The organism is Serratia sp. CY38905 (genome assembly GCF_052168875.1).
GTDB classification, from domain to species: Bacteria; Pseudomonadota; Gammaproteobacteria; order Enterobacterales; family Enterobacteriaceae; genus Serratia; species Serratia sarumanii.
In genome coordinates, this window is the sequence record NZ_JBJNLV010000003.1 from 229,825 (window position 1) to 284,282 (window position 54,458).

56 protein-coding genes and 1 tRNA gene (2 of these 57 only partly in view) are annotated in these 54,458 nt (G+C 61.2%); 18 read left to right on the forward strand and 39 right to left on the reverse strand.

The window, feature by feature from the left end:
• The 3 genes in view from ACJ8MK_RS10580 to ACJ8MK_RS10590 are tightly spaced (at most 15 nt apart) and all read left to right on the forward strand, a layout consistent with a single transcriptional unit that may run on beyond the window.
• Window positions 1–132, forward strand: the end of a protein-coding gene (locus ACJ8MK_RS10580) for a Bug family tripartite tricarboxylate transporter substrate binding protein (protein WP_033635359.1). The gene continues 849 nt to the left of window position 1, outside the view; 132 of the gene's 981 nt are visible here — the last part of the coding sequence; its start codon lies off the left edge, out of view; its stop codon occupies window positions 130–132.
• 15 nt (window positions 133–147) lie between these two features.
• A complete protein-coding gene (locus ACJ8MK_RS10585; RefSeq protein WP_033635360.1) occupies window positions 148–579 on the forward strand; it encodes a tripartite tricarboxylate transporter TctB family protein in 432 nt (143 codons plus the stop codon).
• Between the two features lie 11 nt (window positions 580–590).
• Window positions 591–2,108, forward strand: a complete 1,518-nt coding sequence (locus tag ACJ8MK_RS10590) for a tripartite tricarboxylate transporter permease (protein WP_033648067.1) — start codon at window positions 591–593, stop codon at window positions 2,106–2,108.
• A gap of 34 nt (window positions 2,109–2,142) precedes the next feature.
• On the opposite strand, the gene ACJ8MK_RS10595 is transcribed toward ACJ8MK_RS10590, so the two are convergent.
• Both ACJ8MK_RS10595 and ACJ8MK_RS10600 read right to left on the reverse strand, forming a co-directional pair.
• On the reverse strand, window positions 2,143–2,772 hold the full coding sequence (locus ACJ8MK_RS10595; protein ID WP_033653746.1) for a CatB-related O-acetyltransferase: 630 nt from the start codon (window positions 2,770–2,772) through the stop codon (window positions 2,143–2,145).
• 156 nt (window positions 2,773–2,928) lie between these two features.
• A complete protein-coding gene (locus ACJ8MK_RS10600; protein ID WP_060430706.1) occupies window positions 2,929–3,924 on the reverse strand; it encodes a DMT family transporter in 996 nt (331 codons plus the stop codon).
• A gap of 172 nt (window positions 3,925–4,096) precedes the next feature.
• On the opposite strand from ACJ8MK_RS10600, the gene pdxR (ACJ8MK_RS10605) reads away from it, so the two are divergent.
• Complete coding sequence (pdxR, locus tag ACJ8MK_RS10605) at window positions 4,097–5,563, forward strand: MocR-like pyridoxine biosynthesis transcription factor PdxR (RefSeq protein WP_048321840.1); 1,467 nt, start codon at window positions 4,097–4,099, stop codon at window positions 5,561–5,563.
• Here the strand turns inward: pdxR (ACJ8MK_RS10605) and ACJ8MK_RS10610 are convergent.
• From ACJ8MK_RS10610 to ACJ8MK_RS10625, 4 genes are read right to left on the reverse strand one after another with little or no spacing between them, the layout of a single operon-like run.
• Window positions 5,560–6,060 carry a protein disulfide oxidoreductase gene (locus tag ACJ8MK_RS10610; protein WP_033648071.1) on the reverse strand — a complete coding sequence of 167 codons (501 nt, stop codon included), beginning with the start codon at window positions 6,058–6,060 and terminating at the stop codon, window positions 5,560–5,562. The two genes, pdxR (ACJ8MK_RS10605) and ACJ8MK_RS10610, sit on opposite strands and share 4 nt — an antisense overlap.
• Window positions 6,053–6,769, reverse strand: a complete 717-nt coding sequence (locus tag ACJ8MK_RS10615; protein ID WP_033648072.1) for a DsbA family protein — start codon at window positions 6,767–6,769, stop codon at window positions 6,053–6,055. The genes ACJ8MK_RS10610 and ACJ8MK_RS10615 overlap by 8 nt, the downstream gene beginning before the upstream one ends.
• Window positions 6,766–8,802 carry a protein-disulfide reductase DsbD family protein gene (locus ACJ8MK_RS10620; RefSeq protein ID WP_442517730.1) on the reverse strand — a complete coding sequence of 679 codons (2,037 nt, stop codon included), beginning with the start codon at window positions 8,800–8,802 and terminating at the stop codon, window positions 6,766–6,768. The genes ACJ8MK_RS10615 and ACJ8MK_RS10620 overlap by 4 nt, the downstream gene beginning before the upstream one ends.
• A 49-nt stretch (window positions 8,803–8,851) precedes the next feature.
• Window positions 8,852–9,214: a hypothetical protein gene (locus tag ACJ8MK_RS10625; protein ID WP_033635372.1), complete on the reverse strand. Its 363-nt coding sequence runs from the start codon at window positions 9,212–9,214 to the stop codon at window positions 8,852–8,854.
• Between the two features lie 205 nt (window positions 9,215–9,419).
• Between ACJ8MK_RS10625 and flk the strand changes: the two genes are divergently transcribed.
• Window positions 9,420–10,448, forward strand: a complete 1,029-nt coding sequence (gene flk, locus ACJ8MK_RS10630; RefSeq protein WP_103772916.1) for a flagella biosynthesis regulator Flk — start codon at window positions 9,420–9,422, stop codon at window positions 10,446–10,448.
• Between the two features lie 4 nt (window positions 10,449–10,452).
• Here flk and ACJ8MK_RS10635 read toward each other — a convergent pair whose 3' ends face one another.
• The gene (locus ACJ8MK_RS10635; protein WP_033635375.1) at window positions 10,453–10,908 is read right to left on the reverse strand and encodes a rhodanese-like domain-containing protein; all 456 of its coding nucleotides are present in this window, start codon (window positions 10,906–10,908) and stop codon (window positions 10,453–10,455) included.
• Between the two features lie 93 nt (window positions 10,909–11,001).
• Between ACJ8MK_RS10635 and pdxR (ACJ8MK_RS10640) the strand changes: the two genes are divergently transcribed.
• Window positions 11,002–12,435 (forward strand): MocR-like pyridoxine biosynthesis transcription factor PdxR, encoded by a 1,434-nt coding sequence (gene pdxR / locus ACJ8MK_RS10640; protein ID WP_442517731.1) that lies wholly within the window; start codon window positions 11,002–11,004, stop codon window positions 12,433–12,435.
• A 27-nt stretch (window positions 12,436–12,462) separates the two neighbouring features.
• Here pdxR (ACJ8MK_RS10640) and ACJ8MK_RS10645 read toward each other — a convergent pair whose 3' ends face one another.
• Window positions 12,463–13,359: an endonuclease/exonuclease/phosphatase family protein gene (locus ACJ8MK_RS10645; protein WP_033648077.1), complete on the reverse strand. Its 897-nt coding sequence runs from the start codon at window positions 13,357–13,359 to the stop codon at window positions 12,463–12,465.
• A gap of 217 nt (window positions 13,360–13,576) precedes the next feature.
• Between ACJ8MK_RS10645 and pepT the strand changes: the two genes are divergently transcribed.
• Entirely contained in the window at window positions 13,577–14,824 is a 1,248-nt protein-coding gene (pepT, locus tag ACJ8MK_RS10650) for a peptidase T (protein WP_103772918.1), read from the forward strand.
• Here pepT and ACJ8MK_RS10655 read toward each other — a convergent pair.
• On the reverse strand, window positions 14,821–15,933 hold the full coding sequence (locus tag ACJ8MK_RS10655; RefSeq protein ID WP_074026925.1) for an SLC13 family permease: 1,113 nt from the start codon (window positions 15,931–15,933) through the stop codon (window positions 14,821–14,823). The genes pepT and ACJ8MK_RS10655 overlap by 4 nt on opposite strands.
• 154 nt (window positions 15,934–16,087) lie before the next feature.
• On the opposite strand from ACJ8MK_RS10655, the gene apbE reads away from it, so the two are divergent.
• Entirely contained in the window at window positions 16,088–17,119 is a 1,032-nt protein-coding gene (gene apbE / locus ACJ8MK_RS10660; protein ID WP_060438445.1) for an FAD:protein FMN transferase ApbE, read from the forward strand.
• A gap of 62 nt (window positions 17,120–17,181) precedes the next feature.
• On the opposite strand, the gene ACJ8MK_RS10665 is transcribed toward apbE, so the two are convergent.
• Both ACJ8MK_RS10665 and fabB read right to left on the reverse strand, forming a co-directional pair.
• The gene (locus ACJ8MK_RS10665; protein WP_004936201.1) at window positions 17,182–17,403 is read right to left on the reverse strand and encodes a hypothetical protein; all 222 of its coding nucleotides are present in this window, start codon (window positions 17,401–17,403) and stop codon (window positions 17,182–17,184) included.
• Between the two features lie 212 nt (window positions 17,404–17,615).
• A complete protein-coding gene (fabB, locus tag ACJ8MK_RS10670) occupies window positions 17,616–18,836 on the reverse strand; it encodes a beta-ketoacyl-ACP synthase I (protein ID WP_060438444.1) in 1,221 nt (406 codons plus the stop codon).
• 170 nt (window positions 18,837–19,006) lie between these two features.
• Here fabB and mnmC point away from each other — a divergent pair, with 170 nt between their 5' ends.
• The gene (gene mnmC, locus ACJ8MK_RS10675) at window positions 19,007–21,028 is read left to right on the forward strand and encodes a bifunctional tRNA (5-methylaminomethyl-2-thiouridine)(34)-methyltransferase MnmD/FAD-dependent 5-carboxymethylaminomethyl-2-thiouridine(34) oxidoreductase MnmC (protein ID WP_442517732.1); all 2,022 of its coding nucleotides are present in this window, start codon (window positions 19,007–19,009) and stop codon (window positions 21,026–21,028) included.
• 41 nt (window positions 21,029–21,069) lie between these two features.
• On the opposite strand, the gene ACJ8MK_RS10680 is transcribed toward mnmC, so the two are convergent.
• The 6 genes from ACJ8MK_RS10680 to prmB form a co-directional block, all read right to left on the reverse strand.
• Window positions 21,070–21,351: a YfcL family protein gene (locus tag ACJ8MK_RS10680; protein ID WP_016926855.1), complete on the reverse strand. Its 282-nt coding sequence runs from the start codon at window positions 21,349–21,351 to the stop codon at window positions 21,070–21,072.
• 32 nt (window positions 21,352–21,383) lie between these two features.
• Window positions 21,384–21,941 carry an elongation factor P hydroxylase gene (locus ACJ8MK_RS10685; protein WP_033648082.1) on the reverse strand — a complete coding sequence of 186 codons (558 nt, stop codon included), beginning with the start codon at window positions 21,939–21,941 and terminating at the stop codon, window positions 21,384–21,386.
• A gap of 80 nt (window positions 21,942–22,021) precedes the next feature.
• Complete coding sequence (locus ACJ8MK_RS10690; RefSeq protein ID WP_033635385.1) at window positions 22,022–22,828, reverse strand: sulfite exporter TauE/SafE family protein; 807 nt, start codon at window positions 22,826–22,828, stop codon at window positions 22,022–22,024.
• Between the two features lie 3 nt (window positions 22,829–22,831).
• Entirely contained in the window at window positions 22,832–23,659 is an 828-nt protein-coding gene (mepA, locus tag ACJ8MK_RS10695; RefSeq protein WP_039564926.1) for a penicillin-insensitive murein endopeptidase, read from the reverse strand.
• A gap of 5 nt (window positions 23,660–23,664) precedes the next feature.
• The gene (aroC, locus tag ACJ8MK_RS10700) at window positions 23,665–24,750 is read right to left on the reverse strand and encodes a chorismate synthase (protein WP_033635387.1); all 1,086 of its coding nucleotides are present in this window, start codon (window positions 24,748–24,750) and stop codon (window positions 23,665–23,667) included.
• 65 nt (window positions 24,751–24,815) lie between these two features.
• The gene (gene prmB / locus ACJ8MK_RS10705; protein WP_028127753.1) at window positions 24,816–25,748 is read right to left on the reverse strand and encodes a 50S ribosomal protein L3 N(5)-glutamine methyltransferase; all 933 of its coding nucleotides are present in this window, start codon (window positions 25,746–25,748) and stop codon (window positions 24,816–24,818) included.
• Window positions 25,749–25,918: 170 nt separating this feature from the next.
• On the opposite strand from prmB, the gene smrB reads away from it, so the two are divergent.
• Complete coding sequence (smrB, locus tag ACJ8MK_RS10710; RefSeq protein WP_004936226.1) at window positions 25,919–26,449, forward strand: endonuclease SmrB; 531 nt, start codon at window positions 25,919–25,921, stop codon at window positions 26,447–26,449.
• A gap of 67 nt (window positions 26,450–26,516) precedes the next feature.
• On the opposite strand, the gene sixA is transcribed toward smrB, so the two are convergent.
• From sixA to ACJ8MK_RS10730, 4 genes are all read right to left on the reverse strand, one after another.
• Entirely contained in the window at window positions 26,517–26,999 is a 483-nt protein-coding gene (gene sixA / locus ACJ8MK_RS10715; RefSeq protein ID WP_004936230.1) for a phosphohistidine phosphatase SixA, read from the reverse strand.
• A gap of 388 nt (window positions 27,000–27,387) precedes the next feature.
• On the reverse strand, window positions 27,388–29,553 hold the full coding sequence (fadJ, locus tag ACJ8MK_RS10720) for a fatty acid oxidation complex subunit alpha FadJ (protein ID WP_164134542.1): 2,166 nt from the start codon (window positions 29,551–29,553) through the stop codon (window positions 27,388–27,390).
• Window positions 29,553–30,863 (reverse strand): acetyl-CoA C-acyltransferase FadI, encoded by a 1,311-nt coding sequence (gene fadI / locus ACJ8MK_RS10725; RefSeq protein WP_033635391.1) that lies wholly within the window; start codon window positions 30,861–30,863, stop codon window positions 29,553–29,555. The genes fadJ and fadI overlap by 1 nt, the downstream gene beginning before the upstream one ends.
• 196 nt (window positions 30,864–31,059) lie before the next feature.
• Window positions 31,060–31,356 carry a YfcZ/YiiS family protein gene (locus ACJ8MK_RS10730; protein ID WP_072145088.1) on the reverse strand — a complete coding sequence of 99 codons (297 nt, stop codon included), beginning with the start codon at window positions 31,354–31,356 and terminating at the stop codon, window positions 31,060–31,062.
• Between the two features lie 405 nt (window positions 31,357–31,761).
• Between ACJ8MK_RS10730 and fadL the strand changes: the two genes are divergently transcribed.
• Window positions 31,762–33,084, forward strand: coding sequence for a long-chain fatty acid transporter FadL (gene fadL / locus ACJ8MK_RS10735; protein ID WP_033648086.1), 1,323 nt, complete (start codon window positions 31,762–31,764; stop codon window positions 33,082–33,084).
• Between the two features lie 117 nt (window positions 33,085–33,201).
• Here the strand turns inward: fadL and mlaA are convergent, their stop codons facing one another.
• From mlaA to ccmA, 10 genes are all read right to left on the reverse strand, one after another.
• The gene (gene mlaA, locus ACJ8MK_RS10740; RefSeq protein ID WP_033635394.1) at window positions 33,202–33,960 is read right to left on the reverse strand and encodes a phospholipid-binding lipoprotein MlaA; all 759 of its coding nucleotides are present in this window, start codon (window positions 33,958–33,960) and stop codon (window positions 33,202–33,204) included.
• Window positions 33,961–33,988: 28 nt separating this feature from the next.
• Complete coding sequence (gene ccmI / locus ACJ8MK_RS10745) at window positions 33,989–35,203, reverse strand: c-type cytochrome biogenesis protein CcmI (RefSeq protein WP_442517733.1); 1,215 nt, start codon at window positions 35,201–35,203, stop codon at window positions 33,989–33,991.
• Window positions 35,203–35,670: a cytochrome c-type biogenesis protein gene (locus ACJ8MK_RS10750; RefSeq protein ID WP_033635396.1), complete on the reverse strand. Its 468-nt coding sequence runs from the start codon at window positions 35,668–35,670 to the stop codon at window positions 35,203–35,205. Before ACJ8MK_RS10750 ends, ccmI begins: the two co-directional genes overlap by 1 nt.
• Complete coding sequence (locus ACJ8MK_RS10755) at window positions 35,667–36,218, reverse strand: DsbE family thiol:disulfide interchange protein (protein ID WP_015378623.1); 552 nt, start codon at window positions 36,216–36,218, stop codon at window positions 35,667–35,669. Before ACJ8MK_RS10755 ends, ACJ8MK_RS10750 begins: the two co-directional genes overlap by 4 nt.
• Complete coding sequence (locus ACJ8MK_RS10760; protein ID WP_442517734.1) at window positions 36,215–38,185, reverse strand: heme lyase CcmF/NrfE family subunit; 1,971 nt, start codon at window positions 38,183–38,185, stop codon at window positions 36,215–36,217. Before ACJ8MK_RS10760 ends, ACJ8MK_RS10755 begins: the two co-directional genes overlap by 4 nt.
• Window positions 38,182–38,676, reverse strand: coding sequence for a cytochrome c maturation protein CcmE (gene ccmE / locus ACJ8MK_RS10765; protein WP_442517735.1), 495 nt, complete (start codon window positions 38,674–38,676; stop codon window positions 38,182–38,184). The genes ACJ8MK_RS10760 and ccmE overlap by 4 nt, the downstream gene beginning before the upstream one ends.
• On the reverse strand, window positions 38,673–38,909 hold the full coding sequence (gene ccmD, locus ACJ8MK_RS10770; RefSeq protein WP_004936267.1) for a heme exporter protein CcmD: 237 nt from the start codon (window positions 38,907–38,909) through the stop codon (window positions 38,673–38,675). Before ccmD ends, ccmE begins: the two co-directional genes overlap by 4 nt.
• On the reverse strand, window positions 38,906–39,643 hold the full coding sequence (locus tag ACJ8MK_RS10775) for a heme ABC transporter permease (protein WP_004936270.1): 738 nt from the start codon (window positions 39,641–39,643) through the stop codon (window positions 38,906–38,908). Before ACJ8MK_RS10775 ends, ccmD begins: the two co-directional genes overlap by 4 nt.
• 119 nt (window positions 39,644–39,762) lie before the next feature.
• Entirely contained in the window at window positions 39,763–40,422 is a 660-nt protein-coding gene (gene ccmB / locus ACJ8MK_RS10780; protein ID WP_025303731.1) for a heme exporter protein CcmB, read from the reverse strand.
• Window positions 40,422–41,054, reverse strand: coding sequence for a cytochrome c biogenesis heme-transporting ATPase CcmA (gene ccmA, locus ACJ8MK_RS10785; RefSeq protein WP_033653721.1), 633 nt, complete (start codon window positions 41,052–41,054; stop codon window positions 40,422–40,424). Before ccmA ends, ccmB begins: the two co-directional genes overlap by 1 nt.
• A 220-nt stretch (window positions 41,055–41,274) precedes the next feature.
• On the opposite strand from ccmA, the gene ACJ8MK_RS10790 reads away from it, so the two are divergent.
• Window positions 41,275–42,201 carry a formate/nitrite transporter family protein gene (locus ACJ8MK_RS10790; RefSeq protein ID WP_060424380.1) on the forward strand — a complete coding sequence of 309 codons (927 nt, stop codon included), beginning with the start codon at window positions 41,275–41,277 and terminating at the stop codon, window positions 42,199–42,201.
• Window positions 42,202–42,330: 129 nt separating this feature from the next.
• Window positions 42,331–42,405 (forward strand) — tRNA-Arg (locus tag ACJ8MK_RS10795).
• A gap of 94 nt (window positions 42,406–42,499) precedes the next feature.
• Here the strand turns inward: ACJ8MK_RS10795 and ACJ8MK_RS10800 are convergent.
• The 4 genes from ACJ8MK_RS10800 to ACJ8MK_RS10815 all read right to left on the reverse strand — a co-directional run bounded on the left by ACJ8MK_RS10800 (window position 42,500) and on the right by ACJ8MK_RS10815 (window position 46,493).
• Window positions 42,500–43,774, reverse strand: a complete 1,275-nt coding sequence (locus ACJ8MK_RS10800; RefSeq protein WP_442517736.1) for a lactonase family protein — start codon at window positions 43,772–43,774, stop codon at window positions 42,500–42,502.
• Window positions 43,775–43,794: 20 nt separating this feature from the next.
• Window positions 43,795–44,595: a helix-turn-helix domain-containing protein gene (locus ACJ8MK_RS10805; RefSeq protein WP_033635401.1), complete on the reverse strand. Its 801-nt coding sequence runs from the start codon at window positions 44,593–44,595 to the stop codon at window positions 43,795–43,797.
• Between the two features lie 703 nt (window positions 44,596–45,298).
• Window positions 45,299–45,520 carry a hypothetical protein gene (locus ACJ8MK_RS10810; RefSeq protein ID WP_004936288.1) on the reverse strand — a complete coding sequence of 74 codons (222 nt, stop codon included), beginning with the start codon at window positions 45,518–45,520 and terminating at the stop codon, window positions 45,299–45,301.
• 1 nt (window position 45,521) lies between these two features.
• Window positions 45,522–46,493, reverse strand: a complete 972-nt coding sequence (locus tag ACJ8MK_RS10815) for a hypothetical protein (RefSeq protein ID WP_041036124.1) — start codon at window positions 46,491–46,493, stop codon at window positions 45,522–45,524.
• A 227-nt stretch (window positions 46,494–46,720) separates the two neighbouring features.
• Between ACJ8MK_RS10815 and ACJ8MK_RS10820 the strand changes: the two genes are divergently transcribed.
• The 3 genes from ACJ8MK_RS10820 (at window position 46,721) to dsdC (ending at window position 50,002) form a co-directional block, all read left to right on the forward strand.
• Window positions 46,721–48,217 (forward strand): helix-turn-helix transcriptional regulator, encoded by a 1,497-nt coding sequence (locus ACJ8MK_RS10820; RefSeq protein ID WP_033653717.1) that lies wholly within the window; start codon window positions 46,721–46,723, stop codon window positions 48,215–48,217.
• A 134-nt stretch (window positions 48,218–48,351) separates the two neighbouring features.
• Entirely contained in the window at window positions 48,352–48,603 is a 252-nt protein-coding gene (locus ACJ8MK_RS10825; protein ID WP_033648096.1) for a CsbD family protein, read from the forward strand.
• A gap of 469 nt (window positions 48,604–49,072) precedes the next feature.
• The gene (gene dsdC, locus ACJ8MK_RS10830; RefSeq protein ID WP_039564894.1) at window positions 49,073–50,002 is read left to right on the forward strand and encodes a DNA-binding transcriptional regulator DsdC; all 930 of its coding nucleotides are present in this window, start codon (window positions 49,073–49,075) and stop codon (window positions 50,000–50,002) included.
• Window positions 50,003–50,013: 11 nt separating this feature from the next.
• On the opposite strand, the gene ACJ8MK_RS10835 is transcribed toward dsdC, so the two are convergent.
• Together ACJ8MK_RS10835 and ACJ8MK_RS10840 are read right to left on the reverse strand one after the other, a co-directional pair.
• Window positions 50,014–50,316, reverse strand: a complete 303-nt coding sequence (locus ACJ8MK_RS10835; RefSeq protein ID WP_041036126.1) for a hypothetical protein — start codon at window positions 50,314–50,316, stop codon at window positions 50,014–50,016.
• 213 nt (window positions 50,317–50,529) lie between these two features.
• Entirely contained in the window at window positions 50,530–50,820 is a 291-nt protein-coding gene (locus ACJ8MK_RS10840; RefSeq protein ID WP_015378635.1) for a hypothetical protein, read from the reverse strand.
• 397 nt (window positions 50,821–51,217) lie between these two features.
• Between ACJ8MK_RS10840 and ACJ8MK_RS10845 the strand changes: the two genes are divergently transcribed.
• Complete coding sequence (locus ACJ8MK_RS10845) at window positions 51,218–52,369, forward strand: porin (RefSeq protein ID WP_033648100.1); 1,152 nt, start codon at window positions 51,218–51,220, stop codon at window positions 52,367–52,369.
• 56 nt (window positions 52,370–52,425) lie between these two features.
• Here the strand turns inward: ACJ8MK_RS10845 and mltB are convergent, their stop codons facing one another.
• Window positions 52,426–53,514: a lytic murein transglycosylase B gene (mltB, locus tag ACJ8MK_RS10850; protein WP_041036128.1), complete on the reverse strand. Its 1,089-nt coding sequence runs from the start codon at window positions 53,512–53,514 to the stop codon at window positions 52,426–52,428.
• Between the two features lie 279 nt (window positions 53,515–53,793).
• On the opposite strand from mltB, the gene ACJ8MK_RS10855 reads away from it, so the two are divergent.
• Window positions 53,794–54,249 (forward strand): DUF805 domain-containing protein, encoded by a 456-nt coding sequence (locus tag ACJ8MK_RS10855; protein ID WP_049233972.1) that lies wholly within the window; start codon window positions 53,794–53,796, stop codon window positions 54,247–54,249.
• On the opposite strand, the gene pgaD is transcribed toward ACJ8MK_RS10855, so the two are convergent.
• A protein-coding gene (gene pgaD, locus ACJ8MK_RS10860) for a poly-beta-1,6-N-acetyl-D-glucosamine biosynthesis protein PgaD (RefSeq protein WP_015378639.1) crosses the window boundary here: on the reverse strand, window positions 54,246–54,458 show its 3' end. It continues 228 nt past the right edge of the window; the window shows 213 of its 441 coding nt (coding positions 229–441); the start codon falls outside the window, past its right edge; the stop codon is at window positions 54,246–54,248. The two genes, ACJ8MK_RS10855 and pgaD, sit on opposite strands and share 4 nt — an antisense overlap.

The window sequence follows — 54,458 nt, forward strand, 5'->3', positions numbered from 1 at the left end:
GAATTCAAGCAGCAGCGCGATCTGCGCGGCCTGTTCGAATTCAACATGACCGGCAAAGAGCTGGACGCCTACGTGAAGAATCAGGTTGCCCAATACCGTGAGCAGGCGAAAGTGTTCGGCCTGGCCAAATAACCGCAGGGGAAAACCATGAGCGATCGTATTTTTGCCGGCTTTTGGCTGCTGCTGTGTATCGGCGGGCTGTTCATCGGCTGGGGCATCCAAAGCGAATACAGCTATGAACCGCTGGGGCCGCGCCCGTTCCCGCTGGCGATCCTCAGCCTGATGGCGCTGTGCTCGGCCCTGCTGTTGCTGCGCCGCCCGCAGGCGGTGGAGTGGCCGCACAACAAGGTGCTGCAGCGGCTGCTGGTGCTGGTGATCACCCTGGTGCTGTATGCCTGGGGCTTTGAATGGCTGGGCTTCCCGCTGGCGACCGCGCTGCTGACGTTCAGCATCGGCCTGCTGTTTCAGGCCAGCCTGCCGGCGGCGGCGATCTCCGGCGTCGTCATGGGCGCAGTGCTGTATTACGCCTTTGACCGCCTTCTTGATGTCACACTGCCGCTCGGCGCCTGGCTGAGCTAACGGGAGCGATGATGGATACCTGGATGTATTTGACCCAAGGGTTCGAAGTGGCGCTGGTGCCGCAGAACCTGATTATCGCCCTGATCGGCTGCTTCGTCGGCACCATCGTCGGCCTGCTGCCGGGCCTCGGGCCGATCAACGGCGTGGCGATCCTGCTGCCGCTGGCGTTTGCCCTCAAGCTGCCGGCCGAATCGGCGCTGATCCTGCTGGCGACGGTGTATATCGGCTGCGAGTACGGCGGGCGCATCTCGTCGATTCTGCTCAACGTGCCGGGCGACGCGGCGGCGATCATGACTGCGCTGGACGGCTACCCGATGGCGCAGCAGGGGCGCGCCGGCGTGGCGCTGTCCATCTCGGCGGTCAGCTCGTTCGTTGGCTCGATGATCGCCATCGGCGGCATCATCCTGTTCGCGCCGCTGCTGGCCCGCTGGTCGCTGGCCTTCGGCCCTGCGGAGTATTTCGCCCTGATGGTGTTCGCCATCGCCTGCCTCGGCAGCATGATGAGCCAGAACCCGCTGAAATCGCTGCTGGCGGCGCTGATCGGGCTGGGGCTGGCGACGGTGGGCGTCGACGCCAATACCGGCGTTTACCGCTTTACCTTCGACAGCGTGCACCTCTCTGACGGCGTGCAGTTTATCGTGGTGGTGATCGGCCTGTTCTCGGTCAGCGAAATCCTGCTGATGCTGGAAAGCACCAGCGCCGGACAAAAGCTGGTGCGTAAAACCGGCCGGTTGCTGTTCAACCGCAAAGAGGCGGCGCAGTGCGCAGGCCCTACCCTGCGCTCGTCGGTGATCGGCTTCTTCGTCGGCATTCTGCCGGGCGCCGGCGCCACTATCGCCAGCGCGCTGACCTACATGACCGAGAAGAAAATCAGCGGCAACAGCGACACCTTCGGCAAGGGCGACATCCGCGGCGTAGCGGCGCCGGAAGCGGCCAACAACGCCTCTGCCTGCGGTTCGTTCATTCCGATGCTGACGCTGGGGGTGCCGGGTTCCGGCACCACGGCGGTGATGATGGGCGCGCTGACGCTGTACAACATCACCCCCGGCCCGGCGATGTTCACCGAACAGCCGGATATCGTCTGGGGGCTGATCGCGGCGCTGCTGATCGCCAACGTCATTTTGCTGATCATGAACCTGCCGCTGGTCGGCCTGTTCACCCGCATGCTGACCATCCCGCTGTGGTTCCTGGTGCCGGCGATCGCCGCGGTTTCGGCGGTGGGGGTTTATGCGGTGCACAGCACCACCTTCGACCTGCTGCTGATGGTCGGGTTGGGCGTGTTCGGCTACATCCTGCGGAAAATGCACTTCCCGATGTCGCCGCTGATTCTGGGCTTCGTGCTGGGTGAGATGCTGGAGCAGAATCTGCGTCGCGCGCTGTCGATCAGCAACGGCGAGTTCGGCATCCTGTGGAGCAGCAGCATCGCGCAAACGCTGCTGGTGCTGGCGGTCGCGGTACTGGCGCTGCCGCCGCTGCTGCGCCTGATGCGCAAACGCCGCCAATCGGCGATCGAGGCCAAGGCCGAGTAACGCGAAACGGGCGGGGAATCCCCGCCCGTTGCGTTTAACGGCGCAAGGCCGCAATTCCCCTTTCCAACGCATCGATATCGCCATCGGCGAGCAGGGGCTGAATCACCGTAAAGTCCGCCTCCGACAAGTCATAGAGGCGCAAGGCAAGCAACCGCGCGATGACCTCCGGCGCGAACCGCCAACGGATAAACCTCGCCGGATTACCGCCGACGATAGCATAAGGCTCAACATCGCCGGCCACCACGCTGCCGGCGGCGACGATCGCCCCCTCACCTATCGAGATTCCCGGCATCAGCATCGCCCGCATGCCGATCCAGCAACCGTCGCCCAGCCGGGTATCGCCTTTGGGGCGGTACGCCTGCTTGATGGTTGCCATAAACGGATACAGGCTCAGCCAGTCGATGCGATGGGTATGGTTGCCGCCCATCAGGATCACCGCTTCGGCCGCGATGCACACGTAATCGCCGATCAGCAGGCGGTCTATGTCGCCCAGCGGCTGCCATTGCCGGCTGACCGCGTCGCCGTGCAGATAGCGCACTACCGAGCGTTCGAAGCCGTTATCCCAACAGTCGCTGTAGTAGCTGTGGGTGCCTTTGACGATAATGTTCGGGTTGGTCACCGTCTGATGCAGCAGCTCGGTGTTGGACCAGTGTTTTTCGGACATGGCGTATTCTCTGGTTACGGGAATAAAAGCCACGGAACGGAATGTCTGTGGCCGTGTTGTCGTTCACTCAACACGGCCATTCAAGCGATAAGCGCTCGTTTCAATCTCGGGTTATTCATCATTACGGCCTCTCTTGCGAGGCGTAATGGTAGCCGATCACGCCTCGGCGGTCTTGCTTTTCAACAGCAGCACCCCGCCCATCACCAGCGCGCTGCCCAGCAGCTGCAGCTGATTCATGCTCTCCCCCAGCAGGAAATAGGCGATCACCGCGGTGAACACCAGCTCCAGCGACAGGATCAGGTTGGCCACCGCCAGCGGCAGCGTTTTCAGGCTGATATTGTACAGCCCGAAGCCCAGCAGCGTCGGCCCGGCGGCCAGCGCCAGCAGCAACAGCCAGCCGCTCCACTGAATGCCCTGCGCGCCGTGCGACAGGAACCACAGAGAGCCGGCCATGCCGTGGAACGCCGCCAGCGGGAACGCCGTCAGCGCCGCGTTGAACACCAATTGGTACAGCGCCGAAAAACCGAACACGTACAGGATGGTGTTCCACACCGGATAGCCGCGTTCGCTGGCCACCCGCCCGCCGAGGGTATACAGGGTATAGCCGATGCCCGACAGCATCCCCACCAGCATCCCCAGCAGATCGAAGTGGCTGTTCCCCATACTGTCGCCGTTGCTGACCAGGAAGCAGCCGCCCAGGCTGATGGCGATCACCAGCAATTGGCGCAGCGTCAGGCGTTCGCTGTACATCACCCAGCCGAGGAACACGGTAAAACCCACCGAACAGTAGGTCAGAATGGTCGCCACCGATGCGCCGTTCAGCGCCACCGACAGCGTCCACAGGCTGTTGAACAGCGCCAGCAGCAGCCCGTAAAGCGCGTAGAATGCCACCTGTTTACGGCGCAGGCGCGCCCACTGCGGTTTCACCAGCAACAGCAGCGGCAACAGCACCAGCGCCACCAGCGCCGCGCGCCAGAACGCCAGCACGAAGGTCGGCAGGTGATAGTACTCGGTCAGCGCGCGGATGATGATGGCGGTAAAGGCCAGCAGCATGGCGCTGATAATGGCGATGACGTAACCCTGGCTGCTGCCCTGAAAGAGGCGCGCGCCGGGCAGCGCCGGCCGGGCGGAAACGCCTGACGGTAATGACATGAGATCCTCGGAAAAATGGCGACATAAATGCTCAGGCGCACAGTGTAACGCGGCCATTTTTTCTCACTATAGCCACTTTGCGGCGTTGTCATGCAGGCCACTTTTCTGCGCTTGAAGCCCTGTTGACATGGGGTATAGTAAAAACCTCTCTCCATAACCGGGCCAATTTCCCATGCACATCCCTTTGGATCGTGAGCAGGACGTTCCGCTCTATTTACAGATCGAAGAAGCGCTGCGGCGCGCCATCCTCACCGGCGTATTCGTCGATGGCGACAAACTGCCCTCGACGCGCACGCTGGCGGCCGAACTGGCGGTCAGCCGTTTGACGGTGGATAACGCCTACGCCGAACTGGCGGCCAAGGGCTTTTTGCATCAGCGGCGCGGCAGCGGCGCCTATGTCGCGCACCCGCAGGCGCAAACGCGCCCGGCCCGGCCGAGCAGCGATGCCCCTTTCCCGCTGGAGAGCTTCACCACCCTCACCTCGCGGCTGGACGGCTACGCCGACGCCCCGCTGCCGGAGGGGCTGATCAACTTCGCCGCCGGCGTCGGCAGCCCTAAGGTGTTTCCGCTGGAGGCGTTTCGCAAAGTGCTGCTGTCGGTGCTCAGCCGCCACGCGGAAGAAGCCTTCAGCTACGGTGAATACTGCGGCTACTACCCGCTGCGCGATACGCTGAGCCGCATTCTCAGCGCACAGGGCATCCCCACGCAGGCGGAACAGGTGCTGATCACCAACGGCTCGCAGCACGCCATCAGCCTGGTGGTGCAAAGCCTGCTGGCGCCGGGCGATACGGCGATCGTCGAAGAGCCGACCTACGCCGAAGCGCTGGGCCTGCTGCGCCAGCACCGCGTCAATATCGTCACCGTACCGGGCGACCGACACGGCATGCGGGTGGATTTGCTGCCGGAATTGTTAGAACGCCACCGTCCCAAACTGATCTACACCATCCCCAATTTCCACAACCCGACCGGCCGCTGCCTGAGCGAGGCGCGGCGGCGACGCCTGCTGGCGATCGCTCAACAGGCCGGCGTGGTGATCCTGGAAGACGACTTCGTCGGCGATCTGCGCTATCAGGGCAAACAGCTGCCGTCGCTGCGCGCGCTGGCGCAGCCGGGCGCGGTGATCTACGTCAGCACCTTCTCCAAAATGCTGCTGCCCAGCATGCGCATCGGCTATCTGGTGGCGGACAGCGAACACTATCAGCGCTTCGCAAGGCTGAAGCACGTCGACAGCTTCACCAGTTCCAGCCTGATCCAGCGGGCGCTGGACGCTTTCGTCACCGTCGGCCGTTACGACAAGCAGCTGCGGCGCGCCGGGCGCGTCTACCGCCGCCATCTGGAGGTGATGATTGACGCCTTGCAACGGCGGCTGCCGCCGGGATGCCGCTTTGAAACGCCGCAGGGAGGCTTGTTTATCTGGCTGACGCTGCCGGCATCGGTGACCACCGCCGAGCTGATGCCGGTCGCCTGGCGATACGGCGTGACCTTCGCGCGCGGCGAATGCTTTTATGCGCAGGAACATTTGGGCGCGCACGGCCTGCGGCTGAATTTCGCCGCCAACTCGCCGCCGCAGATTGAAGAAGGTATCGCCCGGCTATGCCGGGCGATTGAGGAGGTGATAACGGAGAAAAACGCCGGTTAGACGGCGGCCCACCACAGCCGCAGCTTCATCCCCCAGTAGCTGGTCCAGCCGGTGGTGGTCTGCACCACCTTGCCCTGCGAGACCACCACGAAGGTCGGCGTCACGCCAATCTGCCACTGCGCCGAGAGCGTACCGGCCGGATCGTTGACCACCGGCAGCGCCAGCCGTTTGCGCGCCAGCCATTGTTTCACCTGGGCATCGTCGCCCGAGCGCAGCGCGACGGTCAGCACGTTGCCGCCCGCCGCCTGCAAACGGGCGACGTCCGGCGTGGTGAAACGGCAGACGCCGCACCAGCTGGCCCAGAAGTAAACCAGCAGCGGCCGCTCATGGCTGAGCTGCGCCAACGACACACTCTCGCCATCCAGCGTGGTCAGGGTCTGGGCATCGAAGGCCGGCGGCGCCTGCGGCGCGTTCAGCCAATCCATCACCGTCACCACCGCCAGCGCGATCAGCGCCAGCAGCAGCAACTCGCGCCCCCAGCGCTTGAGCTTAGCCATTGTTGGCCTTCGCCAACTGCTGTTTCACCATCGCTTCCAGCTCTTCATAGGATACTGCCCCCGGCAGCATCCGATCGCCGATCAGCGTCGCCGGCGTCCCCTGCACGCCCAGTTGCTCCGCCAATTCCATGTTGGTGCGCAGCGTGGTCATGCTCTGCTCGCTGGGCGCCACCGCCTTGACGCCGGTTTTCTCTTGCGCGGCGGCGATGCTGGCGTTGTCGTGGAAGCCCTTTTTCGCCATCAGCCGCTGGTGCAGGGCCCAGAATTGATCCGGATGTTGCTGCCAGGTGGTGAGCGCCACGCGCGCCGAACTGACCGAGCTTTCGCCCTTGAACGGTAGCAGTTTCACCACCAGCGCCACGTCCGGGTATTGCTTGACGATCTTCTCCAGCATCGGATCGAAACGCTTGCAGTACGGGCAGTTATAGTCGGTAAAGGTCACCAGCGTCAGTTTGGGGTTGGCGGCGCCGAGGCGCGGGCTGGCCGGATCCTGATACAGCGTTTTGGCGTTCTGCTTGATAGCCTGGCTGATTTGCTGGCCGGCGGTTTGCTGCTGCCAGGCGTCCACCGCCTGCGCCAGAATGTCCGGGTTAGACACCAACGTTTCGCGGATCATCTCTTTGATACGCGCCTCTTGTGCCGGAGTGAAAGGCTCGGCGGCCCACACCGGGGCGGCGATGATCATCAGTAAAATCAGTAGCTTTTTCATTGTTCGGTTCCTTTGGCATGGGAAAGGGTTTGCAGCACGGCGTCACGGGTCAACAGCGGGGATAACACCTCGCCCTCCGGGCTGCCGGGGCCATAGATTTGGTTGAAAGGCACGGCGACGCTGCCGCGCTTTTGCAGGAAGGCGCTGATGTCGGCCGACGGGCGGCTCCAGTCGCCGCGCAGCGCAACCACGTCGTCGGCGCTCAGCGCGCGCTGCACGTCATCGCGCAACAGCACATTGAATTTGTTGGCTTTACAGGTCACACACCAGTCGGCGGTCACGTCGACGAACACCCGCTTATGCTGGGCCAGCGCTTCGGTAATCGCCTGTTCGCTCAGCGGTTGCCACTGCACCCGATCCTGCAACGGCTGGCGCCACAGGCCGGCGGTCAGCGATCCGGCCAGCAAGGCCACGCCCACCAGCACCAACGTGCCCGCCGCCAGCTTGGCCGCCAACCGTGCGCCCTGTTGACGCCACACCGCCAGCAGCAACGCCAGCAGCGCCAACGCCCCCAGCCACAGCGTGGCCTGCACGCCGATATGGTTGCTCAACAGGCTCAGCAGCCACAGCGACGACGCCAGCATCAACAGCCCCATCGCCAGCTTGACGGTATTCATCCAGCGGCCGGGGCGCGGCAAGCGCAGCGCCAGCGACGGCCAGGCGGCGATCAGCAGCCACGGCAGGCTCATGCCGATGCCGAGCGCGATGAACATGCCCCACAGCACCGGCAGCGACGCCGCCAGCGCGAAGGCCACCGCCGTGCCGAGAAACGGTGCCGAGCACGGCGTCGCCAACAGCGTGGCGAACGTGCCCTGCCAGAAATGGCCGCTCAGCCCCTGCCCGTTATGGGTGGCCAGCGACGTGTTTAGATCGGACGAGAGGCGCAGGTGGAACAGGCCAAACAGGTTGGCGCTGAACAGCAGCGTCACCAGCACCATAAAACCGATAAACCACGGATTCTGGAACTGAATGCCCCAGCCGAGCGCATGGTTGCCAAGCCGCAGCAGCGTCATCAACAGGGCCAGCGCCATAAACGAGGCGACGATACCCAGCGACGACGCCAGGAACTGCAAGCGCACGCTGCGCCGATCGCGATGCTCCACCTGCAGGATGGAGCCGAGCTTGATGCCCAGCACCGGCAGCACGCACGGCATCAGGTTGAGGATTAACCCGCCCGCCAGCGCCATCAATACCGCCTGCCACAGCGGGAACGCCGCACCGGCGGGCGCGGCCAACGGATCGCCAATCGGCAGCGTTATCTGCTGCGCCATGCCGCCGTCGTCGATCACCAGCGTCAGCGTTTTGCCGCGCAGATCCGGCGCCGCATCGCCCCAACCGTCGCTGACCGGCACCCGCGCCAACAGCTGAGCGCCGTCGGTCTCGACTTGAGGTTTACCGAGATCGGCATCCGCCAGCGTATCGAAGAACAGCGCGGGCTGCTGCCAGCCGGCGGCGCGTTCGGCGGCAATCTGCAGCTCGCCGTTGCGGTAACCGGCCTTGACGCTCTCCGCCACCCCGGCGGCGATCGGCACCTGCCCCATCGCCTGCGCGAAGTCGTGGTTAAACTGCGGATCGTTCGGCGTCGTCAGATCCAGACTGAACGGGTAGTCGGTCAGAATGCAGACGTTGCTGCAGGTGGACAGCGTCAGGGTGCCCGCCAGCGGGCCGGATACCGGGCCTGACATCACGATCGGCAGCGTGACCCGATCGTGATAGCCCTGGGTGGAAATGCCGGCCACTTCGAAACGCTGCGGCGTCGGCCAGTGCCAGGTCGCCGGCGGCGGGTTGCCCTGCCAGACGATAGCCGGCGCGATGCCGCCTTCGCCAGGGGAACGCCAGTAGGTTTTCCAGCCCTTTTGCAGCTCGACCGACAGCAGCAGGCGGGTCTCCCCCGGCTGTGACGTGTCGGCGCGCAGCCGCACCTTGGCATGATCGTTGGCCGGATTTTGCAGCCAGCCGCTGTCCGCCGCCTGCAAGGCAGGTAGCCACAGCATAAACAGGCAAGCGCAGGCCAGCCTGATAATTTTCAACATGTTAATTCTCCATAAATGATTAAATCACCGCGAAAAACGGGCGATTAACTCATTCACGGAAGACGCATAATCGAAGGTGCACCCTGAGGGTGGGGGGTGAAATGGCGCGGGGAGGAGGAATGCGCAGGCGCGCGGCGATGGTCGGCGCCAACAGCGCCAGCAGCAGACCCAGCCCGAACAGCACGGTTTCGAACATCACCGGCGGCGCGGCCAGCAATGACTTGGCGCTCAGCTCACAGGGCGTCGGCTGCGCTTCGGCGGCGGTATCACCGGACTGAACGGCAGTGGCCGCCGGGATCCCCAGCGTTTGCTGCAGCGCATGCAGGCCCGCCATGCGCTGGGTCATGCACGTCAGCACCACCAGGCAAGCCAGGCATAAAAACCATTTTGCAATCCGCTGCCGTTTAACCATGCCATCCTCACGTTCGGGTCTGGGGCTATCTTAGCGGCGCGGGCGCGATTAGCAACGTTTTGTCGGTAAAGAAATGTCTGAGCGACGGTATTGATGGCGGCGATTTACAGGTATCATAGTGGGTAAGCCTGCGCTTTTCGCCGGGTACGATGATGATTCTCTCCTCCAGGCATTCTGCGGGGATACACAGCGAAGGACTGGTGATATGCAACCTTTGAGTGGGCCGGGCACCCCAATCGCCGGCGAACGCCCTCCCTCCCCGGGCAAAACGGCGGCCACTGACGATCAACCCCTCTCTCCGGCGCAGCGCACGACGCTGGAAAAGCTGATCGTGAAAATCATGACGCTCAGCCCGGCAAAGCCGGCGGAGATCTGGGCGACTCTGCGTCACGATCTCGGCGCCGATAACGGCGGTGAACTGCTGGCGCGTCATTTTCAACCGGCGGAACAGCTGCTGCAAACGCGCCTGACGCAGGCGCAGCAAAACCATGCCGGGCGCCAGCTGTTGCAACAGCTGGCCGAATTGCTGCCGCAGGGCAACAACCGCCAGGCGGTCAGCGACTTTATTCGCCAGCAGTTCGGCCACACGGTACTGAGCCAACTGAGCCCACCACAGCTGCAGCAGGTGCTGAATCTGTTGCAAACCGGCGGCCTGGCCATTCCCCAGCCGCAGCAAACCGCCACCAGCGATCGCCCGCTGCTGCCCGCAGAGCATCAAAGCCTGCTGCAGCAGGTCACCAAACTCAGCGCCGCCACCGGCGAAGCGCCGGCTAAAATCTGGCAAACGCTGTTTGATCTGGCGGGCGTGAAAACCAACGATCCGCTGCCGGCGCGCCACTTCCAACTGCTGAACCAGTTTTTGCAGGTGAAGGTGGCCCTCAGCCCGCAGAGCGCGCCGACGCTGAACAATCTGCTGGCGGCGCTCAAGCAGCCGGCGGACGAGCAAGAGCTGCAGCAGATGAACGACTATTGCCAGACGCGCTTCAACTGCGGCGCCAATGCGCCTCTGACGCATCCGCAAATGAGCGACGCCATTCATCAGCTGTTTGCCCGCCGCCTGGAGAAGGCCGGCCAGGCGCAGCCGATCGTCAGCCAGCCCGTCGAGCCGCAGCCGCTGCTCAACCCGCTGATCGCCGCCCTGCCGCTGCCGCTGCAAAAAGCGCTCAGCAAGCCTGCCGCGGCGCTGATCCTGCTGCTGGTGGCGCTGGCGATCGTACTGGCGCTGGTGTTTTAACACCTCAGGCGCAGCCGCAGTCCTCAGCCGCCGCCCGATCGCGCAGCGATCCCGGCTGTTCTCCGATGGCCAACGGATGGCCGTCGCGCAGCCAGAAATCCAGCCCGCCGATCAGCTCCTTCACCCTGAATCCCAGCTTCGCCAGCTTATAGGCGCCTTTGGTGGAACCGTTGCAGCCGATGCCGTCGCAGTAGGTCACATACACCTTTTGGCGATCCAGCTGCGCCGTGCCGGCTTCATCCATCAGGCGATGCGGCAAGCTGATCGCCCCGGGGATATGCCCGGCGGCGTACAGCGCCTCTGCGCGGGTGTCGATCACCACTATCCCGTCCACGCCGTTGCGCAGATCTTCCGCCACGTCCCAGGCATCCGCATAACGGCTCAGCTTGGCCGCCAGGTAAGCCAGGCTCTCTTCCGGCGCCGCCGGTGGAAAAGCCAGCACCAATGATTCTTTCGACATACCACTCACTCCCGTGCATCAAGACAGATGACAATAGTGCCTCATTTTGGTCTTATTATTGATACCCATTTTCCATAAATCATAAGGCCAATTATGCGACACTCGCTGGTCACGCTGTTTCAGCAATCGCCCCACACCGCCGGCACGCTGCGCGATCGCCTGTGCGGCGCACTGCGGCAGGCCATCCATCAAGGGGCATTGAACGTTGGGCAACGCCTGCCTTCCAGCCGGGTGCTGGCCAGCGATCTGGGCCTCTCGCGAGTGACCGTCGAAGCGGCCTACGGTCAGTTGGAGGCGGAGGGATATCTGCAGCGCCGCGTCGGCCAGGGCACCTTTGTGGCGATTACCATCGCCAAATCACCGCCGCCGGCAGCCGGCTCCGGCATGCCGCGCCTTTCGCAGCGCGGCCAACAGATCGTGCAAACCGGCGGCTGCCGCGATCCGCAGCAGCCACAGGCGTTCACCGCCGGTTCACCGGACCTGCGCGCGTTTCCGCTGGCCTTGTGGAAGCAACTGACCGCACAGCGCCTGCGGCTACAGGGAGAAAGCCTGCTGCGCTACGGCGACCCGCAGGGCTATTTACCGCTGCGTGAGGCGATTGCCGCCCACGTCAACCAAACGCGCGGCGTGGTCTGCGATGCACGGCAGATTATCGTGCTGACCAGTTCGCAGCAGGCGCTGCAGCTGATCGCCACGTTGCTGCTGGACAGCGGCGACAGCGTCTGGATGGAAGAGCCGGGTTACACCGGGGCAAGAAACGCCTTTATCAGCGCCGGCGCCGCCCTGACGCCGGTCGCGGTGGACGGCGACGGCCTGCGTGCTGAATCCTCCTTGCCGGACCCACGTTTGATTTATCTGACCCCCTCACACCAATACCCGACCGGCGCCGCGCTCAGCCTGGCGCGCCGATTGGCGTTGCTGGCGCTGGCAGAGCGGCAACAGGCCTGGATCATCGAGGACGATTACGACAGCGAGTTTCATTACGACGGCCTGCCGATACCGGCGATGCAGGGCCTGGATCGCCGTGGCCGAGTGCTGTACCTCGGCACCTTCTCCAAGTCGCTGTTCCCTTCACTGCGGTTGGCGTATCTGATCGCCCCGCCCGCGCTGGTTGAAGCGTTCGTCACCGCGCGTACGGTGTATGACGGCCACAGCGCGCAGCTGATGCAGGCGGTCACCGCCGAATTCATCCACCAGGGGCACTTCGCCGCGCATATCCGCTACATGCGCCAGCTCTACCGCAGCCGGCGCGATGTGTTGCTGGCGGAAGTACGCGAAAAACTCGGCCACTTCGCCACGCCCGCTCCCGCCACCGGCGGCCTGCAGCTCAGCGTCTGGCTGCCGCCCGGCCAGGAGGCGGCGCTCAGCCGACAGGCGCGGCGGCTCGGCATCCTCACGCCCGGGCTGAAGGCGCAATACCAGACGGCGCAGGCGCAGCGCGACGGCTGGCTGCTGGGCTTTTCGGCCCTGACGCCGGGCGAGATCCGCAGCGCCGTCGAGCGGCTGGCGCAGATCGCCGTGGCTTAGCGCGGCTCCAATAGAACGCCCACCCGCTTATTGCTCGGTCAGGCGCATCTCCGCCACCAGCGGCAGGTGGTCGCTCACCGCCGGCCAATGCACGCCGTTCCAGTCGCCGCTGGCGTTCGGCACCGTCAGGCTGTCCAGATGCCAGCGCTGCGCGTTACCGGTGAAGATGTAATCCACCTTGATCTCGGCGTTTTCCGCCGGCCAACTGCGGCCATCCTGGCCGTTAGGCATGATGTCGTTCCAATAGCGGCTCAGCTCCAGCCAGGTCACGCTGCCCGGCACATCGTTCATATCGCCGAACAGCAGCTTGATGCCGCGCACTTCGATGGCACGATCGTTCAGCTCCCGCACCTGATCCAGGCGCATCGTCGGATCTTCCTTGGTATCGAGGTGGGCGTTGAACAGGGTGATCGGCGCCGGGAACTCCGGCACGTCGACCTTGGCGCTGAAGGCGATGCGCTGTTCGCGCTGGCCGGACGGCAGCGGATAGATCACGGCATCGTGCAGCGGATACTTCGAGAGAAACGCCAAGCCATATTCGCCGCCGTCGTGATCGATCGCCCGGCCAAACACCGCCTGCATGCCGGTCAGCTTCGCCAGCTCCGCCGCCTGATCGACCCGGCCGCTGCGGGCGGTGAGTTTATCCACCTCTTGCAGCGCCACCACGTCGACGTTCATCGCGCGAATTGCCTTGGCGATGGCGGTCATGTCGCTGACCTTGCCGGCGGCGATATTGAAGCTGGCGACGCGGATCTTCGGCGCCTGCTCCAGTTCATAGGTTTTATTTTTCAGGCCACCCAACGCGCTGGCCACTTCGCGGCTGTTGGCGTTGCTGTTGGCATGGCCGGCATCGGCAGAGGCCCAGGCGCTGTGAGAGATGCCCAGGGACAGTAAGGTGATAAGCAGAGCGTGACCGGTGTGCATGAATTCTCCTTGAGGGACAGATAAGTGTTATGTAGGCGCTTCCCGACCCACAGCTAACACCGATTTTGCCGCAGAAACCTGCGACTATTTCCTAGTTGCACCGCTATTTTTCGTTTCTGCGCGATGCTTCGCATTCTGGCGGTTTACGCATTGCACCGTTGGACAAACGGCTGATTTCGTTTTAAAACCGGTAGATTGCCAACCGCGAGGAGTTCCGATGACCAGCCCGATTGCCGAACAGCTTACCGAACGTTTCTTCCGCTACCTGGCGGTCACCAGCCAGAGCAACGCCGCTGCAACCACCCTGCCCAGCACGCCGGGGCAGCATGAAATGGCGCAGCTGCTGGCGGAAGAGCTGCGCCGGCTAGGCCTGGCCGACGTGCAGATAGACGACCACGCCACCGTCACCGCCCGCAAGCCCGGCACCCAGCCCGGCGCGCCGCGCATCGGCTTCATCACCCATATCGACACCGTGGACGTCGGCCTGTCGCCCGAGATTCGCCCGCAGCGCCTGCGCTTCACCGGCGAAGATGTATGCCTGAACGCCGAGCAAGACATCTGGCTGCGGGTCGCCGAACACCCGGAGATCCTGCCCTACCGCAACGAAGAGATCCTGTTCAGCGACGGCACCAGCGTGCTGGGTGCCGACAACAAGGCGGCGGTCACCGTGGTGATGACGCTGCTGGCCAACCTGGCCGCCGCCGATCGCCACGGCGATATCGTGGTGGCGTTCGTGCCGGATGAAGAGATCGGCCTGCGCGGCGCCAAGGCGCTGGATCTGCAGCGTTTCCCCGTCGATTTCGCCTACACCATCGACTGCTGCGAACTGGGTGAAGTGGTTTACGAGAATTTCAACGCGGCGGCGGCGGAAATCCGCATCGAGGGGGTGACCGCGCACCCGATGTCGGCGAAAAACGTGTTAATCAACCCGATACGTATCGCCAACGACATCATCAACCGCTTCGACGTGCAGGATACCCCGGAACACACCGACGGGCGCGAGGGCTATTTCTGGTTCACCGATCTGGCCGCCAATGCCAATCAGGCGACGCTGAAGGTGTCGATTCGCGACTTCGATAGCGCGGCGTTCGAGGCGCGCAAAGCCCGCCTTGAGGAGACGGTGCGTCAGGTGGCGGCTGGCTATCCGCGCGCCAACGTCAGCTGCAGCATCAGCGACATCTACAGCAACATCAGCAACGCCATCGGCGAAGATCGGCGCGCCATCGATCTGATCTTCGGCGCCCTTGCCGCCCACGGCATCCCGCCGAAGGTGATCCCGATGCGCGGCGGCACCGACGGCGCGGCGCTCTCGAGCCGCGGCATCCTGACGCCCAATTACTTCACCGGCGCGCATAACTTCCACTCGCGCTTCGAGTTTTTACCCGTCAGCGCCTTCGTGAAATCCTACCAGGTGACCCGCAGCATTTGCCTGCTGGCCGCCCGGCAGAGCGGTAATCAGAGTTAGCTCAATAGCCAGCCGACCAGCGCGGCCCACGCCAGCAGCGGCAGCGAGTAATAGTGGAAGCGCAACCAGATCTTGCGCTCCCCCGCCATGCGCAGCGCAATCAGGTTGGCGAGCGATCCGATCGCCAACCCGAAGCCGCCGGCATTGACCGCATAGGCCAATTGCGTGCTGGAGGGCGCATAGTTGAGCAGCAAAATGGTGGCCGGCACGTTGCTGACGATCTGCGACAGCCCAACGCCCAACGCATACACCCCACCGTCGCTCAGCCCGGCGATGGCGGCAAACGCCGGCTGAAGCGGCGGCAGGCGGGTAAACAGGCCAACATCGATAAACATGGCGGCGAACACAAAAATCAGACTCCAGTCGATCTGCAACAGCACCCGGCGCGCCAGCAACAAAAAGCCGGCGAACACCGCCAGCAGCCCATACAGCGGCAGGCCGATATCCAGGCACAGCAGGAAGATCGCATACAGCCCCACGCAGCTCAGCAACAGCGGCCGTTGATAGGGGTAGCCCTCGGTATTCGGCGTTTTCACGATGTCGCGCGCCGGGAAGCTGAACCAGGTCAACGCCAGCAGGCTCAGCATCATCGCGGCGCCAAACGGCGCCATCTGGCCGATGAAGCCGAGGAAAGAAAGGCCGGAGCGGCTCCACAGCAGGATATTTTGCGGGTTGCCGATCGGCGTCAGCAGCGAACCGGCGTTCACCGCCAGCGCCTGAAAGATGATCAAACGGCCAACCGGCAGCGCCGACAGCTTTTTCAGCGTGATGGTGAGCGGAATGACGATAAACAGCGCCACGTCGTTGGTCAGAAACGACGACAGCAGCGCGGCAGAAAACACCAGGAACAGCGCCAGCCGCCGTTCGCTGTGCAACCGGTTGATAATCTTGCGGCCAACGAAGTCGAAGTAGCCGCTGACCTCGACGCCTTTGGTCAGCAGCATCAGCCCCAGCAGAGTAATGAGGGTGCGGCCATCGATGAAACCGCCCAGCGCCGCCAGCGGCTGCGGATCAAAGGCGAACATCGCTGCGCCGGCCAGCAACAGCACGTGCAGGAAACGGTCTTTGACAAAGGGGTGGATAAGCCGGGAAATGGCGGTTGAACTCATGGTGGCAGCTTGAAACCTCAGCGAAAAGCATGAGCGAGACGTTAGCTCAGGCGCGGCATCTACGCCAGCAAAATGCTATTTTACCTTTATCCGCTTTCCATTTGCCGCGCTTTACTTTATTTGTAGCGGCTTTCTCGTTTTCAAAGGACATGTTATGGCTTCCCTGTTCGCCAAAGGAGCGTTGCTCAGCGCCTTATGCGCCCTGCTCGCCGCCTGCGACGATGCCGCCTCCCGCCCGCAAATCGATATCGACGGCAAGACCATGGGCACCTTCTACAGCGTTAAAGTCAGCGGTGACGTCGCGATCGGCAAGCAAGAACTGCAGCGGCAGATCGACGCGGTGCTCGAACGGGCCAACGACGATATCTCCACCTACCGCGCTGACTCGGTGCTGTCGCAATTTAACCGCAGCACCGGCCTCGAACCGCAGCCGATCCCGCGTGGCATGGCAGACATCGTGCTGATGGCCCAGCGCATCGGCCGCGATACCGGCGGCGCCATGGACATCACCGTCGGCCCACTGGTGAACCTGTGGGGGTTCGGCCCCGACAAGCACCCGGTCAAAGTGCCGGAACAGGCGCAGATCGACGCGGCGAAGCAGCGCACCGGCCTGCAGCACCTGAAGCTGATCAGCGACAATCGCGGGGAGTGGCTGCAAAAAGATCTGCCGGACATGTATGTCGATCTCTCGACGCTGGGCGAAGGCTACGGCGCCGATGAACTGGTGCGCCTGATGAACCGCAACGGCATTACCAACTACCTGGTGTCGGTCGGCGGCGCGGTCTCTTCACGCGGCGTCAACGGCCAGGGCAAACCCTGGCGGGTGGCGATCCAAAAGCCGACCGACCGTGAAAATGCGGTGCAGGCGCTGGTGGATCTGCACGGTTACGGCATCAGCACCGCCGGCAGCTACCGCAACTACTTCGAACAAAACGGCCAGCGCTACTCCCATGTCATCGATCCGACCACCGGCAGGCCGATCAACCACCGCCTGGTTTCCGCCACGGTGATCGCCCCCACCGCGCTCGAGGCCGACGGCTGGGATACCGGCCTGATGGTTCTGGGCACGGAGAAAGCGTTGAAACTTGCCGAAGAGAAAGGGCTGGCGGTCTACCTGATCAGCAAAACCGACGACGGTTTCAGCGCCGTGATGACGCCGCAGTTCAAGGCGTTTTTGGTGCAGTGAAATTAAAAAGCCCGGCGCGCGATGGCCGGGCTGGTTGCATGCGCCCGCAGGCGCTGCGCCAATCACTTGGTCAGCGCGATGATGCCGAGAGTCAGGCCGGCAACCGCCGCCGCGCCGCCGGCGATCGCACCCGCGGTTTCCCAGTTATCCTGAGTGGTGCCCTTCATGCAGGTGTTGGTGTGCACCAGGCGCCCCTGGTCATCGTAGACCGGCACGCAGGGAGAATCGGTGGCACATCCGGCCAACACGGCCGACAGTAACCCAACCGCAATTAACTTTTTCATACTTCGTGCCTCAATGTTCGATCACTTTGGAAAACTACGCCGAACGATAATCACGCTACCCGGCTATTGTATGCCCAACGCGTGTAATGGCGAGGTAATGATGTGTCAGGGGATGTGATTTGGGAAAACTCCGAACGCCCGGCCGGCGGGCTTCGGCCAGTAAAAAGCCCGCGAAAACGCGGGCTTGATAGCGAGGTGAGACTCAGGAGGGATTATTTCGCCAGTTTGCGCATCACCAGGGTGGCGTTGGTGCCGCCGAAGCCGAAGCTGTTGGACATCACGGTGGTCAGCTCGCGCTGAGTCGGCTGAGTCACGATGTTCATGCCGGCCGCCTGCTCATCCAGAGTGTCGATGTTGATGCTCGGCGCGATAAAGCCGTGCTCCAGCATCAGCAGGCTGTAGATCGCTTCCTGCACGCCTGCGGCGCCCAGCGAGTGACCGGTCATCGCCTTGGTGGAGGAGATAGCCGGGGTATTGTCGCCGAACACTTCGCGAATCGCGCCCAGCTCTTTCACGTCGCCCACCGGCGTGGAGGTGCCGTGCACGTTGATGTAGTCGATCGGCGCATCCAGATCCTGCATCGCCATCTTCATGCAGCGCACCGCGCCTTCGCCCGATGGCGCTACCATGTCGGCGCCGTCAGACGTTGCGCCGTAGCCAACGATTTCCGCGTAGATGTGCGCACCGCGCGCCAGCGCGTGTTCCAGTTCTTCAACCACCACCATACCGCCGCCGCCGGCGATGACGAAACCGTCACGATCGGCGTCGTAAGTACGGGAGGCTTTTTCCGGCGTGTCGTTGTACTTGGTGGACAGCGCGCCCATCGCGTCGAACTCGCAGGCCATTTCCCAGCACAGCTCTTCGCCGCCGCCGGCGAACACGATGTCCTGTTTGCCCAGCTGGATTTGCTCAACCGCGTTACCGATGCAGTGTGCGGAGGTCGCGCAAGCGGAGCTGATGGAGTAGTTCACGCCGTGGATTTTGAACGGCGTCGCCAGGCAGGCGGAAACGCCGGAAGCCATAGCTTTGGTGACCACGTATGGGCCAACCGCTTTCAGGCCGCGCGGGCTGCGCATCGCATCGGCGCCGAACACCTGGAAGCGCGGAGAACCACCGCCGGAACCGGCGATCAGGCCCACGCGCGGGTTGTTTTGATACTCTTCTTCCTTCAGGCCGGAAGAAGCGATCGCTTCTTGCATCGCCAGGAAGGCATAGATGGAAGCATCGCTCATGAAACGCACCACCTTGCGGTCGATCAGGCCGGTCGTGTCGAGCTTAACTTGCCCCCATACGTGACTACGCATGCCGGAATCTTTCAGCTCCTGGGAGAAAGTGATCCCAGAACGTCCTTCCTGCAGGCTCGCCAGGACCTCCTGCTGGTTATTACCAATGCTGGAGACAACTCCCAGGCCAGTAATCACTGCACGTTTCATTCAATACCTCTTCCACTATTTACCTACGGGATTTTGCATCGCACTTTAGCGTACAGATGTAAGCCGAACAAGTCCGATCAGCGTTTTTCAGCTTTATTGTTGTCCAGTTTGCGCCAGGGCGCCAGCGCCGTTAGAATTCGCGGCATCCCTTGAATTTCGAGCTATTGACCGTGAACCACGCCCCCATCCAAACCGCAACGCTAACCTGGAACGAACAGGGTACACCTGTTTCGAAACAGTTTGATGACGTCTATTTTTCCAATCAGGATGGGCTGGAAGAAACCCGCTATGTCTTTCTGCACGGCAACCGGCTGCCGCAGCGTTTCGCCACTCACCCGCGCCCGCTGCTGGTGGTGGCGGAAACCGGCTTCGGCACCGGGCTCAATTTCCTTACGCTGTGGCAGGCCTTCGCGGGCTTCCGCCAGGCCGAGCCGGACGCCGCGCTGCAACGCCTGCACTTTATCAGCTTCGAGAAATTCCCCCTGCAGCAGGCCGATCTGGCGGCGGCGCATGCGCGCTGGCCGGAGCTGGCTCCCTATGCCGACGAGCTGCGCGCCCAATGGCCGCTGCCGCTGCCGGGCTGCCATCGCCTGCTGTTGGCCGAAGGCCGCATTACGCTCGATCTGTGGTTCGGCGACGTCAACGAACTGCTGCCGCAGTTCGACGCCAGCATGAATAACCAGGTCGACGCCTGGTTCCTCGACGGCTTCGCACCGGCCAAAAATCCCGACATGTGGACCGAGCAACTGTTCGCCGCCATGGCACGTTTCGCCCGGCCGGAAGGCAGCTTCGCCACCTTTACCGCCGCCGGCTTCGTGCGCCGCGGCTTGCAGCAGGCCGGTTTTCAGGTCAACCGTTGCAAAGGCTTCGGCCAAAAGCGTGAGATGCTCGCCGGCTGTCTGCCGGCCGATGCGCAGCCCACGCCCCACCCGGCGCCCTGGTATCGGCGTCCGGCGGCGGACAACACCGCCGACATCGCTCTGATCGGCGGCGGCGTCGCCAGCGCGCTCACCGCGTTGGCCCTATTGCGGCGCGGCGCCACCGTCACGCTGTACTGCGCCGACGAGCAGCCGGCCGAGGGCGCATCCGGCAATCGTCAGGGGGCGATTTACCCCCTGCTGAACGGCAGCGGCGACGCGCTGGAGAGTTTCTTCAGCGCCGCGTTTCCTTTCGCCCGCCGCCAATACGATGCCCTGTTGCAACAAGGCGTCGCCTTTGATCACCAGTGGTGCGGCGTCAGCCAGCTGGCCTACGACGAAAAGAGCGGCGCCAAGATCGCCAATATGCTGAAAACCGACTGGCCGCAGGCCTTGGCGGCGGCAGCCGACCGCGAAACGCTCAGCGAACTGTGCGGCGTCGATACCGGCTTTGGCGGCATCACCTACCCGCAGGGCGGCTGGCTCTGCCCGGCCGAGCTGACGCGCGGCGCTATCGCGCTGGCGCAGCGTCAGGGCTTGGTCTGCCAATACCGGCACGATGCACAGAGGCTGACGCAGGAAGAAAACGGCTGGCGCATCGATTTCGCCCACGGCGAAAGCCGCCGCCATGCGACGGTGATCCTGGCCAACGGCCACCGGTTGGCCGAGCTGGCGCCGACGCAAGCCCTGCCGCTGTATGCGGTGCGCGGGCAGGTGTCGCACATCCCAACCTCGCCGGCCCTCGGTCAACTGAAGCAGGTGTTGTGCTACGACGGCTACCTGACGCCGGTCAACGCCAACAACGGCCAGCACTGCATCGGCGCCAGCTACCAGCGCGGCGACACCGCCACCGACTACCGCGAGCAGGAGCAACAGGAAAACCGCGAGCGCCTGCTGCGCTGCCTGCCGGAGCAGGCCTGGCCGCAGCAGGTGGACGTCAGCGCTCATCAGGCGCGCTGCGGCGTGCGCAGCGCCACCCGCGATCATCTGCCGATGGTCGGCGCGCTGCCGGACTATCAGGCAACGGTGACGCAGTATCAGGATTTGCAGCGGCGAAACCAGCGCGGCGAAACCGTGGCCGATGCGCCGGTCTATCCCGGCCTGTTCGCTATCGGCGGGTTGGGATCGCGCGGGCTGTGCTCGGCGCCGCTGGCGGCGGAAATTCTGGCGGCGCAGCTGTTCGGCGAACCGTTGCCGGGCGACGCGCGCCTGCTGGCGGCGTTGAATCCAAATCGGATGTGGGTGAGGAAGCTGCTGAAAGGACGTACGGTTTAATTCATGAATGAGGGGCGCGGCGGCGCGCCCCGGCATGGCGGTCAGGCGGCAGGGGTGGCGGCCTGATAAAGGTTTTCCCACATGCCGCGCACCAGGATCTGATCCGGCGGCGAGAGTTCCCCGGCGGCGATCGCTTTGTGCAGGCTCTCTTCCACCCGCGCTTTCAGCGCTTCGGCAGTGTGCTCGCCCTGCTCTTCCGCTTCGGCCACCGCCAGCGTCAGATGACCGCGCAGGTAGCCACCGGCAAACAGTTCATCATCGCTGGCGTGCTCTACCATGTCATCAATCAGCGCCAAAATGCGCGCTTCGAATTCTGCGATCATCAAATTTCCTCATTAAATAACGGGCTGTGGCGTCAGTTGAGATCTTCCGGATACGGAAAATGCTCGGCCGCCAACGGTGGCGTATTGTAGAACGATTGCAACGCCTGAATAAAGCGCGCAGGCCGTGTGGGTATTCCCTGCTCCAGCAGCGCCAATACCCGGTCGCGCACCTTGCGCTGGAACGCGATGCGATCCGGCTCGCAGTCGCCGTTCAGGTTGTCGCAGCTGACGTTAAACGGGAAACCGGCCGCCACGCAGAACATCCACTCCAGCGCCTGCGGTTTGATCTCCACCGCTTCGAATTCACTCTGGGTTTGCGCGTCGCGCCCGTCCGGGCAATACCAGTAACCGAAGTCCACCCGTTGGCGGCGCGCTTCGCCGGCGATGCACCAGTGCGAGATTTCGTGCAGGCCGCTGGCGTAGAAGCCGTGGGCGAATACGATGCGGTGATACGGCAGTTCGTCGTCGGCCGGCAGGTAGATCGGCTCGTCGTCGCCCTTCACCAGGCGGGTGTTGTAGTCATCGCTGAAGCATTGATTGAAGATCTCGATCAGTTGCTCATAGTGATGGCGGGTCTGTGTGTCTGACATAAAAACTCTATAACCACAAAAATAAAGAGGCCATTATACCCGATAAGACAGGGCGCGTAAGCAGCGCCCTCTCTTCATCTTTAACCGTGCACCAGGGCGCTCAACCACTGCTGAATTTCCGCGCCGTGATTGTCGTACAGCAGCTTGAGGCTCATCACCAGCGAGACGATCACGATCATCGGCCGAATCAGCTTCTGCCCGCGGGTCAGCACCATGTGGGCGCCCAAACGCGCCCCCAGCACCTGCCCCACCAACATCACCAGACCGATGCTCCACACCACCTTGCCGCCGATGATGAACAGCGCCAACCCGCCGACGTTGGAGGTGAAGTTAAGCACCTTGGCGTGCGCCGTGGACTTGGCAAGGTTGAAGCCGCACAGCGTCACATAGGCCAGCGCGTAAAACGATCCGGCGCCGGGGCCGAAGAAGCCGTCGTAAAACCCGACGCAGCCGCCGGCCACCAGCCCGAACGGCAAGGCGCCGAGACGGCGTTGACGATCTTCCTCACCCAGCCGCGGCATCAGCAGGAAGTAGAGGCCGATGCCGATCACCAGCAGCGGCAACATCTGCCGCAGCAAATCGGCGCGCATATGCTGCACCAGAATGGCGCCGGCGATCGAACCGATCAGCGTCAGAAAGATCGTCAGCTTCTGGTCGTTGAGGTTCACCGCCCGCCGACGAATAAAGTACAGGCTGGCGGAGAAGGAACCGCCGACCGACTGCAGTTTGTTGGTCGCCAGCGCCTGCGCCGGGGGAACCCCCACCGCCAGCAGGGCCGGCACCGTCAGCAGCCCGCCGCCGCCGGCGATGGAGTCGATAAACCCCGCCAGCAGCGCTACCGCAAACAACACCCCGAGCATCTCGGGGCCGATGACAAACCAGTCCATGTGTTATTCCGCTGAGAAATGGTGATCCAGCAATGCCTGACAGGTCGGCGGTAACGGCGGCGGCACCGGTTTACCCGGTTTGGCGTTCGGTTGATGCGGCACGAACCAGCTCGCCAGTTCGGCGCCGCAGCCGTCGCCCGGCGGCGGCGTATCCTGCTCTTTACATTCAAGGCTGCCCGCCGGGCAACGCAGGCGCACGTGCATGTGCGCGCGGTGACCGAACCACGGCCGCACCTTGTGCAACCAGGCACGGTCGGCGCCGGCGTCCAGACACAGACGCTGTTTGATGGCCGGATTGACGAAGATGCGCGTCACGTCCGCATCCTGCGCCGCCAGCTTGATCAGCGACTCAATCTGCGGCTGCCATTGGCGCGCCACTACCTGCTTGCCGTCACTTGACACCAGATCGATAGGCTGCGGCTTCAGCAATTGCTGCGCGCTCCAGCGTTGGCGCGGCAGCTGCAGCCAGATGTCGACGTCGAGCCCCGACTGGTGGCTGGCGTGGCCGCTGCTGAAGCGCCCGCCGGCCGGCATCGCCATATCGCCGATCAGCACCGTGCCCAGCGCTTTCTGATTCGCCTGGCTGCTGAGGCGCTGAATGAACGCCAACAGATCCGGGTGGCCGAAATAGCGGCGCTGGTCGGTACGCATCACCTGGTAGTTCGGTGAGTTCAGCGGCAACGGCTGGGCGCCGATGACGCAGCCGTTGGCGAAACCGCCCACCGCCTGCGGCGCGCCGGCCACCGGATGATCGATTTTCTGCCACGGCGTCAGCGCCATGGCGGAGGCGGAGGCCGTCAGGGCCACCAGGCCCAACATCCAGTTTTTCATGGCGATTACCAGCGAGGCACGTCGGAAACCACATCACCGTTTTGCGCACGCTGGCGCAGCAGGTGATCCATCAGCACGATCGCCATCATCGCTTCCGCGATCGGCACGGCGCGGATGCCCACGCACGGATCGTGGCGGCCGCGGGTGACCATTTCCACCGCTTCGCCCTGGCGATTGATGGTGCGGCCCGGCACCATGATGCTGGAGGTCGGCTTCAGCGCCAGATGCGCCACCACCGGTTGGCCGCTGCTGATACCGCCGAGAATGCCGCCGGCATGGTTGCTCTGGAAACCTTCCGGGGTGATTTCATCGCGGTTTTCGCTGCCGCGCTTGGTCACCACGGCAAACCCGTCGCCGATCTCCACGCCTTTCACTGCGTTGATGCTCATCAGCGCGTGCGCCAGATCGGCGTCGAGGCGGTCAAACACCGGCTCGCCCAGGCCAACCGGCACATTTTCAGCAATCACGCTGACCTTGGCGCCGATGGAGTCGCCCTCTTTTTTCAGCGCGCGCATCAGTTCGTCCAGCGCTTCCAGCTTGTCCGGATCCGGGCAGAAGAACGGATTCTGCTCGACCTGATCCCAGTCTTTCAGCTCGCAGGTCACGTCGCCGATCTGCGCCAGATAGCCGCGCACCTGCACGCCGAACTTCTGCTGCAGGTATTTCTTGGCGATAGCGCCCGCCGCAACGCGCATGGCGGTTTCACGCGCCGAAGAGCGGCCGCCGCCGCGGTAATCGCGCAGGCCGTATTTCTGTTCGTAGGTGTAGTCGGCATGCCCCGGACGGAACACGTCTTTGATGGCGCTGTAGTCTTGCGAGCGCTGATCGGTGTTTTCAATGATCAGACCGATGCTGGTGCCGGTGGTCACGCCTTCGAATACGCCGGAGAGAATGCGCACCTGATCCGGTTCGCGACGCTGGGTGGTATAACGCGAGGTGCCCGGACGACGGCGGTCCAGATCGTGTTGCAAATCGGCTTCGGTGAGCGGAATGCCGGGCGGCACGCCGTCGACGATACAACCCAGCGCCACCCCGTGAGATTCACCGAAGGTGGTGACGCGGAAAATCTGCCCAATACTGTTTCCTGCCATCACGGCTCCTTACCGTTAGTCTTTTATCGTTATGAGGCCCGCCGTGCGGGCCTTGAAAATGCGGCTTAGCTGCGATAGAGGCTGAAGTGTTCCTTGCAATCCACCAGCTGCTGTTTGGTCAGCATGAACACGCCGTCGCCGCCGTTTTCGAACTCCAGCCAGGTGAACGGAATATCCGGATATTGTTCCATCAGGTGTACCATGCTGTTGCCCACTTCACAAATCAGCACGCCGTCGTCGGTCAGGTAGTCCGGCGCGCAGGCCAGGATGCGGCGCACCAGCTTCAGGCCGTCGCTGCCCGCCGCCAGGCCCAGCTCCGGCTCAAAGCGGAACTCCTGCGGCAGATCGGACATGTCTTCCGCATCGACGTACGGCGGGTTGGTGACGATCAGATCGTACTGGATCGCGGGAACATCGCGGAACAGATCGGAACGGATCGGGATCACCTGGTGTTCGACGCCGTGCGCCTGAATGTTGCGCTCGGTCACCGCCAGCACCTCACTGGAGATGTCCACCGCGTCCACTTCCGCCTCCGGGAAAGCGTAGCCGCAGGCGATGGCGATACAGCCGCTGCCGGTGCACATGTCGAGGATATGGCGTGGCGGGTGTGGGATCAGCGCGCTGAAGCGATCGTTGATCAGCTCGCCGATCGGCGAACGCGGCACCAGCACGCGCTCGTCGACGTAGAATTCCATGCCGCAGAACCAGGCCTTGTTGGTCAGGTAGGCGACCGGGATGCGCTCGTTGACGCGGCGGATCACGCGCTCAACGATGCGATGGCGCTCGCTGGAGGTCAGACGGGCGGTGTGCATGTCCTCCGGAATATCCAACGGCAGGAACAGGCTTGGCAGCACCAATTGCACCGCTTCGTCCCACGGATTATCGGTTCCGTGACCATAATAGATATTGGCGGCGTTGAAGCGGCTTACCGTCCAGCGCAGCATATCTTGAATGGTGTGCAGTTCGTTCACTGCTTCGTCGACGAAAATTTTGTCCAATTTGCCCTCCGGCAGGCGCTGTGTTTCATGATTTAGCCGCATAGTTTGCCATGAAGCCCGCGACAAATCACGCTTGCCCCTCGCGCTTTTCACTCTGGCCCGAGTTTTGCGTCGACAGCGCTCATTCACAAGGTAAACTAGCGAAATAAACGATTTCCGGTGAATGAAGCATGAAGAACAAGCCCCCTCTGAGCAAAGACGAACAACAGCTCTTCAGAGAGTCGGTGGCGGGCGCGAAAAAGCTGCGCCAGGACACCATCGTCCACCGCCCGCCGAAGCCCAAGGTCAAACAGATTGCCCCGCAGCGGCTGCTGCAGGAGCAGGTCGATGCCAGTTATTATTTTTCAGATGAATACCAGCCGCAGCTGGAAGAAGAAGGCCCGACGCGCTACGTGCGCCCCGGCAGCAGCCCGTATGAGCTGAAGAAGCTGCGACGCGGCGATTACTCGCCGGAGCTGTTTCTCGATTTGCACGGCCTGACCCAGCTGCAGGCCAAGCAGGAACTGGGGGCGCTGATCGCCGCCTGCAAACGCGAACACGTGCACTGCGCCTGCGTGATGCACGGGCACGGCAAGCACATTCTCAAACAGCAAACGCCGCTGTGGCTGGCGCAGCATCCCGACGTGCTGGCGTTTCATCAGGCGCCGAAGGAATGGGGCGGCAACGCCGCCATCCTGCTGTTGGTGGAGCTGGCCGAGTAGACCCGCAGAAACGACTCAGGGCGATGTCAGACATCGCCCTGAGTTTATTCCGCACCGCATCCGCGGTTCACACTTTGGCCATCACCTGCGACGGGCTGACCTGCCATTCAAACTTGCCGTAGCTGCCGTCCGCCGGCAGATCGACGTTGGCAATCGCCGAGGTCGCGAACATCGGCGGGCACTCGCCCGGGCACAGTTCGGCCACCAGATAGCCCACCAGCGGCAGGTGCGACACGATCAGCACCGAGCTCACCCCTTGCATCGCCAGCGCCTGCAGATAGCTGCCGACCTGTTCGGCGTTGCCGCCCGGCGTCAGCTCGGGCAACACTTCTTCGCCCTCCGGCAGCGTCAAGGCTTCACGCACCGTCGCCAGCGTCTGTTCGGCCCGCAGATAGGGGCTGACCAGCACGCGTTCAATATCCACAGACTTGGTGTTCAACCAGGCCGCCATCTGACGGGACTCGTCGCGGCCGCACAGGGTAAGGGGCCTTACCGCATCGCTGGCTGCCTCGAGCGCCGCCTCTCCGTGACGCATAATCAAAACTTGCATATTGCACCGCTGTTGTTGACAAAGTAACGCTATACAGAAACGCCGTGCGTGCTGTACCGCCGAGTTTTACAACCCAAAGCCAAAGCTTTAAAACGATAACGCGCCGTCTCTTTATGGCGGCCGGGCATTTTGCCTGAAAGTTTGCCTAAAGAAAACGCTGTTTTTTACAGCAATCCTCCCCGGGCAAACCTCGATTGCTCACAGAACAATCAATTCAACGGGTTAAATTTTAACCTTTCCGCCATGAAATTTATTGATGGCGGTCAAGCTAACTTACCGCTGCCGCAGCCTCGCTGTACAGCCTCACCGGCTGACGCTGTCGCAAGGAGTGATGGCGATCACAACGCGACCCTGTTGCAACTATAGTGCAAATCGGGCCGCCCTGCGTTCAGCTCCCCAGCGGGTAAAAGCGCTCGCCCTGCTGCGCCATGCGCTGCAGGCGTTCGCACGGGGCGAAATGCTCGCCGTGCTGCTGACGCAGGTAGTCCAGCGTCTTCACCACTTTCTCGGCGCCGAGCTCGTCCATATAGCGGAACGGGCCGCCGAGGAACGGCGGGAAGCCGATGCCGAACACCGCGCCGATGTCGCCGTCGCGCGCGCTGCGGATCACGCCTTCGTCCAGGCAGCGCGCCGCTTCGTTCAGCATCATCATCACGCAGCGTTGAGCGACGGTCGCCGGCAGCATGTGCGCCTTCGGCGTGACGCCGAGCAGCGTATACAATGAGGTATCCGCACGTTTGCGCCGCTGCCGCTGCTGCCCTTCGCTCGGGTAGAGATAGAAGCCGCGGCCGTTCTTGCGCCCTTTGCGCCCGTCTTTCAGCACCGCATCGAACGCGGCAGGCGCGGCGAAGCGCGGCCCCAGCGCCTCGACCAGCACGGGAATGATCTTGGTGCCGACGTCGATGCCCACTTCATCCAGCAGGGTGATCGGGCCGACCGGGAAACCGAAGTCCACCAGCGCCTTGTCCAGCGACTCAATCGGCTCGCCTTCCAGCAGGCAGCGCGCCGCTTCGTTGATGTACGGCGCCAGGATGCGGTTGACATAAAAACCGGCGCTGTCGCCCACCACGATGGCGGTTTTGCCCTGCTTGTGCGCCAGCGCCACGGTGGTGGCGATGGTCTCTTCGCTGGTGCCGGCGTGCGGGATCACTTCCACCAGCGGCATCTTGTCCACCGGGCTGAAGTAGTGCAGGCCGATCACCTGCTGCGGCCGCTGGGCCTTTTCGGCGATGCGGCCGATAGGCAGCGAGGAAGTATTGGAGGCGAACACGGTATGCGGCGCGCAGTTGGCTTCTACCTCGGCTACCATCTGCTGCTTCAGCGCCAGATCTTCGAACACCGCCTCGACCACGATATCCACCTGTTCAAAGCCAGTGTAATCGGTAGAGCCGGAGATCAGCATCATCTGCTTTTGCCGTTCCGCCGGGCGCATGCGCCTGCGGCGCACCCGCTTGCCGAGCACGTCCCAGCTGTATTTCAGCGCATGGTTGATACCGGTTTCATTGATGTCTTTGATGCGAACCGGCAATCCGCCGCGGGTGGCGGTGACGCAGGCGATGCCGCCGCCCATCAGGCCGCCGCCGAGAATGCCGACGCGATGCAGGGCGTGCGGCTGGGCATTGCCGCCCCGCTCCTTTTTCAGCGCGGTGGAAGCGAAGAACAGGCTGCGAAGCGCCGCCGACTGCGGCGTCATCGCCAGCTCGCCAAAGGCGCGCGCTTCGGCCTCATAGCCGCTGGCGCTGCCGTGATCCAGCCCGGTGCGCACCACCTGAATGATGCGCTCCGCCGCCGGGTAGTTGCCGTGGGTTTTCGCCAACGTTTTCTTGCGCACGATGCTGAACAGCAGACTTCTGCCCAGCGGGCCGTTGAGCAGGCGATCCTGCCACGGCAGCTCGCGCTGATGCTTCCAGCCCTGCTTCACCCGCTCGATGGCGGTCTGCAACAGAATCGACTGCGGCACGGCGTCGTCCACCAACCCCATGCGCAGCGCCTGGCGGGCGCGAATGTGCTTGCCGGTCAGGATCATGTCCAGCGCCTTGGCGGCGCCGACCAGGCGCGGCAGGCGCTGCGTGCCGCCGGAGCCCGGCAGCAGGCCCAGCTGCACTTCCGGCAGCCCGAGCGCGGTTTTATCATCCAGCGAACAGACGCGGCCATGGCAGGCCAGCGCCAGCTCCAGGCCGCCGCCCAGGCAGGCGCCGTGAATGGCCGCCACTACCGGCACCGGGAACGCGGCGATCTGCGCCAGCGTGCTCTGCCCTTTCTTGGCCAGCGTTTCCGCCTCTTTGGCGCTGGTGCAAGCGGCAATCATAGTGATGTCGGCGCCGGCGATAAACGAGTCCGGCTTGCCGGAAACGATCACCAGCCCTTCCAGCGCGGTATGCTGCTGCGCCCGGATCAGCACGTCGTTGACCTGTTCGACGAACTCGGCCTTGAGCGTGTTCACCTTGTCGCCCGGCACGTCGATGGTGATCACGCCGATGTTGTCGGGGCGAATCGTCAGCTGAAAGGCCGACGGTTTGGCGCGCTGTTCATGCAATGCGTTTTCGAAGCTCATCATTCCACCTCCACGATCATCGCGGCCCCTAACCCGCCGGCGGCGCAGGCGGTGGTCAGGCCCAGCCCGCCGCCGCGGCGTTTCAACTCATGCAGCGTCTGGGTGATCATGCGCGCGCCGGTGGCGGCGAACGGGTGGCCATAGGCGATGGAACCGCCCAAGACGTTGAATTTGTCCATGTCCACCTCACCGATCGCCTGGCTGCGGCCAAGCTTCTCGCGGGCGAACTCTTCGCTGGCGAACATCTTCAGGTTGGCCAGCGTTTGCGCAGCGAAGGCTTCATGCATGTCGATGAGCGTCAGATCGGCCAGACCGATGCCGGCGCGATCCAGCGCCAGCGGCGTAGCGTAGGAAGGCCCCAGCAGCATGTCTTCCCACACGTCGATGGCGGCGAAGGCGAAGCTGCGCAAATAACCCAGCGGCTGCAGCCCCAGCTCTTTGGCGCGCGACTCGCTCATCATCAGCACCGCCGCCGCGCCGTCGGTCAGCGGCGTGCTGTTGGCCGCGGTGACGCTGCCATGCTTGCGATCGAACGCCGGCTTCAGCTTGGCGTAGGAAGCCAGGCTGGAATCTTTACGGATGTTGTTGTCTTCAGAAAGCTGCGCGCGGTAAGGCGGCACATAGGCGGTCATCACCTCGTCGCGCAGCCACCCTTCCCGCCAGGCCTTGGCCGCCAGCTCGTGGGAACGGTGCGCCAGCGCATCCTGCGCCTCGCGGGTGATGCCGTGGCTCTTCGCCATCTGCTCGGCGGTATCGCCCATGCGCAGGCCGGTGGAATACTCCGCCACCGCCGGCGGCACCGGCATCAGATCGCGGAATTTCAGCCGGCTGAACAGTTTGAGGCGCTGCGACAGCGTGCGCGCTTTGTTGACGTCCACCAGCGTGCGCGCCAGCGCCTTGCTGACGCCGATCGGCAAGACGGAAGAAGAATCCGCCCCGCCGGCGATGCCAACGCTGATGCTGCCGGCCATGATGCTCTCCGCCACGTTGGCGATCGCCTGGAAGCTGGTGGCGCAGGCGCGCGACACGCTGTAGGCGTCGGTATGGACGCTCATGCCGGTGCCGAGCACGATTTCACGCGCGATGTTCGGCGCCTCGGGCATTTGCACCACCTGGCCGAACACCAGTTGTTCGATAAGCGCCGGATCGATGCCGCTGCGCGCCAACAGCTCGCTCACCGCCGTTTTCCCTAAATCCACCGCCGGAATGCCGTGATAGGCAGTCGCCTGTTTGGCAAAGGGGGTACGCAGTCCATTCACAATCGCAATGCGGTCACCATGACGGGTCACCAACGGCAGTGCCTTACTCATAAATGCTCCTGAAGAAAATAACGTCAGCGCAATGGGCAGAAAGAGGTCTGACCTGATGAGGTCATTGTTAACCAAACGGTTACATTTGGCAAACCGGCAGAGATCAAAACTGCGAGCAGGCGCACTTTCTATCGGGGGCGGTGTGGGGAAAGGCAATCCCCGGCACGCGGCAGGCGGCGCCGGGGTAAAACGGGGATTAACGCAGGCCGAGCTGGAAGATCAGGGTTTCCGCCTGGCAGGCGAAGGTAAAATCGGCCTCCAACTGCACGCCGCCGTCAACCGGTTTAATGCTACTGCTGATGTCACAAGGGTCGGATTCGACCGCGCGCGCCTTTTCGCTCAGGGCGGCCAGCATCGCCTCCGCATCTTGTTGATTGCTGAACACCTGGCTGTAGGACGCGGTGCAATCGGTGTTATCCATCACGGTGCCGACATCCACACAGCAACACGCGGCGGTTTCCTGAGCGCTGCATTTATTAATTGCATCTGACATGATTGGTTCTCCTCAAAGGCCTCGGTTATCAGCCCAAATTGCCGTTTTACTCACCGGCACAAAGCTACAAAATTCTGCAGGTATTTTACGCTTCCACGCCGGCAATCACTAGCACTTACTTTTAATGGGTGTTTTAAGTGATGGAAATCACAAATAAAAATGAGCGCCTGCTAAGGAATGGTAAGAATTTTGTTATTTACCGCTGGCGTTTTGTTAAGCAGATCTCTTTTTTGATATCAGGTTGGAAATATTTCAAAAACAAACTTGCAACACTTTCACAGGTCAGACCTATACTTCAGCCACTGGTCTGATTTGTCTGAACGATAACGGACCCTACAATCCCGCGCTCCTTGTTACCTCGTGTAACAATAGTTTAAATAATAAACACATAATGAGGTTTTGGTCATGAGCCAGAAAAACCTATTGACTAAATCAGCTCTCGCAGCTGCAGTGGCAATTATCTCTTCAAACGTGTCTGCCGCAGGATTCCAGCTGAATGAGTTCTCATCAGCTGGTTTAGGACGTTCGTATTCTGGCGAAGGCGCCATGGCGGATACGGCGGCCTCGGCAAGCCGCAACCCGGCTTTGCTGATGATGTATACCCGCCCGGAACTTTCTTTCGGCGCGGTCTTCATCGACCCGGACGTTGACATTACCGGTCAATCCCCTTCCGGCGCCAGTTTGGATTCGAAAAACATCGCGCCGACCGCCTGGGTGCCGAACCTGCATTATGTTCACCCGATTAACGATCAGTTCGCCGTAGGCGGCTCGGTCACCAGCAACTACGGTCTGGCGACAGAATTCAACGACGGCTATACCGCCGGCGCTTACGGCGGCAAGACCGATCTGACCACCCTCAACCTGAACCTCAGCGGCGCATACCGTCTGAATCAACACTTCAGCTTCGGTCTGGGCTTCGATGCGGTGTACGCCAAAGCCAAACTGGAACGTTACGCCGGTGAACTGCCGAAGCTCATCGCCGGTTCCGGCCAATTACCGCCGCAGCTAGCCGGCCCTGTTTCGCAGATCCCGGCAGATACCCAGATTTCGCACCTGAAAGGCGACGAATGGGGCTTCGGTTGGAACGCCGGTATTCTGTACGAAGTGGATGAAAACAACCGTTATGGCCTCACCTACCGCTCTGAAGTGAAAATCGACTTCGACGGCGACTACAAGAGCAGCCTGCCTTCAGCCTTCAACCCGCTGCTGGCCTCTCAAGGTCTTCCGTGGGGCACCAACGGCAACACCATTCCGGGTTCTCTGAGCCTGCACCTGCCGGAAATGTGGGAGCTGTCTGGTTACAACAAAGTGGCGCCGCAGTGGGCCATTCACTACAGCCTGGCCTACACCAGCTGGAGCCAGTTCCAGGAGCTGAGAGCCACCGGCAACAACGGCCAAACGCTGTTCGAGAAGCATGAAGGCTTCAAAGACGCTTACCGCATCGCGCTGGGTACCACCTACTTCTACGACGACAACTGGACCTTCCGTACCGGTATCGCCTTCGATGACAGCCCAGTGCCAGCACAGAACCGTTCGATTTCCATTCCGGATCAGGATCGCTTCTGGCTGAGTGCCGGTACCACCTATGCGTTCAACAAAGACGCGTCGGTCGACGTCGGCGTTTCCTACATGCACGGCCAGAAAGTCACCATCAAAGAAGGCCCTTACACCTTCAACTCTGAAGGTAAAGCCTGGCTGTATGGCGCCAACTTCAACTACCGCTTCTAATCTCGCCTGAGATGGATGCCAAAGCGCCCCGCGGGGCGCTTTTTCTTTGCCTGCCGCGTGCTGCCGGCATAAAAAACCCGCCTGCCGGCGGGTTTTTCATTGGCGTGACGCCCGTGATTACTGCGAGTCGATCTCGTCCAGTTCGCCCTGAATCGCCTTGGCGTTCGGGTTCTCTTCCGGCTTGAGCGAGCCGCCGTTGGCGATGAAATCGTGGCGCTGGAAGTAAGCTTCGCGCACCATGATGTAAGGATCGGAGGAGTTGCGCAGCAGGCCGTCGGAATCCAGCAGCTGGGCGCGGGTTTCGATCCCCTCGACCACCCATTTGCCCGCCGACATCCAGAAGGTGAGGTAGCTCAGCATCGGATACAGCGTATCCGCAAAGTCGCCGCCGTCTTCACGCAGGGTGAAGCTGCCGTAGCCCGGCAGCATCACGTACGGGCCGTAACCCACATCGTAATGCCCCAACGTGCTGCCGAAGCGGTTCGGCTCTTCGCGCGCCAGTTTCGGGTTGGCCATGCCGGCCACGTCGATCAGGCCGCCCATCCCGAGCAGGGTGTTCAGGAAGAAGCGGTTGAAGTGAATCATCCCGCGGTAAGGGTCGCCCTTGAGGAAGGCGTTGACCATGCTGGCCGGCTCTTCCAGGTTGGAGGTGAAGTTGCTGATGCCGTTACGCGCCGGCATCGGCACGTAGTCACGCCAGGCCACCGCGACCGGACGCAGGATATAGGGATCCAAGACGTTGTAGTTGAAGTCGAACATCGTCCGGTTGAATCCTTCCAGAGGATCGGAACGCCCTTGCGGATCGTTGTCTGGCGCGCTGGCACAGCCCACCAGTAATACCGTTGCGAATGCCACCCCAGTCAGGCGAAAGTTCATATTTTTCTCCATAAAAACACGTTCGGTCTTATTTTTCAGTGACCTGCTTGTTTATCTGAACGCTAACCTGCTCTTTACCGCTGAATGTCTGCAGCGAGCTTTCGCCGAACCAGTCCCCCGGCTGCGGCGTGGCCAATCCGTCCTGTGAGAGGCGCACACGCACCTGCACCTGATGCTGCGCCGAGAGCAGACGCTCGGGCATCATGGCGTTGCTGTCATCCAGAGAGAAAGACAGCGGAAAACGGCTCAGCGGCAATTGTTTTACCGCCACCGGCACCGGGCTGACGCCGTCAGTGACCGAAATGACCAGCGTCCCCTGCGCCGGCAAGGCTTTCGCCGCCTGCGGTGACAGCGAAATGGTCACATTCAGTTTAACATTTTCTCCGCCTGCCTGGGCTTTTGCTTGTGCAATGCTGCGCTTTATCACTTCCGCGCGCGGATCGTTGGCCGGCAGCAGTTGCAGCATCACCTGCCAGGCGCCGATCGCCTGCTTGAAATCGCCCTGTTCGAAGGCATTGAACGCCAACAGGCTCAGCACCCGCGGATCGCCGTGGTTTTCCGCGATCATACGCCGCAGCAGCTGCGTCGCCTGCTTGTTATCCTCCGGATCGTTGGAGCGCGTCAAGACCTCGGCATAGCCGAGCCGCACTTCCAGACTATTCGGATCCAATTGATAAGCATGAGCAAACGCCTGCGTGGCGGTGGTGGCGTTGTTCAACGCCATGCCGACGCGCCCCAGCATCATCCAGTCGTTGATGTTGCGATCGTCCTGCTGCAGCGCGGTGCGCAGCCCCAGCCCGAGGCGGGCGATCTCTTCCATGCTCAGCGGTTTGGCGCGCTCATTGGCAACGCGCTCGCGCAATTCCGGCATTTGCGCCTGCACCAGACGCCAGTCCAGCACCTGCGCCAATCCGCCGGTTTTCAGATAAAAGCCAACGGTCACCGCCAGCAATAACAGCACGCCCGGCACCAGCGCCCAACGATTGATCGGTTTCGCCTGCGCCGCTTGCTCGGCCGGGATGTCGTTCAACAGGTTCTGTTGCAGCTCTTTCACCAGCTCCGGACGCTCGGCCACCACGCCCTGCTGCTCGTCCTGCTCCAGCTCGCTGAGACGATCCTGATAAAAAGCCTTGTTCAACGCATCGCGCGTGGCGGCGCTCTGCTTGCCGTGGCGCATTGCCGGCACCACCAGCAACGCGGCGGCGCCGGCCAGCAACACGCAAATAATCAGCCAAAAAGCCATTAGGGTTTCTTCCTGTCAGTCTCTTGCAACAGCGCCGCCAGGCGCTGCCGTTCCCGTTCGGAGAATGCATCGTCCACCGCCGCGCCAGGCCGGCGCCGGGCACGCAGAATCACCACCGCCCCGCCGATCAGCACGAACAGCAGCGGGCCGATCCACAAGATCAGTGTCGCCGGCGTTACCGGCGGCTCGTAGGTGACGAAATTGCCGTAGCGCGCCACCATGTAATCAATGATCTGCTGCTTGCTTTGCCCCTGCATCATCAGCTCGTACACCTTGGTGCGCATGTCGGCGGCGATGATGGCGTTGGAATCGGCAATGCTGTTGTTTTGACATTTCGGGCAGCGCAGCTGTTCGGTCAACTCGCGATACTGCTGCTCCTGCTCGACGGAGTTGAAGCGATAGGTATCGATCGCCGCGGCGGCGCTCCAGCTCAGCAGCGCGGCGCACAGCAGGACAATCAGCCTCATGCCTCACCTCCGTACTTTTTATACAGCGGCAGCACTTCCTGCTGCCAGACGCGCTCGTTCATGTCGCCGGCGTGGCGATAGCGAATAATCCCCTGGCCGTCGATGAGAAAGGTCTCCGGCGCGCCGTAGACCCCGAGATCCAACCCCAGCATGCCGTCGCCGTCGTACAGGCTGAGGGCATAGGGATTGCCGAGGGAATTCAGCCAGGTCACCGCCTTGGCGCGATCGTCTTTGTAGTTCAGGCCAACCACCCGCACGCCGCGCGCCGCCAGCGTGTTGAGATACTGGTGTTCCGCGCGGCAGGTCGGGCACCAGGTGGCCCAGACGTTGAGCAATATCGGCTTGCCGTCGCGCAGCACTGCCTGATCGTAGGTTTTGCCGGGCTGATCCAGCGATTCCAGCCTGAAGGTCGGCACCGGCTTGCCGATCAGCGCCGATTCCAGCATGGTCGGATCTTCGCCGCCGGCGTTGCGCGTCAGCTGCACCATCAGTGCCGCCACCAGCAGCAGGAAGAGTACCAACGGGATAAACAGCAGCTTGCGCTTCATGATTGCGCCTCCAGCTTGCCTTCGCGCTTGAGTTTTTTGCTCATGCGGTAACGCGGGTCGAGGATGCACAGCAGGCCGCCGATCGCCATAAAGACGCCGCCGAACCAAATCCAGCGCACAAAGGGTTTGTAATACAGGCGCACCGCCCAGGAACCGTCCTCCAGCTCTTCGCCCAGCGCCGCATACAGATCGCGGCTGAAACCGCCGTCGATCGCCGCTTCGGTCATCATGCTGCGCGCCACGCTGTAGTAGCGTTTCTCCGCGCGCAGCGTCGCCTCCGGCTTGCCGTTGCGCGTGACGTCGATGATGCCGACGCCGCCGCTGTAGTTCGGGCCGCGAATGTCGTGCACGTCGCGGAACACGAAGTGATAGTTGTGGATATCCACGCTGTCGCCGGCCTTCATCCGCACGTCGCGCTCCACGCTGTAGTTCTGGCTGAAGGCGATGCCGATCACCGTCACCGCCACGCCGAGGTGGCCGAGCACCATGCCCCAGTGGCTGCGGGACAGCTGCCGCAGGCCGCGCCAGAAACCGTGACGGTGGGTGGCACGCTCATGCAGTTCCATCAGCGTCAGGATGATCACCCACAGCGCCATGATCAGGCCCACCACCGTCATGCCGGCGATACTGTCCTGCAGCAGCCACGGCAGCAGAATCGACAGCGCCAGCGTCGCCAACAGCGCCACGCCGAGGCGGCGCCACAGCTTGCACGGCTCATCGCGGCGCCAGCGCACCAGCGGGCCGATGCCCAACAGCAGCGCCAACGGCGCCATCAGCCAGGTGAACATGGTGTTGAAGAACGGCTCGCCGATCGAAATGCTGCCCAGCCCCAGCTGTTTGTGCACCAGCGGCAGCAGCGTGCCCAACAGCACCACCAGCATGGCGGCGATCAGCAGCACGTTGTTGCCCAGCAGGAAGGTCTCGCGCGAGAAGGTCTCGTGCTGCACCCGGCTGCGCACCTGGCCGCCCTTGGCCGCGTACAGCAGCAACGAACCGCCGATCACGATCACCAGATAGGCGAGGATAAACATGCCGCGCGCCGGATCGGAGGCGAAGGAGTGCACCGAGACCAGCACGCCGGAGCGCACCAGGAAGGTGCCCAGCAGGCACAGCGAAAAGGCGGTGATCGCCAGCAGCACCGTCCAGGCTTTGAACGTGCCGCGTTTTTCGGTCACCGCCAGCGAATGCATCAGCGCAGTGCCGGCCAACCACGGCATAAAGGAGGCGTTTTCCACCGGATCCCAGAACCACCAGCCGCCCCAGCCCAGCTCATAGTAGGCCCAGGCCGATCCGAGCACGATGCCCAGCGTGAGGAACACCCAGGCCGCGGTGGTCCACGGGCGTGACCAGCGCGCCCAGGCGGTGTCGAGCCGGCCGGCCATCAGCGAGGCGATGGCGAAGGCGAAGGCGACCGAGAAGCCGACGTAGCCCATATACAGCAGCGGCGGGTGGAAGATCAGGCCGATATCCTGCAGCAGCGGGTTGAGATCGCTGCCGTCGATCGGGAAATTCGGTAGCGTGCGAGTGAACGGGTTGGAGGTCATGATAATGAACAGCAGGAAACCGGCGGTGATCATCCCCATCACCGACAGCACCCGCGCCACCGCATCCTGCGGCATCGCCCGGCTGCACAACGCCACCGCCAGCGACCAACAGCTCAGCAGCAGCACCCACAGCAGCAGCGAACCTTCATGCGCCCCCCAGGTGGCGGCGATGCGGTAATACACCGGCAGCTGGGTATTGGAGTTGGTGGCCACGTAGGCGACGGTAAAATCGTTGACCACGAAGGCGTGCACCAGGCACAGGAACGCCAGCGCAATCGCGGCGAACATGCCGTAGGTCAGCGGCCGGGCGACCGCCATCATGCGGCTGTCTTGCCGCGCCGCGCCCCACTGCGGGTAAATGCTCAGCAGCAGCGCGATCGCCAGCGCCAGGCACAGCAGAAAACTGCCCAGTTCCGGCATCATGACTTGGCGCCCTCCGCCTGCGGCGCGTTATACGCTTCCGCCGGGCCTTTGTGGTTCTCTTTCATCGCGTCGGCCACTTCCGGCGGGGTGTATTTCTCGTCGTGTTTGGCCAGCACTTCGCGCGCGTTGACCACGTTGCCCTCACCCAACACCCCCTGCGCCACCACGCCCTGCCCTTCGCGGAACAGGTCCGGCAGAATACCGGTGTAGGTCACGCCGATCGCGCCGCGCGCGTCGTAAATCTTGAAGCTGACCTGCAGCGTATTGGGATCGCGTTTCACCGAGCCCGGCATCACCATGCCGCCGATGCGCAGCCGCTGGCCGACCTCGGGCTTCTCATGATTCTCGCCCTTGCCCTGCAAAATTTCACCCGGGGTATAGAACAGATCGATATTGGAGCGCAGCGCGTACAGCATCAGGGTCGCGGTCAGCGCGATGCCGATCAGCACAATGATCGCCAGATAAAGGCGGCTTTTACGACGTGGATTCACAATGATTTCTCCCGCGGTGCGGCGGATTTTTGTTTTGATTGTTGCGCATGGCGAATGCGCCGCTCGCGCGCCTGACGGCGGCCGATCTCGGCGAGCAGCTGGCGCCGTTGCCAGACGGTGTGCGCCACCAGCCCCAACAGCGAAATCAGCGTGGCGGCGACCGCCAGCCAGACATAGAAGGCGTAACCGCCCATGGCGAAAAACGCCGACCAGGAATCGAATGCGGCATTCATGACTGACGCTCCTTATTCACCAGCCCGGCGACCCACGGGCGCTGGCGTTCCTGGAACAGGATCAGATTGCGCAGGCGCATCAGCGTCAGCGTGACGAACAGCAGCAGGTAGCCGAGGATCGCCCAGCGCAGCGGGGTGCGCATGCTGGGCGCGATGGACTGCTGCATGTTGGTCGAGCCCTGATGCAGCGTATTCCACCATTCGACCGAGAAATGGATGATCGGGATATTCACCACACCCACCAGCACCAGAATCCCGGCGGCGCGGCCCGCCAGGCGGCGGTCTTCGAAGGCGTTGTACAGCGCGATGACGCCCATATAGAGGAACAGCAGCACCAGCTCGGAGGTCAGACGCGCATCCCACACCCACCAGGTGCCCCACATCGGCTTGCCCCAGGCGGAGCCGGTCACCAGCGCGATAAAGGTGAACACCGCGCCGATCGGCGCCATCGCCGCCACCACGGTATCGGACATTTTCATCTGCCACACCAGGCCGATAAACGCCGCCACCGCCATCGAGGCGTAGATGCCCATCGACCACATGGCCGCCGGCACGTGAATATAAATGATGCGGAAGCTGTCGCCCTGCTGATAATCCTTCGGCGCGAAACCAAAGCCCCATGCCCAGCCAAGCAGCAGGCAGGCCGCCGCCGCCAGCCCCAGCCAGGGGATAAAGCGGCCGCAGACGTGATACAGCCGTTCAGGCCGCGCCAGTTGATGTAACCATTTCCACATTGTCGTCAGTGCTCACGGTAATTTTTATGCGTCGGCCGCCCCGAGGGTTCGAAACGGCGAAAATCTTCTGCGGGGTACGCTCTTGTCGGCCTTGCCCGTCTGTTCATTCAATACGTTAGCTAGTGTACGCTCACTCGCAGCGCCGCCGCGGTGGCAAATGGCGCCAATGTCACGCTGCCCGCCAGCATCGCGCCGAGTATCGCCAGGTAACCGTCGATCGGCATGCCCATCGAAGCGGCGTCGATCGCCCCGGTGGCGAAGATCAGCACCGGAATATACAGCGGCAGCACCAGCAGGCTGAGCAGCACGCCCCCTTTGCGCAGGCCGACGGTCAACCCCACGCCGATAGCGCCGATCAGGCTCAGCGTCGGCGTGCCGAGCAGCAGCGTCCCCGCCACCGCCAGCCAGGTCTGCATATCGAGCGACAGTAGCAGCGCCACCAGCGGCGACAGGATCAGCAGCGGCAGACCCGTCACGACCCAGTGAGCACACACTTTGCCCAGCACCGTCATCGGCAGCGGCGTCGGCAGCAGCAACAGCTGCTCCAGCGAGCCGTCGAGGAAATCATCGCGAAACAGCCGCTCCAGCGACAGCAGCGAAGCCAGCAGCGCCGCCACCCACACGATGCCCGGCGCAATGCGCGCCAGCAGCTGCGGCTCCGGGCCAATCCCCAACGGGAACAGCGTGATCACTATCAGGAAAAACCACAGCGGGTTGACGATCTCCGAGCCTTTACGGCAGGCGATCTTCAGTTCGCGGCGCACCAGGGTCAAAAACATCACAAACTCCCCGCGTCGTGTTCCGCCAAACGAACTTTGCCCACCGTTTGGCCGACGCCGGCCAAATCCTGATGGGTGGTCAACAATACCATGCCGCCCCGCTGCGCATGTTGTTCAAAAAGGCTAATCAACTCGGCCACGCCCTGTTTGTCGATCGCCGTCAGCGGTTCATCGAGGATCCACAGCGGCGCCGCGCTGAGCCACAGCCGCGCCAGCGCCACGCGCCGCTGCTGCCCGGCGGAAAGCTGCGCCACCGGCAGATCTTCGTAACCCACCAGCCCCACCTGCTCCAGCGCGCGCCAGATGGCCTGATGCTCGGCCGCGCCGCGCACCGCTTGATAAAACTGCAGATTTTCGAAGGGCGTCAATACGGCTTTGATGCCGGGCTGATGGCCGATAAACAGCAAATCTTGCTGGTAATTCGCGCGATCGCGCAGCGTGTTGCGCCCGCGCCAGCACACCTCGCCGCCGTCCGGCCGCGCCAGGCCGGCGAGAATGCGCAGTAAACTGGTCTTGCCCGCGCCGTTCGGCCCTTCTACCTGAATGATATCGCCCGGCTGAACTGAAAAGCTTAGCTCGCTAAACAGGATGCGCTCATCGCGCACGCAACTCAGACTTTTGGCTTCCAGCATCGGGGAACTCATATTTTTCTTTGGGATAGCGAATCATAGCATAAGCCTTTCCCCGCACGCAGCCCGCGGCGGGCGCGCCGACGGGCCAATATGGCGAGCAGGATCAAGAATGCGTGGAAAAAATCGGCGGATTTTAACTCTTGTTACCTTTTTCTGTATTTCGCCGCATTTAACTACGCTTAATGACGTGAACTCACCCTTATGAAGCAGGAGCGACAGCATGAACGAACAGCGACGCCAGGAGCACGAGCCGGATGAGACGATGCAGGTAGAGAGCGAAGAACAGGAACAGGGCAAGCGCGAAATCGAAGTCAGGGAAGAAAATCTGCCTTCGCGCGCGGCGGCGGTGCATGAACAGATCCGGATGGAAGGCGAAAAAGAGCTGGAGCGCGACTGGCTGGCATTGCTGTGGTCGGCGATCGCCGCCGGGCTGTCGATGGGCGCCTCGCTGGCGGCAAAGGGCATTTTCCACGCCCGCCTGCCGGACGATCCCAGCCGCTTTTTTATCGAGAACCTCGGCTACACCTTCGGTTTCATCATTGTCATCATGGCGCGCCAGCAGCTGTTTACCGAAAATACCGTCACGGCGGTATTGCCAATCATGCATAAACCCACGCCGCGCAACCTGCTGATCCTGCTGCGCCTGTGGGGCGTGGTGCTGCTCGGCAACCTGATCGGCACCGGGCTGGCGGCGCTGGCGTTTACCCATATGCCGCTGTTCGACGCCGAGACGCGCGGCGCCTTCATCAGCCTGGGCGAAGAGGTGATGCGCCATACGCCGGGAGAAATGTTCGCCAACGGCATCCTGGCCGGCTGGATCATCGCCACCATGGTGTGGATGTTCCCGGCCGCCGGCGCGGCGAAAATCTGGGTGATCGTGCTGATGACCTACCTGGTGGCGATTTGCGATCTGACCCATATCGTGGTCGGTTCGGTCGAGATCCTCTATCTGGCGTTCAACGGCACGATTGAATGGCAAGAATTCATTTACCCGTTCGCCCTGCCGACGCTGGCGGGCAACATCATCGGCGGCACCTTTATCTTTGCGCTGATAAGCCACGCGCAGATCCGCAACGATTTGAGCGCCAAAAATCGGGCGGCGCGCCTGCAAGAGGAAAAACGGCGCCACGGCGGGGAAAAACCGTGATCGCCGTCGGTTAGCCGAGGAAATTTCGGCATGAACTGGCGAGGTATTGAGCAAACGCGCCGCTAAGCGCTTATTCTGCGGGTAAAAAAAGGTATAATGCCCCGGCAGCTTCGGTTGCCGGCCCGCAGCGTCCCCGTAGTTAAACGGATATAACAAGCCCCTCCTAAGGGCTAGTTACTGGTTCGATTCCAGTCGGGGACGCCATTCTTTCTTGTCCAGCCATTCCCCGTCATCTGCACCCGCAATCCGCCCTTTTCCCCCGTTCAGATTCGATTTCCCCCGAGCGTTATGATTGGCATTAATTAAAAAACTTAATATCCGTCGGAGTAGAAACCGTCGTCGCCTGCCCTCTGGCCTGCAACTCGCCCTTCTCATCATCGAAATCGAACAACATAACGGTATTGGTAAACACATTCGTCACATAGAGATGGTTACCGCCGGCATCGAAAGCGAGCGCACGCGGCTCAATACCACCGGCTTCATAGCGCGTCGGTGCGCCCGGCAGCCCATCCTCGCCAATTTTTAATACCAGCAGGTGGTTATCGGCACCGCGATTGGTGGCAATAAGATATCTGCCGCTCGGGCTGAGGATTATTGCCCCACCGCTTTTCGCCTCCGCTGAATCCTGCCCGCCGTTCAGTTTCACCTTCCCTTGCCGCGTCAATCGATGGTCGCTGACGGCAAACACCTCGATTTCACTCGCCATTTCAGTGATGACGTAGGCGTATTCCCCTTCTGGCGAGAACGCCATGTGCCGTGGGCCGGCGCCGGGTGCGAAGGCGACATCGCGCGAAGCATCCGCTTGCAAAGGCTGCGCGTTGTCCGAGCGATAGCGGTAGGCGCGCAGCTTGTCCCCGCCGAGATCCGCCGCGTACAGGTATTGGCCATCGCGGCTGAAGGTGGTGGAGTGCGCATGGCCCCCTTCCTGGCGCCCCTGCACGACGCCGGAGCCGGGCGTGAACGGAAAATGCTGCACCCGTTCCCCCAGTTTGCCGTCGCCGCCAATCGGTAATACCGTCACCCCCGCGCCGCCTTTGGCGACGGAGTAGTTGGCGACAAACAGAAACTTGCCATCCGGGCTGAGGGTGGCATGCGTCGGCTGCCGGCCCGCGCTGCTCACCGTATTCAGCACCCGCACGGCGCCGTCTTTGTCTATCGCCAAGGCAGTGACCGTTCCCGCGTTCTCCTCATTGGTGACATAGGCGAAACGGCCATCGCGAGATTTTACGATCCATGACGGGCTTTTCATTTTAATCACGTCGAGCAGCGTTAATGTGCCGTCGCCATTAACCGCCAGACGATAGAGGCCTTCACTGGGGTGCGCCGGTTTCTGCACCGCAGGCGCATCCGGAATATGGGTCCAGGTGCCGACTAACGCTATTTGCTGATGCTCCCGATTATTTGCCATCGCATTTCCTGAAAACATGAAAAGAGTTAATGCCAACGCGAATTGAATGGCCTGCCTGGCTAAACCGGCCACGCTCGCTCCGCCAGACACAGACAATATAAAAGGTAGCATACGGCGCGCATAATGACGCTTATTCATCGAATCGGGGGATTTCTCTATACTCATGATGTTTCCTTTTCTCAACGCTACGCTACAGGAATAAGTATATCGACATTGACGACGCGACTGTGTAAATGCTCATGTCTATATAGTTCGATAAAAAAACTTTCTCTCACCTTGACATTGATAGCCGGCAGATAGGCGTCATAGATATCTGCAAAAAAATCAATGTACTCAGACAACTCACCCATAAAGGGGATGACAATATATTTCCCTCTGGGTATGTAGAAATTGAAGATAGAATGAAAAACCTCTTGCTCCTTACCGTTTGAATGCCATTTTCCCGCTCTGTTGTTTTCCGCACGATAAGCCTTCCCATGCTTGCTTAACCATTTCTCATTAGTCTGCGTAATGTCACCGGCATCTCTGTATTTCCTTATGGAGTGGAAGATCAATGCCTTGTACTGCTTTAACAGCTCGATATCATCCGGCATGACCGTGTGGTAAAAATAGGGTTTCTTGTCAATGCCATACGGTGGGATCTGGGTGGAAAAATCCCATCCCCGGCTGTTCCTAAAGCTGTTGGGCGTTTCGCCAAAGAAACGTTTAAACGCCCGCGTGTAACATTGCTGAGAGGCAAAGCCCGATGCCAAGGCGACATCCAATATGTTCCCTTGATGTTGTTTAAGCAAGATTGCGGATCGGCTCAGTTTTCTGTTTCTGATATAAGTCCCTAACGTAATGCCAAAATAATGTTTAAACAGCCGCTGTAAATGCCATTTAGAGTAACCCGAGATAATAGACACTTTCTCAACGGAAAGTCCCTCTATAATATTCTTCTCCATATACTCTAACACCTGTAAAAGAATATCTTTTCGATAGTCCATGCGCGCTCCTTGCTTTTATAAAAATCGTGTCCTTTTCATTAAAATCGTTAACCAACCAAATCAAGTCATTAAGATTAATCCTAAAAAAATCACCCTGACAACGCCATTTTTACGGCATGGGAAAAGTCATCATATAAATAACTGAAAATGATCATGTTATATAAATACGCTTGCGAAAAACACGTGAATAAAAAATGCGCCACGCAAAGTGCATCCATTAAAGATGCATTTGCCCCGCCGTGGAAAATCACACTTTATGTTAATTGTTTTATCTTAAAGTGTTTTTTTGCGCCCGAATTGCATGACCAAATAGGAATTTCATCATTGCAAATTAAAATGCATTTTATAATCAGGCTGACTGATAAAACGTATTGAGGCTAATGAATAAAAGCATGAACAGCGTTTGAAAAGAAGATAGGGACAGGCTCATTTTCTGAACATCGGGCCAGAAAATCACAGATCGTAATAGGCAGCTTCTTTTATCTTTTTCCTGCGCTGAGAAGAACCGATATTTTAACACATCTTGCTCGATGCCCTATTTTACCCTCCACGCCAATTGGGGCGCTACTTTGCCCACCGTGAACCGCCGGCCCTCCAACGTAAAAGCCTCATGCCGACTCGCACCGTGCGTTGTTGCCAGAATAGCCTGATTGCCCAGTAAAAAGCCCAGCCTATAAGGCCGGGCCTTTCATTAACGGCCTGATTAATCAGCCAGGTTGTCGATCTCTGCAGATCTGTGCTTGCGCAACAGATACAGCAGCAAAGATACCCGCCGCTCGGTGCGTTCCGGGGTATCCGGCGGCAGGTTGTAGCGCAGGGTGTAGCGCTCGTTATTCTCGTTGCAAAAATCGATGACGAGCACGGGCGCAGAGGCCCCCGCTACTTTTCGATAATTCAGCGAGATGCACGACAGGTTTTTTTTCATCTCAACTTACCGCGACAGTGCGGCGTGTTGATTCGGCAATCCGCCCCACGCCGGCGCTCAGCGCGGCGCCCAACAGCAGCATCAACAGCGAACCCCAAGCGGCGCGCGACAGCTGTTTGGCCGCTTCGTCGGCCGCTTCACGCGCTTTCTGCTCGGCCTCGGCCTTGAGTTTTTCCACTTTCTGCACCGCCTGCTGGTAAGCCTGAGCATAGTTATCGACGATTTGGCTCGCTTCATCGCGGCTTTTGCCGGTGCGCGCCGCAACGATATTCACCAGCGCATCCTTGTCGGCGGCGCTCAACGTCGGCTCACCGGACTGCTTGACGCGGTCGAACCACTGCTTGAGCTCGGAGGCGGCCTGCGCCGGATCGGCAGCCGCGTCCATGGCCGATTGCTTGCCGTCGGCGGTCGCCCTATCGGCCTTCTGTTCCAACCGAGCCGGATCCAGTTCCGGCTTGCCGGTCTGCTTGAGCGTGGCGTTCAACTGGTTTTCCAGGCTTCCCCAGTCAAGGCTGATGCCCTTTTTATCCAGCTGTTGCTTGAGGCCTTCGCCCACGTTTGGCGCCGCCGCCGCCAGGCCGCTGCCCGCCAGCGAAAGCCCTTTGCCCACCGCGCTGCCCGCCAGCCCCACCACGCCACTCGCCAGTGAAACCACCAGCCAGGTGGTCAGCAAGGTGGTGATCGCCCAGCTCAGCAGGCCATGCAAGCCGCCGCGGTTCGGTGCGGTGCGGCCGGCGACGAACGCGCCTGCGGCCAGCGACGCCAGCGTTGAAACCAGCAGCCAGATCCCGGTGCCAGTGCCAAAGCCGCTCAGCGGGTTACCCTTTTGCATCATATCCACGGCCTGGGCGCCGATAGCCGTGCCCAGCACGCTGAAGATCAGATAAGTCACCAGCGCCACGGCACTCCCGGCCAATATCGAGCCCCATGACACCTGAAACGCAAAGCGATTTGATTCATAGACAGTGGTCATCGTTGTTCCTTATATTTTCTGGACAAGTGATTGCACGCACGGCGGATAACCGCGCAGACAGATGCAGTCTGCCGCGCGGCGTCGTCGGCCGTCCCGGTTCATTTGCGCCAGAATGACTAGTGCATTCACACCCTGCGAATACGCACGTTATGCACTAAGCTGCTCAGCGAGTAGCGTAACCCGCGGCCCCGGTCAGAGGCCGCTCCCTTCTGTCTAGCGGAGAACACATGAGCCAATCCGTCCTGGCCAGCGAAACCCACCGCGGCCACCTGCAGCAAATCATCTCCGGCTTGTCCGACGGCGTGATCCTGACGGATACCGATCGAACGCTGCTCTGGGCCAACGAGGCCGCGTTGGCCATGCATGGCGTGAGTCATCAGAAAGCTCTGGGGGCCAATGCCGGCGAGTACGCGGCGCGTTTTGCCCTGCGCTATCGCAACAATCATCCGCTGGCTTTGGAACAGTATCCGCTGAACCGGGTTGCCGATGGCGAGACCTTCACCGATGTGGTGGTGGAGGTTCGGCAGGCCGACGATCCGGACAGCTTCTGGGTGCACCGCCTGCGGAGCCTGATTATCACCGATGCGCAGGGGCAACCGGAGCTGCTGGCGCTGATCCTGAGCGACGCGACGGAGTGGGCCAGCGCCGAACAGCGCTTTGAAAAAACCTTCAACGCCAATCCGGCGCCGGCGGTCATTTGTCGGCTAAGCGACCTGCGCTACGTCAAGGTCAACCAGGGGTTCCTCGATATGACCGGTTACCAGCGTGAACAGGTCATGGGCCGTTCGGTCTATGAACTCGACGTTTTGGAACAGGCGGAGCACAAAGATCTGGCGATACAGCGCCTGGGGGAAGGCGCCACCATTCCGCAAATGGAGGCCGAGCTGAAACTGCCCGGTGGCGGAAGCAAGCTGGTGGTGGTTGCCGGCCAACCGCTGGACATCAATGAAGACGACTGCATGCTGTTCACTTTTACCGATCTCGAACCCCGGCGCCAGGCGGAATCGGCGCTGCGGGAAAGTGAAGAGCGGTTCGCCAAGGCATTTCGCCTGAGCCCGGTGCCGACGTTGCTGTGTACCGCGCACGAGCGGCGCGTGCTGGACGTCAACGAAGCCTTTACCCGCACCACCGAGTACGACGCCGAAGCCTTGATCGGCAAGACGATCGATGAGATCCCGTTTATTGACGATCCCGAGGCGAACCGCCGTTTGTTTGCCGCGCTGGAAAAAAGCGGCAACGTCGAAGGGCTGGACATCCGGGTGCGCAAGAAAGGGAGCGAGTCGATCGACTGCGTGGCCTCGGCGGATGCCGTCAGCATCCACAATGCGCCCTGCTACCTGCTGGTGCTCATGGACATTACCGAACGCAAACGCTCGGAGCTGGAGCTGGTCAGCGCCATCGAAGAAGTGATGCAGGACGCCTCCTGGTTCAGCCAAACCCTGATTGAAAAACTGGCCAACGTGAAAAGCATCAACCGGCCCGACCAGGCCGGATTGACCGCCAGCGATCTCACGCCGCGCGAGCGCGATGTGCTGGAATTGATTTGCGAGGGGCTGCCGGACAAGAAAATCGCGGCGCGTCTCAATCTGGCGCTCAACACCATTCGCAACCATGTCGCGACGGTCTATTCCAAACTTGGCGTGCACAGCCGCAGCGAAGCCATCGTCTGGGCCAGAGAACGCGGGCTGTTTACCGGCGGGCTGGCCGCCAGGAACGGAAAGTAGCCTGCAAATGCACTATCCGCACCGATGCAAACGCCCCTTATAGGCTCAAAGTGAAGTGCATAACATGGAGGTGCAAATGCAGGCTTTCGCCCTGTGCGGAAGCCTAACGGATCGAACCTTAGGAGCGCATCACAATGAACAGCGAAAAAGCCAATGGCATGATGGAAAAAGTGGCGGGCAAGGCGCAGGAAATGGCGGGCGACGTCACCGGAAACCCACGTTTGCAGGCCGAAGGCGCCACGCGCTATGCAGCGGGCGCGCTGCAAGAAAAATACGGCGACGCCCTGAGCTGCGCCGGCAGCATGATGAAGAAAAACCCCCTCGCCGCATTAGCCCTCATTGCCGGCGCTGGCCTGTTGACCGGCCTGCTGCTGCGCCGCCGTTGATACGCGCCGGCGAGCAAACCGCTTTTCCCTGAACGCCGCGCCCGGTTAACGACAACCGGGCGCGGTGCTATCGGCCAACGGGCAATGCCGTGCGGGCATATGGCCTTTTCGATTTATTCATCCGTTACGCCGACAATGATGATTAACGGCTATTCAGCGGCATCGGATTATTATGGCGAAACGGCGATATCCCTCATGGAATAGGCGGCATTCTTTTTCATACCGTCGCACGCCGCCTTTACTCACTGCTTAACGACAGCCATTTTATTTTCCTCGCGTATTCCTGATTTTTATCGTCTTCTCAACCCAAACCCCTCGGCGGTTATTTACGGTCTTGGTGCAATAAATCGTCTTACCCTCAACATCATTAAAACCATCAGGTTAAAATTCGACTCCATTCGTCAACCTGGGTTTATCCTCCTCTCCATTAAATGTTAAGATCGCTGTATTGCGCGCACGGAGAAATAGCATGTTCCCCACTAAAAAACATTCACAGCGGGCCACCCCGCTGACCAGCTATCAATTTTCCCGGCTGCATACTTTCGAATGCGTCGCCCGTCATTTATCTTTTGCGCTGGCGGCGCAAGAATTGTCGATCACCCCCAGCGCCGTAAGCCACCGCATTAATTTGCTCGAAAAGGAGTTGGGTTTTCTGCTATTCCAGCGCTTTCATCGCAGAATTACCCTGACGCCGGAGGGCGAGCGCATGCAATGGGCGCTGGACAGCTCCTTCAACACGCTGAATCAGGAAATTCTGGACATCAAGAATCGCGAGCTGACGGGCACCCTGACCCTCTACTCTCATCCGTCTCTGGTGCAATGCCTGTTGCTGCCGCGCATCGGCGACTTTATCGCCCAGCACCCCACCATTCACCTCAACATTCTGACCGGGCAAGAGATCATCAACCTGGCCAACCGCGGCGTGGACTTGGCGATGTACTTCGGCAAACTGCCCTCGGGGCGGCATCTGGACGAGGCCTTTATGCAGGAATCGATGGTGCCGATCTGTACGCCGCAGTACGCCGCCGCACATAGCCTGTACGATGCGCCGGAAAATTTGGCCCACTGCACGCTGCTGCACGATCGCTACAACTCCGGCGAAGACGAGTGGCAAACCTGGTCGCAACACTTTGCGCTGGGGCTGGATACCGACAGCAAAAGCATGGAGTTCGACCGTTCCGATCTCGCGGTGCTGGCCGCCACGCGGCACCTTGGCGTCGCCATGGGGCGGCTCAATCTGGTGCAGGACTGGATCAAAAGCGGCGAGCTGATCATTCCGTTCACCGACATGACCGTGCCCTGCGAGCACTGCTATTTTACCTCGACCATCTCCGAGCGGCAGTGGCCGAAAATCCTCGCGTTTAAGCAGTGGATCATGAAAATCGCCCCTCTGGTCTGATGGCCGGAGGGCTAGCGCATTATTTTAGGGGAATAAGAAAAATTCAGCGCGCAGGCGTAGAGCCGGCCGGCCTTTGAATAAGAGATATATTTGCGGTTTTTATCCCAGGCCAGCAGGGAGTTATTGGCAAAATAATAAACCTCCAATTGCATCCCATTAGCCAACCTCGACCAGCCTCGGCTTCGTATCACGGTAAAATCACCGTTATCGCCGAGCGTAATCAGCGGCACGCCCCAGGCATAGCGGGATATTTGCAGCTGAATAATGAATTGGCTTTCGCAGCTTATTTGGTAGTTCTGTACATCAACATCCATAATTTATATTTTTGGTGCCACCCTTCGATAAAAATAAATAAGATAAGAACAACTCACCACGCTTAACACCAGCGCGATCAGCAAACAGGCGCACAGCGTGGCGCGATCCCAGGTGAAGCGCTGGCCGCGGCGGCAGCCCTGCCGTCGATTCCGATTCTCGCATTCATAATAGGGTTCTCGCCGCCGCGAGAATAATAACAGGCTACCGTCGCGTTATTCTTTGTACACCACGATTTCCTGATAAAGCTTAATCACCTCACCATCGCTGTCGACGGAGTCGGTATATTCGGTTTGCTGCGCCAAATGAATCACCTTCCATCCTTTGCGTGCTAATTCGGGGATCGTCAGGCGCCCCACGCCGCGGCAGGAAAACAGGGTATCGTCAGACAACCTGAGCTTGCTAACCTCTGCATAATCATAGGCTTGAGAATGGCAAACGTGCGACTCCGCCGCCATCGCCGGCAGTGAAAACAGCCCCACTAACAACATTAACAGGTTTCTCATGGCGACCTCCCAATCGCTTATTCATGCCGGCCGATTACGCAGACAAAGGCTGACGTTAATACGCCGGCGAAAGGCTCGAATTAATTCTCTCTTGCACGGCTGAAATTACAGGCTGGCGCCGGTGACTGACAAATGAAAAATATAAACCTTGGCGTTAGATGAATTCATCCGAATCGCCAGACATGCGCAACGGCCCTTTTCACCGCACGAAATGGTTAAAAACCGGTCGATAATTAGCAAGAAAAGTAATTCTTTATGTCACTGTTTATGTTACAAATGCCGCCCGCCGCTAACACACCAAAAAAAACCGTCAAAATGCGTGAAAACGCAGCGTTCTGCGCAAAACATCGGCATGGCGGCGCTGATGGGGCGGTCATACATAAAACAGGGATAACACATGGCAATCAAATTGCGCGTATTGACTCAAGCGGTGGCGCTGGGTCTGGCGATCGGCAGCGCGTCGTTCGCCGCTCAGGCGGAAATCACCCTGCTGAAGCAGGATCCGCAGGCCGGCGATCCGCTCAGCCGCCTGAACTTCACCGTTGGCGGCAGCATCCGTCCACAGTTCAACAACATGACGGGCGACGGCGACAAGGGCTCCTACAAGCGTAACGGCTTCGACGGCGGCACCCGCTTCCGTTTCGCGGCGGACTACTACCTGTTCGACGATATCAGCTGGATCAGCTACTACGAGCTGGGCGTGAACATTCCGGCGCTGTTCGACTGGGATCACCACTATGCCGACGGCGCGAGAAACACCAGCCGCCGCATGCTGTACACCGGCCTGAAAAGCAACACCTGGGGCCAGATGACCTTCGGCCAGCAGAACAGCGTTTACTATGACGTGGTGGGCGCCAAGACCGATATCTGGGACTACGACATGCTGGCCCAGGCGCCGGGCAACGGCATCAACGGCGACTACGACGGTTCTTACCGTTCACGCAAAATGCTGAAGTACAAGAACCGCTTCGGCGATGCGGACGTTTATGCCTCGTACCTGTTCAGCGACAGCGACTACCTGCCGGGCAACGGCCTGCGCTATAAGCGCAAAGGCGGCGGCTCACTGGGCGTGGATTACCACATCACGCAGGATCTGACCTGGGGCACCGCCTGGAACTACACCCGCGCCGAAATGCGCAATCCGTCCACCAGCGGCAGCAAGAGCTACGATCAGCACATCGTCGGCACCGCCCTCAGCTGGAAACCGGACAACTGGACGCTGACTTTCGGCGGCGGTTACTACCACGACTTCCTGACCACCAAGAAAACCGACATCAACAATTACTTCGCCGGCGATGCCTGGGGTATCGAATACCTGGCCGGTTATACCGTGCCGGTGGGCCAGTACGCGGTGAAATCGGTAATGCCGTACTTTATGGGCGATCGCCTGGAATACGTCACCGGCCGCAACTACCAGCGCATCGACAACGGCCTTGGGGTTACCGTGCAGTTTGACTACGGCTTCCGCGTTGACGTAGAGCACGTGCTGACATCGAGCACCGACAACCTCGGCGATATGACCGTGGTGCGTCTGCGCTACGATTTCTGATTGTTCCGCACGTAAAAAAGGCCGCGCAAGCGGCCTTTTTCGTTATTGAAGCAGCGTCAGAAGCCGCCGCGCGCCGAGCGCCCTACCGCTTCGCCCAGCTGCCATACCGCCATGGCGTAGTGGGTGCTGTGGTTATAGCGGGTGATGACGTAGAAGTTCGGCAGGCCGTACCAATACTGGTAGCCGGTGCCGACGTCCAGCCGCAGCAGGCTGGCTTCCTGATTGTTGCCGAGCGAACCCTGCGGGCTTAGGCCGGCTTCCGCCAGCGCAGCGACCGAGTAGCGGGTCTTGAAGCCGTTTTCCAATCCCGGCGCCTGGCCGTTGGCCTGAATCGCGACCGGCTCGCCTTTAGACCAACCGTGCGCCTTGAAGTAATTGGCCACGCTGCCGATGGCATCGACCGGATCCCACAGGTTGATATGACCATCGCCGTTGAAGTCGACCGCATAGCTCTTGAAGGAAGACGGCATGAACTGCCCATAGCCCATCGCGCCGGCGAAGGAGCCGCGCAGTTCGAGCGGATCGTCGCCCTCGGTGCGCGACATCAGCAGGAAGGTTTCCAGCTCGCCGGCGAAGTAATCGGCGCGGCGCGGGTAGTTGAAGGCCAGCGTCGCCAGCGCATCGATAATGCGGGTTTTACCCATTACGCGGCCCCAGCGGGTCTCCACGCCGATAATCCCCACGATGATCTCCGGCGGCACGCCGTACACCTGCCAGGCCCGCTGCAGCGCATCCTGATATTGATTCCAGAACACCACGCCGTTTTGCACGTTATCCGGCGTGATGAACTTGTTGCGGTAGCGCAGCCAGGAACCGTTCGGGCCGGTAGGCCCCTGGGTAGACGGTTTCGGCGCCTGCCTGTCCATCAGCCGCAGCACCGAATCCAGGCGCCGAGCCTGCGCCAGCACGTCGTGCAGCTGCTGTCGATCAAAGCCGTGTTCCCGCACCATCTTATCGATAAAGCGTGCGGTATTCGGGTTATTGGCGAAATCTCCACCCAGCGGCGCGCCGCTGTGCGCCGGGCTCAGCAAAAAGCCGCCCTTTACCGGGGTGCCCTGCGGCGTAGCGGTGGTACTGGGTTTCGGCGTGCTGCTACAGGCAGCAAGCAAGGTAATCAGCGGTAAAAGCGCAACCAGGTGACGCATCGGATATCCATATAGCCATGCAAGAGATAAGTGGGAGTTATGTTAATGCATTGTTCAACGCGAACAAACAGGATTATGCCGCCAATTACCACGCCAGGTAGCCAAACGTGCCAAATTGTGACGTTTTGCACGGTGAGAGAACGCCCGGCGCGGCCGCGCGGAATCTCAACCGCGACTAAATGAGAAAAATTATCACCTTGACGCCCCCTTTTACCCCGATAAAATGCCCGGCTGCTTGCCACCCGGCTATCGCCGCAATGATCACGACAATGGACTGTGATGGAATCTCTCGGACAACTCGCCAAAGACCTGTACCGTGGGCGCATCTCGCGCAAACCCTTTATTTTCTCGCTGGCGATCTTCGCCGTTGGCATCGTGCTGCTGTCGTTTCTGTCGACCTACCTGGACAAAAACCATTTTCGCGCCCATGCGCACGGCGATACCGAGGAATTCGTCTCGGTGCTGCTGTATCTGCTGTGCATTATGGTCTGGGCACTGTTCTGTTTCGGCCTGGTGGCGTGGTTCATGGCCAAAACCGCGTTTCGGCTCAACGATATCGGCCTGCCCGGCTGGGCGCTGGCCGCAGCGTGCTATGTTTGCTCGGTGCTCAACAACTACTCCCCCGGCCCGGTGGCGCGCTGGCTGCCTCTTTTCAGCCTGGCCGTCATGATCTGCGCTCTGCTGTTGCCGCCGGGCGGGCTGCGCCGCAGGCCGGACGGCAACGCTGACGACTAACGCAGCTGCACCACCTTGTTCGCGGCCGGTTCGGCCGCCGTCAGCCTGCCGCTGACCTGGCTGATGCCGCCGCCGCTGTTATGGGACACCACGGCGATCGGCAAACGCCGCAGCTGCCGGGTCAGCTCGGGCGTGATATAGCCGATGTGGGTGTTCTGTTGCTGTTTCCGCCAGCGGTCGGCCGCCCTGCGGCGGGAGAAATACTGGTT

What these genes read in the sequence shown, in the direction of transcription:
- ACJ8MK_RS10585 (WP_033635360.1), top strand. Translation starts at nt 148, where the DNA reads ATGAGCGATCGTATTTTTGCCGGCTTTTGGCTGCTGCTGTGTATCGGC.
- ACJ8MK_RS10590 (WP_033648067.1), top strand. Translation starts at nt 591, where the DNA reads ATGGATACCTGGATGTATTTGACCCAAGGGTTCGAAGTGGCGCTGGTG.
- ACJ8MK_RS10595 (WP_033653746.1), bottom strand. Translation starts at nt 2,772, where the DNA reads ATGTCCGAAAAACACTGGTCCAACACCGAGCTGCTGCATCAGACGGTG.
- ACJ8MK_RS10600 (WP_060430706.1), bottom strand. Translation starts at nt 3,924, where the DNA reads ATGTCATTACCGTCAGGCGTTTCCGCCCGGCCGGCGCTGCCCGGCGCG.
- pdxR (WP_048321840.1), top strand. Translation starts at nt 4,097, where the DNA reads ATGCACATCCCTTTGGATCGTGAGCAGGACGTTCCGCTCTATTTACAG.
- ACJ8MK_RS10610 (WP_033648071.1), bottom strand. Translation starts at nt 6,060, where the DNA reads ATGGCTAAGCTCAAGCGCTGGGGGCGCGAGTTGCTGCTGCTGGCGCTG.
- ACJ8MK_RS10615 (WP_033648072.1), bottom strand. Translation starts at nt 6,769, where the DNA reads ATGAAAAAGCTACTGATTTTACTGATGATCATCGCCGCCCCGGTGTGG.
- ACJ8MK_RS10620 (WP_442517730.1), bottom strand. Translation starts at nt 8,802, where the DNA reads ATGTTGAAAATTATCAGGCTGGCCTGCGCTTGCCTGTTTATGCTGTGG.
- ACJ8MK_RS10625 (WP_033635372.1), bottom strand. Translation starts at nt 9,214, where the DNA reads ATGGTTAAACGGCAGCGGATTGCAAAATGGTTTTTATGCCTGGCTTGC.
- flk (WP_103772916.1), top strand. Translation starts at nt 9,420, where the DNA reads ATGCAACCTTTGAGTGGGCCGGGCACCCCAATCGCCGGCGAACGCCCT.
- ACJ8MK_RS10635 (WP_033635375.1), bottom strand. Translation starts at nt 10,908, where the DNA reads ATGTCGAAAGAATCATTGGTGCTGGCTTTTCCACCGGCGGCGCCGGAA.
- pdxR (WP_442517731.1), top strand. Translation starts at nt 11,002, where the DNA reads ATGCGACACTCGCTGGTCACGCTGTTTCAGCAATCGCCCCACACCGCC.
- ACJ8MK_RS10645 (WP_033648077.1), bottom strand. Translation starts at nt 13,359, where the DNA reads ATGCACACCGGTCACGCTCTGCTTATCACCTTACTGTCCCTGGGCATC.
- pepT (WP_103772918.1), top strand. Translation starts at nt 13,577, where the DNA reads ATGACCAGCCCGATTGCCGAACAGCTTACCGAACGTTTCTTCCGCTAC.
- ACJ8MK_RS10655 (WP_074026925.1), bottom strand. Translation starts at nt 15,933, where the DNA reads ATGAGTTCAACCGCCATTTCCCGGCTTATCCACCCCTTTGTCAAAGAC.
- apbE (WP_060438445.1), top strand. Translation starts at nt 16,088, where the DNA reads ATGGCTTCCCTGTTCGCCAAAGGAGCGTTGCTCAGCGCCTTATGCGCC.
- ACJ8MK_RS10665 (WP_004936201.1), bottom strand. Translation starts at nt 17,403, where the DNA reads ATGAAAAAGTTAATTGCGGTTGGGTTACTGTCGGCCGTGTTGGCCGGA.
- fabB (WP_060438444.1), bottom strand. Translation starts at nt 18,836, where the DNA reads ATGAAACGTGCAGTGATTACTGGCCTGGGAGTTGTCTCCAGCATTGGT.
- ACJ8MK_RS10680 (WP_016926855.1), bottom strand. Translation starts at nt 21,351, where the DNA reads ATGATCGCAGAATTCGAAGCGCGCATTTTGGCGCTGATTGATGACATG.
- ACJ8MK_RS10685 (WP_033648082.1), bottom strand. Translation starts at nt 21,941, where the DNA reads ATGTCAGACACACAGACCCGCCATCACTATGAGCAACTGATCGAGATC.
- ACJ8MK_RS10690 (WP_033635385.1), bottom strand. Translation starts at nt 22,828, where the DNA reads ATGGACTGGTTTGTCATCGGCCCCGAGATGCTCGGGGTGTTGTTTGCG.
- mepA (WP_039564926.1), bottom strand. Translation starts at nt 23,659, where the DNA reads ATGAAAAACTGGATGTTGGGCCTGGTGGCCCTGACGGCCTCCGCCTCC.
- aroC (WP_033635387.1), bottom strand. Translation starts at nt 24,750, where the DNA reads ATGGCAGGAAACAGTATTGGGCAGATTTTCCGCGTCACCACCTTCGGT.
- smrB (WP_004936226.1), top strand. Translation starts at nt 25,919, where the DNA reads ATGAAGAACAAGCCCCCTCTGAGCAAAGACGAACAACAGCTCTTCAGA.
- sixA (WP_004936230.1), bottom strand. Translation starts at nt 26,999, where the DNA reads ATGCAAGTTTTGATTATGCGTCACGGAGAGGCGGCGCTCGAGGCAGCC.
- fadJ (WP_164134542.1), bottom strand. Translation starts at nt 29,553, where the DNA reads ATGAGCTTCGAAAACGCATTGCATGAACAGCGCGCCAAACCGTCGGCC.
- fadI (WP_033635391.1), bottom strand. Translation starts at nt 30,863, where the DNA reads ATGAGTAAGGCACTGCCGTTGGTGACCCGTCATGGTGACCGCATTGCG.
- ACJ8MK_RS10730 (WP_072145088.1), bottom strand. Translation starts at nt 31,356, where the DNA reads ATGTCAGATGCAATTAATAAATGCAGCGCTCAGGAAACCGCCGCGTGT.
- fadL (WP_033648086.1), top strand. Translation starts at nt 31,762, where the DNA reads ATGAGCCAGAAAAACCTATTGACTAAATCAGCTCTCGCAGCTGCAGTG.
- mlaA (WP_033635394.1), bottom strand. Translation starts at nt 33,960, where the DNA reads ATGAACTTTCGCCTGACTGGGGTGGCATTCGCAACGGTATTACTGGTG.
- ccmI (WP_442517733.1), bottom strand. Translation starts at nt 35,203, where the DNA reads ATGGCTTTTTGGCTGATTATTTGCGTGTTGCTGGCCGGCGCCGCCGCG.
- ACJ8MK_RS10750 (WP_033635396.1), bottom strand. Translation starts at nt 35,670, where the DNA reads ATGAGGCTGATTGTCCTGCTGTGCGCCGCGCTGCTGAGCTGGAGCGCC.
- ACJ8MK_RS10755 (WP_015378623.1), bottom strand. Translation starts at nt 36,218, where the DNA reads ATGAAGCGCAAGCTGCTGTTTATCCCGTTGGTACTCTTCCTGCTGCTG.
- ACJ8MK_RS10760 (WP_442517734.1), bottom strand. Translation starts at nt 38,185, where the DNA reads ATGATGCCGGAACTGGGCAGTTTTCTGCTGTGCCTGGCGCTGGCGATC.
- ccmD (WP_004936267.1), bottom strand. Translation starts at nt 38,909, where the DNA reads ATGAATGCCGCATTCGATTCCTGGTCGGCGTTTTTCGCCATGGGCGGT.
- ACJ8MK_RS10775 (WP_004936270.1), bottom strand. Translation starts at nt 39,643, where the DNA reads ATGTGGAAATGGTTACATCAACTGGCGCGGCCTGAACGGCTGTATCAC.
- ccmB (WP_025303731.1), bottom strand. Translation starts at nt 40,422, where the DNA reads ATGTTTTTGACCCTGGTGCGCCGCGAACTGAAGATCGCCTGCCGTAAA.
- ccmA (WP_033653721.1), bottom strand. Translation starts at nt 41,054, where the DNA reads ATGCTGGAAGCCAAAAGTCTGAGTTGCGTGCGCGATGAGCGCATCCTG.
- ACJ8MK_RS10790 (WP_060424380.1), top strand. Translation starts at nt 41,275, where the DNA reads ATGAACGAACAGCGACGCCAGGAGCACGAGCCGGATGAGACGATGCAG.
- ACJ8MK_RS10800 (WP_442517736.1), bottom strand. Translation starts at nt 43,774, where the DNA reads ATGAGTATAGAGAAATCCCCCGATTCGATGAATAAGCGTCATTATGCG.
- ACJ8MK_RS10805 (WP_033635401.1), bottom strand. Translation starts at nt 44,595, where the DNA reads ATGGACTATCGAAAAGATATTCTTTTACAGGTGTTAGAGTATATGGAG.
- ACJ8MK_RS10810 (WP_004936288.1), bottom strand. Translation starts at nt 45,520, where the DNA reads ATGAAAAAAAACCTGTCGTGCATCTCGCTGAATTATCGAAAAGTAGCG.
- ACJ8MK_RS10815 (WP_041036124.1), bottom strand. Translation starts at nt 46,493, where the DNA reads ATGACCACTGTCTATGAATCAAATCGCTTTGCGTTTCAGGTGTCATGG.
- ACJ8MK_RS10820 (WP_033653717.1), top strand. Translation starts at nt 46,721, where the DNA reads ATGAGCCAATCCGTCCTGGCCAGCGAAACCCACCGCGGCCACCTGCAG.
- ACJ8MK_RS10825 (WP_033648096.1), top strand. Translation starts at nt 48,352, where the DNA reads ATGAACAGCGAAAAAGCCAATGGCATGATGGAAAAAGTGGCGGGCAAG.
- dsdC (WP_039564894.1), top strand. Translation starts at nt 49,073, where the DNA reads ATGTTCCCCACTAAAAAACATTCACAGCGGGCCACCCCGCTGACCAGC.
- ACJ8MK_RS10835 (WP_041036126.1), bottom strand. Translation starts at nt 50,316, where the DNA reads ATGGATGTTGATGTACAGAACTACCAAATAAGCTGCGAAAGCCAATTC.
- ACJ8MK_RS10840 (WP_015378635.1), bottom strand. Translation starts at nt 50,820, where the DNA reads ATGAGAAACCTGTTAATGTTGTTAGTGGGGCTGTTTTCACTGCCGGCG.
- ACJ8MK_RS10845 (WP_033648100.1), top strand. Translation starts at nt 51,218, where the DNA reads ATGGCAATCAAATTGCGCGTATTGACTCAAGCGGTGGCGCTGGGTCTG.
- mltB (WP_041036128.1), bottom strand. Translation starts at nt 53,514, where the DNA reads ATGCGTCACCTGGTTGCGCTTTTACCGCTGATTACCTTGCTTGCTGCC.
- ACJ8MK_RS10855 (WP_049233972.1), top strand. Translation starts at nt 53,794, where the DNA reads ATGGAATCTCTCGGACAACTCGCCAAAGACCTGTACCGTGGGCGCATC.